The organism is Cupriavidus sp. GW823-FHT06D04, from assembly GCF_058795055.1.
The window spans coordinates 1-45,394 of record NZ_JBXAHL010000047.1; the positions used below are offsets into that span (position 1 = coordinate 1).

41 protein-coding genes and 7 pseudogenes are annotated in these 45,394 nt (G+C 61.3%); 30 read left to right on the plus strand and 18 right to left on the minus strand.

Annotation, left to right across the window (positions count from 1 at the left end; all coding sequences use genetic code 11):
• The 3 genes and pseudogenes from AC1Q7H_RS34820 to AC1Q7H_RS34830 all read left to right on the plus strand — a co-directional run.
• Positions 1-197, plus strand: a pseudogene (locus AC1Q7H_RS34820) (IS4 family transposase); the annotation flags it as partial.
• Positions 198-701: 504 nt separating this feature from the next.
• Positions 702-2,009: a group II intron reverse transcriptase/maturase gene (gene ltrA / locus AC1Q7H_RS34825; RefSeq protein ID WP_492382270.1), complete on the plus strand. Its 1,308-nt coding sequence runs from the start codon at positions 702-704 to the stop codon at positions 2,007-2,009.
• A gap of 277 nt (positions 2,010-2,286) precedes the next feature.
• Positions 2,287-2,550: an IS4 family transposase gene (locus AC1Q7H_RS34830; RefSeq protein WP_249679004.1), complete on the plus strand. Its 264-nt coding sequence runs from the start codon at positions 2,287-2,289 to the stop codon at positions 2,548-2,550.
• Positions 2,551-2,759: 209 nt separating this feature from the next.
• On the opposite strand, the gene AC1Q7H_RS34835 is transcribed toward AC1Q7H_RS34830, so the two are convergent.
• The 5 genes from AC1Q7H_RS34835 to AC1Q7H_RS34855 form a co-directional block, all read right to left on the minus strand.
• Positions 2,760-3,173, minus strand: a complete 414-nt coding sequence (locus tag AC1Q7H_RS34835; RefSeq protein WP_153956336.1) for a putative toxin-antitoxin system toxin component, PIN family — start codon at positions 3,171-3,173, stop codon at positions 2,760-2,762.
• Positions 3,173-3,445 (minus strand): type II toxin-antitoxin system Phd/YefM family antitoxin, encoded by a 273-nt coding sequence (locus AC1Q7H_RS34840; RefSeq protein WP_153956335.1) that lies wholly within the window; start codon positions 3,443-3,445, stop codon positions 3,173-3,175. Before AC1Q7H_RS34840 ends, AC1Q7H_RS34835 begins: the two co-directional genes overlap by 1 nt.
• Positions 3,446-4,640: 1,195 nt before the next feature.
• Positions 4,641-5,048, minus strand: coding sequence for a bactofilin family protein (locus AC1Q7H_RS34845; protein WP_153956334.1), 408 nt, complete (start codon positions 5,046-5,048; stop codon positions 4,641-4,643).
• Between the two features lie 10 nt (positions 5,049-5,058).
• Positions 5,059-5,682, minus strand: a complete 624-nt coding sequence (locus tag AC1Q7H_RS34850) for a hypothetical protein (protein ID WP_153956333.1) — start codon at positions 5,680-5,682, stop codon at positions 5,059-5,061.
• 33 nt (positions 5,683-5,715) lie between these two features.
• Positions 5,716-6,327 carry a hypothetical protein gene (locus tag AC1Q7H_RS34855; protein ID WP_153956332.1) on the minus strand — a complete coding sequence of 204 codons (612 nt, stop codon included), beginning with the start codon at positions 6,325-6,327 and terminating at the stop codon, positions 5,716-5,718.
• Between the two features lie 635 nt (positions 6,328-6,962).
• Here AC1Q7H_RS34855 and AC1Q7H_RS34860 point away from each other — a divergent pair.
• The 7 genes from AC1Q7H_RS34860 to AC1Q7H_RS34890 all read left to right on the plus strand — a co-directional run bounded on the left by AC1Q7H_RS34860 (position 6,963) and on the right by AC1Q7H_RS34890 (position 13,640).
• A complete protein-coding gene (locus AC1Q7H_RS34860) occupies positions 6,963-7,286 on the plus strand; it encodes a DUF7696 family protein (protein ID WP_420872268.1) in 324 nt (107 codons plus the stop codon).
• Entirely contained in the window at positions 7,235-8,521 is a 1,287-nt protein-coding gene (locus AC1Q7H_RS34865) for a recombination directionality factor (RefSeq protein ID WP_153956331.1), read from the plus strand. Before AC1Q7H_RS34860 ends, AC1Q7H_RS34865 begins: the two co-directional genes overlap by 52 nt.
• 149 nt (positions 8,522-8,670) lie before the next feature.
• Positions 8,671-10,086, plus strand: coding sequence for a metallophosphoesterase family protein (locus AC1Q7H_RS34870; protein WP_492382271.1), 1,416 nt, complete (start codon positions 8,671-8,673; stop codon positions 10,084-10,086).
• A gap of 165 nt (positions 10,087-10,251) precedes the next feature.
• Positions 10,252-10,770 carry a hypothetical protein gene (locus AC1Q7H_RS34875; RefSeq protein ID WP_153956329.1) on the plus strand — a complete coding sequence of 173 codons (519 nt, stop codon included), beginning with the start codon at positions 10,252-10,254 and terminating at the stop codon, positions 10,768-10,770.
• Positions 10,758-13,082, plus strand: a complete 2,325-nt coding sequence (locus tag AC1Q7H_RS34880; protein ID WP_492382272.1) for an SMC family ATPase — start codon at positions 10,758-10,760, stop codon at positions 13,080-13,082. Before AC1Q7H_RS34875 ends, AC1Q7H_RS34880 begins: the two co-directional genes overlap by 13 nt.
• A 70-nt stretch (positions 13,083-13,152) precedes the next feature.
• Positions 13,153-13,428 carry a hypothetical protein gene (locus AC1Q7H_RS34885; protein WP_153956338.1) on the plus strand — a complete coding sequence of 92 codons (276 nt, stop codon included), beginning with the start codon at positions 13,153-13,155 and terminating at the stop codon, positions 13,426-13,428.
• An 11-nt stretch (positions 13,429-13,439) separates the two neighbouring features.
• On the plus strand, positions 13,440-13,640 hold the full coding sequence (locus AC1Q7H_RS34890) for a cell division protein ZapA (RefSeq protein ID WP_153956327.1): 201 nt from the start codon (positions 13,440-13,442) through the stop codon (positions 13,638-13,640).
• Positions 13,641-13,759: 119 nt separating this feature from the next.
• Here the strand turns inward: AC1Q7H_RS34890 and AC1Q7H_RS34895 are convergent, their stop codons facing one another.
• From AC1Q7H_RS34895 to AC1Q7H_RS34905, 3 genes are all read right to left on the minus strand, one after another.
• A complete protein-coding gene (locus AC1Q7H_RS34895; protein WP_153956326.1) occupies positions 13,760-14,209 on the minus strand; it encodes an HU family DNA-binding protein in 450 nt (149 codons plus the stop codon).
• Positions 14,210-14,489: 280 nt separating this feature from the next.
• On the minus strand, positions 14,490-14,765 hold the full coding sequence (locus AC1Q7H_RS34900) for a site-specific integrase (protein WP_338084287.1): 276 nt from the start codon (positions 14,763-14,765) through the stop codon (positions 14,490-14,492).
• A 729-nt stretch (positions 14,766-15,494) separates the two neighbouring features.
• Positions 15,495-17,006 (minus strand): ATP-binding protein, encoded by a 1,512-nt coding sequence (locus tag AC1Q7H_RS34905; RefSeq protein ID WP_153956325.1) that lies wholly within the window; start codon positions 17,004-17,006, stop codon positions 15,495-15,497.
• Between the two features lie 499 nt (positions 17,007-17,505).
• On the opposite strand from AC1Q7H_RS34905, the gene AC1Q7H_RS34910 reads away from it, so the two are divergent.
• The 3 genes from AC1Q7H_RS34910 (at position 17,506) to AC1Q7H_RS34920 (ending at position 19,439) form a co-directional block, all read left to right on the plus strand.
• Positions 17,506-18,009: a helix-turn-helix transcriptional regulator gene (locus AC1Q7H_RS34910; RefSeq protein ID WP_492382273.1), complete on the plus strand. Its 504-nt coding sequence runs from the start codon at positions 17,506-17,508 to the stop codon at positions 18,007-18,009.
• A complete protein-coding gene (locus AC1Q7H_RS34915; protein ID WP_492382274.1) occupies positions 18,006-18,701 on the plus strand; it encodes a nucleotidyl transferase AbiEii/AbiGii toxin family protein in 696 nt (231 codons plus the stop codon). Before AC1Q7H_RS34910 ends, AC1Q7H_RS34915 begins: the two co-directional genes overlap by 4 nt.
• Positions 18,702-19,286: 585 nt before the next feature.
• Positions 19,287-19,439: a hypothetical protein gene (locus tag AC1Q7H_RS34920; protein ID WP_228772710.1), complete on the plus strand. Its 153-nt coding sequence runs from the start codon at positions 19,287-19,289 to the stop codon at positions 19,437-19,439.
• 231 nt (positions 19,440-19,670) lie between these two features.
• Here AC1Q7H_RS34920 and AC1Q7H_RS34925 read toward each other — a convergent pair whose 3' ends face one another.
• Positions 19,671-20,138, minus strand: coding sequence for a fumarate hydratase (locus AC1Q7H_RS34925; protein WP_492382275.1), 468 nt, complete (start codon positions 20,136-20,138; stop codon positions 19,671-19,673).
• A 230-nt stretch (positions 20,139-20,368) separates the two neighbouring features.
• Between AC1Q7H_RS34925 and AC1Q7H_RS34930 the strand changes: the two are divergent.
• A pseudogene (locus tag AC1Q7H_RS34930) lies at positions 20,369-20,587 on the plus strand (DUF188 domain-containing protein); the annotation flags it as partial.
• Positions 20,588-20,802: 215 nt separating this feature from the next.
• On the opposite strand, the gene AC1Q7H_RS34935 reads toward AC1Q7H_RS34930, so the two are convergent.
• Both AC1Q7H_RS34935 and AC1Q7H_RS34940 read right to left on the minus strand, forming a co-directional pair.
• Complete coding sequence (locus AC1Q7H_RS34935; RefSeq protein ID WP_492382276.1) at positions 20,803-21,177, minus strand: GFA family protein; 375 nt, start codon at positions 21,175-21,177, stop codon at positions 20,803-20,805.
• A 1,160-nt stretch (positions 21,178-22,337) separates the two neighbouring features.
• Positions 22,338-22,838, minus strand: a complete 501-nt coding sequence (locus AC1Q7H_RS34940) for a hypothetical protein (RefSeq protein ID WP_153956322.1) — start codon at positions 22,836-22,838, stop codon at positions 22,338-22,340.
• A 228-nt stretch (positions 22,839-23,066) separates the two neighbouring features.
• On the opposite strand from AC1Q7H_RS34940, the pseudogene AC1Q7H_RS34945 reads away from it, so the two are divergent.
• From AC1Q7H_RS34945 to AC1Q7H_RS34955, 3 genes and pseudogenes are all read left to right on the plus strand, one after another.
• A pseudogene (locus tag AC1Q7H_RS34945) lies at positions 23,067-23,668 on the plus strand (DUF2252 family protein); the annotation flags it as partial.
• Positions 23,669-24,263: 595 nt separating this feature from the next.
• On the plus strand, positions 24,264-24,611 hold the full coding sequence (locus tag AC1Q7H_RS34950; protein WP_492382277.1) for a hypothetical protein: 348 nt from the start codon (positions 24,264-24,266) through the stop codon (positions 24,609-24,611).
• A 148-nt stretch (positions 24,612-24,759) separates the two neighbouring features.
• Positions 24,760-24,858: pseudogene (locus tag AC1Q7H_RS34955) on the plus strand (transposase); the annotation flags it as partial.
• 345 nt (positions 24,859-25,203) lie between these two features.
• On the opposite strand, the gene AC1Q7H_RS34960 reads toward AC1Q7H_RS34955, so the two are convergent.
• The 3 genes and pseudogenes from AC1Q7H_RS34960 to AC1Q7H_RS34970 form a co-directional block, all read right to left on the minus strand.
• Positions 25,204-25,623 (minus strand): Hsp20/alpha crystallin family protein, encoded by a 420-nt coding sequence (locus AC1Q7H_RS34960; RefSeq protein WP_492382282.1) that lies wholly within the window; start codon positions 25,621-25,623, stop codon positions 25,204-25,206.
• 33 nt (positions 25,624-25,656) lie between these two features.
• Positions 25,657-25,860: pseudogene (locus AC1Q7H_RS34965) on the minus strand (Hsp20/alpha crystallin family protein); the annotation flags it as partial.
• The gene (locus tag AC1Q7H_RS34970; RefSeq protein WP_276522823.1) at positions 25,848-26,102 is read right to left on the minus strand and encodes a hypothetical protein; all 255 of its coding nucleotides are present in this window, start codon (positions 26,100-26,102) and stop codon (positions 25,848-25,850) included. The pseudogene AC1Q7H_RS34965 and the gene AC1Q7H_RS34970, both read right to left, overlap by 13 nt.
• A gap of 626 nt (positions 26,103-26,728) precedes the next feature.
• On the opposite strand from AC1Q7H_RS34970, the gene AC1Q7H_RS34975 reads away from it, so the two are divergent.
• From AC1Q7H_RS34975 to ltrA (AC1Q7H_RS35005), 7 genes are all read left to right on the plus strand, one after another.
• Complete coding sequence (locus AC1Q7H_RS34975; protein WP_153956319.1) at positions 26,729-27,166, plus strand: universal stress protein; 438 nt, start codon at positions 26,729-26,731, stop codon at positions 27,164-27,166.
• Positions 27,167-27,428: 262 nt separating this feature from the next.
• Complete coding sequence (gene atpD / locus AC1Q7H_RS34980; protein WP_492382278.1) at positions 27,429-28,808, plus strand: F0F1 ATP synthase subunit beta; 1,380 nt, start codon at positions 27,429-27,431, stop codon at positions 28,806-28,808.
• 83 nt (positions 28,809-28,891) lie between these two features.
• A complete protein-coding gene (locus tag AC1Q7H_RS34985; RefSeq protein ID WP_492382279.1) occupies positions 28,892-30,313 on the plus strand; it encodes a F0F1 ATP synthase subunit alpha in 1,422 nt (473 codons plus the stop codon).
• 29 nt (positions 30,314-30,342) lie between these two features.
• A complete protein-coding gene (locus AC1Q7H_RS34990; protein ID WP_194946921.1) occupies positions 30,343-31,137 on the plus strand; it encodes a F0F1 ATP synthase subunit gamma in 795 nt (264 codons plus the stop codon).
• Between the two features lie 616 nt (positions 31,138-31,753).
• The gene (locus AC1Q7H_RS34995) at positions 31,754-32,794 is read left to right on the plus strand and encodes an inorganic phosphate transporter (protein WP_153956315.1); all 1,041 of its coding nucleotides are present in this window, start codon (positions 31,754-31,756) and stop codon (positions 32,792-32,794) included.
• Between the two features lie 19 nt (positions 32,795-32,813).
• Positions 32,814-33,566: a DUF47 domain-containing protein gene (locus AC1Q7H_RS35000; protein WP_153956314.1), complete on the plus strand. Its 753-nt coding sequence runs from the start codon at positions 32,814-32,816 to the stop codon at positions 33,564-33,566.
• A gap of 555 nt (positions 33,567-34,121) precedes the next feature.
• Positions 34,122-35,459 (plus strand): group II intron reverse transcriptase/maturase, encoded by a 1,338-nt coding sequence (gene ltrA, locus AC1Q7H_RS35005; protein WP_492382280.1) that lies wholly within the window; start codon positions 34,122-34,124, stop codon positions 35,457-35,459.
• A gap of 348 nt (positions 35,460-35,807) precedes the next feature.
• Here the strand turns inward: ltrA (AC1Q7H_RS35005) and AC1Q7H_RS35010 are convergent, their stop codons facing one another.
• A complete protein-coding gene (locus AC1Q7H_RS35010) occupies positions 35,808-36,029 on the minus strand; it encodes a DUF1643 domain-containing protein (RefSeq protein ID WP_228772706.1) in 222 nt (73 codons plus the stop codon).
• Positions 36,030-36,379: 350 nt separating this feature from the next.
• Here AC1Q7H_RS35010 and AC1Q7H_RS35015 point away from each other — a divergent pair, with 350 nt between their 5' ends.
• The 4 genes and pseudogenes from AC1Q7H_RS35015 to AC1Q7H_RS35030 all read left to right on the plus strand — a co-directional run.
• Positions 36,380-37,045, plus strand: a complete 666-nt coding sequence (locus AC1Q7H_RS35015; protein WP_153956313.1) for an ArsR/SmtB family transcription factor — start codon at positions 36,380-36,382, stop codon at positions 37,043-37,045.
• Between the two features lie 25 nt (positions 37,046-37,070).
• Positions 37,071-37,808 carry an MBL fold metallo-hydrolase gene (locus AC1Q7H_RS35020; RefSeq protein ID WP_153956312.1) on the plus strand — a complete coding sequence of 246 codons (738 nt, stop codon included), beginning with the start codon at positions 37,071-37,073 and terminating at the stop codon, positions 37,806-37,808.
• Between the two features lie 3 nt (positions 37,809-37,811).
• Positions 37,812-39,074 (plus strand): MFS transporter, encoded by a 1,263-nt coding sequence (locus tag AC1Q7H_RS35025; protein ID WP_153956311.1) that lies wholly within the window; start codon positions 37,812-37,814, stop codon positions 39,072-39,074.
• 588 nt (positions 39,075-39,662) lie between these two features.
• Positions 39,663-39,788, plus strand: a pseudogene (locus tag AC1Q7H_RS35030) (histidinol-phosphate aminotransferase); the annotation flags it as partial.
• A 123-nt stretch (positions 39,789-39,911) separates the two neighbouring features.
• Here AC1Q7H_RS35030 and AC1Q7H_RS35035 read toward each other — a convergent pair.
• Positions 39,912-40,997: an IS630 family transposase gene (locus AC1Q7H_RS35035; RefSeq protein WP_492382281.1), complete on the minus strand. Its 1,086-nt coding sequence runs from the start codon at positions 40,995-40,997 to the stop codon at positions 39,912-39,914.
• Positions 40,998-41,437: 440 nt separating this feature from the next.
• On the opposite strand from AC1Q7H_RS35035, the gene AC1Q7H_RS35040 reads away from it, so the two are divergent.
• Positions 41,438-42,703 carry a polyhydroxyalkanoate depolymerase gene (locus AC1Q7H_RS35040; RefSeq protein ID WP_153956236.1) on the plus strand — a complete coding sequence of 422 codons (1,266 nt, stop codon included), beginning with the start codon at positions 41,438-41,440 and terminating at the stop codon, positions 42,701-42,703.
• A 37-nt stretch (positions 42,704-42,740) separates the two neighbouring features.
• Here AC1Q7H_RS35040 and AC1Q7H_RS35045 read toward each other — a convergent pair whose 3' ends face one another.
• Positions 42,741-43,952: a polyhydroxyalkanoate depolymerase gene (locus AC1Q7H_RS35045; protein WP_153956235.1), complete on the minus strand. Its 1,212-nt coding sequence runs from the start codon at positions 43,950-43,952 to the stop codon at positions 42,741-42,743.
• Between the two features lie 354 nt (positions 43,953-44,306).
• On the opposite strand from AC1Q7H_RS35045, the gene AC1Q7H_RS35050 reads away from it, so the two are divergent.
• Positions 44,307-44,762: a response regulator gene (locus AC1Q7H_RS35050; protein WP_228772691.1), complete on the plus strand. Its 456-nt coding sequence runs from the start codon at positions 44,307-44,309 to the stop codon at positions 44,760-44,762.
• Between the two features lie 391 nt (positions 44,763-45,153).
• Here AC1Q7H_RS35050 and AC1Q7H_RS35055 read toward each other — a convergent pair.
• A pseudogene (locus AC1Q7H_RS35055) lies at positions 45,154-45,276 on the minus strand (IS110 family transposase); the annotation flags it as partial.
• Between the last annotated feature and the right edge of the window lie 118 nt (positions 45,277-45,394).

Consider the following 45,394-nt stretch of genomic DNA (forward strand, 5'->3'; position numbering starts at 1 on the left):
TGCAACCACCTCAGACGCGGGCTGGCTTGCCCGAGCAGAATGTCTTCGCTGTGCATGTCATCGAGGACGAACCGCCCGCCGGTATCGAGCCGCTCGAATGGATGCTACTCAGTTCGGTGCCCACGCACTCGCCTGAGCAGGCTCTTGAGCGGCTTCAGTGGTATGCGCGGCGCTGGACCATCGGTGTGTCCAGATAAGGACACGTTATCCAGTCGGTGAAAGTCCGACCGAGGCAAAAGACTCAGTCCTCGTAGCTAGGGAGGCGTCATGGCGCGAAAGCAAGATGACGGAGCCCTCCGACAGTATGCTCAGAAAGGAGTGTATGCAACGCACCAGGTTGCAACGTGCAGTGAACGCAGATGTAGCCTCGTCACACGAAAACCCGGTGGCTGAGACGGTCGATAACGCGCGAAAGCAGCAAGAGTTGTCCGAAACGAGTCCGATACGGCAACTCTCACCGGCGGGGTATCAGCGGCGACATGGTGTGAAGGATAACGTGGAAACTGGAGAAGCCCTCGGCACCCGGCGGAGAAATCCCGTCGAGGAGATGTCCGCTATAACCGCGAGTGGGAAATGCGGGCATAGGTGCCAGGGTGACGGATCGGGTCGTAGTACTGTCGATGGGCGTGCAGCAAAACGCGCCCGGAGGGAAGGGCCCGGACCGGTGAGTACTCCGTCCAACAAGGTGAGGCAGGGATGAAATGACAAAGGCATCCGGCAGTCTGCAGGAGCTGAGAAGGCGGATATATCGCAAGGCGAAGTCTGACAAGACCCATCGCTTCTGGGGACTCTTCGTGCATATTGCGAAGAGCGAAACCCTTGACGAGGCCTACCGTATCGCCAAGAGGAACGGCGGTGCACCGGGAATCGATGATCTGAGCTTTGAAGACATCGAGGCATCGGGACGCACTGTATTCCTTGCGGAGATTCAGGCAGACCTCAAAACAGGCAGGTATGAACCCAAGCCGAACCGCAGGGTAGAGATCCCGAAGAGCAACGGCAAGGTCCGCGTCCTCCAGGTTCCTTGCATCCGCGACCGCGTGGTGCAGGGGGCGCTGAAACTGATCCTCGAAGCGGTATTCGAGGCGGACTTCTGCCCGAACTCCTACGGGTTTCGACCGAAGCGGTCCCCACACCGCGCGCTGGCGGAAGTCAGACGCAGTGTGCTGCGGCGCATGTCGACGGTGGTTGACGTGGATTTGTCGCGCTACTTTGACACAATCCAACACTCAACCCTGTTGGGCAAGATCGCGAAGCGCATCCAGGATCCTCAGGTCATGCACTTGGTCAAGCAGGTTATCAAAGCAGCGGGCAAAGTTGGGGTACCGCAAGGTGGCCCATTCAGCCCTCTCGCTGCGAACATCTACTTGACTGAGATTGACTGGATGTTCGACGAGATTCGCCGCAAGACGGCACAGGGCCCTTACGAGGCAGTGAACTATCATCGGTTTGCTGACGACATCGTCATTACCGTCAGTGGCCACCACACGAAACGCGGCTGGGCAGAACGCGCCCTGTTGCGTCTGCGGGAACAGCTCGTGCCGCTTGGCGTCGAGTTGAACGTGGAGAAAACCACGGTGGTGGACACGCTGCACGGTGAAGCCTTTGGGTTCTTGGGGTTCGACCTACGTCGCGTGCGCAAACGAGCGGGGAACGGGCACTTCGTCCTGATGACCCCCAAGAAGAAGGCTCGTCAAGCCATCAAGGCGAAGATTCGCGACATCATCCGGCACGGAGGCTCGACTCCTGCCGTGAAGCTGATCGCGAGACTCAACGCTGCGGTGGCGGGATGGGTCAAGTACTTTCGGGTCGGCAACGCCAGTCGCGCCTTCAGTGAGGTGCGCGACTATCTGGAAATGAAGGTTCGAACTCTGCTAACGCGGCGCAAGCGACGCAATAAGAGGAGCGTCGGGTGGCGACGATGGAGTAACGAGTACCTCTACGGTGTCCTGGGATTGTACTGGGACTGGAAAACGCGCCCGCTGTCGGGTGCGGAGGAGTTCGCGTGAAAGTGGCCGCCATACCGACAGGACCCATAACCCTTGCGATGAATCTCACTGGGTGAGCCGCTTGAGGGAAAACTTCACGAGTGGTTCTTATGGGGAGGGGCTGGAAACGGGCCGGGTTCGCCGAGCACCGCGCCAGTCCTTTACCCGACAGACCTGGCACCGTGTGCTCAAGAGTGGCTGCCGTATCGAGGCCCGCCAATTCGGTACACTGGAACGCTTCGTGCGGGCCACCTCCCTGTTTGCCGTAATCGCCTGGCGCATTCTGTACACGACTCTAGTGGCTCGCCTTGATGGCGAGTTGCCCTGCGAGGTAGTCCTTCAGCCCATCGAATGGCAGGCTCTGTATTGCCGCGTACACCGAACCACCCGGCCACCGGACAAAGTGCCATCGCTGAATCAGGCAGTACTGTGGATCGCCACGCTGGGTGGCTACCTGAATCGCCGCAGTGATCCTCCGCCCGGCGCCACGGTTATCTGGCGAGGCTTCTTCGTCCTCCATGAGATTACCGAAATGTTCCGCATCTTCAGTTCAGGTCCATAGGATGTGGGTAAAGCTCAGGCCTTCAGGCAGGGGAGATGGATGTCAAGCTGAACAGCAATGAGATACAGAAGTGGGGGGCAATATCGCGTTATCGCGCGGCGGCGCTTTCCCATGACGTGTGGTTGGTGCAGCTGTCCGGTTGGGGCGTACTTAACCCGATGCCAAGCCGATTGCTTTTCCAATCAAGACGCGTATTGCCGTGCAATTAATCAAATCCCATGGCGTGCCCAGAAATCCGTGGGCGTCACGATGGGATAGCGATCCGCCAGCGCCAACAGGTCCTTGTCGCCCGTGACCAGGTATTGGGCCTTTGCCGCCAGCAGCGTCAACAATATAGGCTGATCGGCAGGGTCGCGCAGCGCCTTGTCTGGCGTGCCGCTCGGCTCGACTATCTCAGCCAGGAACATGAGGCTGTCGGCCAGGTCGCGTATTTCCGTCGCGGTCATCTGGACTCTGGGCAAGCGTGGTAGCACCCGGATCATCTCATCCAGGATGTAACGCGATAGCACCACGTCCAAACCGCCTTGCCGCCAAGCGGCGATGATGCGTCCCGGCACACTGCCCGGATAGGCCAGACCCGATACGAGGACATTGGTATCGAGCACAACGCGCAATCCAGGCATCAGCGCTGTTTCCGCACCGCCGTCACTGCGGCGTCGATCTCGGCTAGGCCTTCGTCGGCCGGCACGCCGGCATAGGCTTCGCTGATGCGATTGTTCAGGGCGTCGAAACGCTCCTGCATACGCCGGATGCGGGCGAACAGTTCAGCATCGACTAGGGCCGCGACTGGCTTTCCATCTTTGTTGATGACGATGCTGTCGTGGCGATACTGCACCTGGTTGAGCATTTCGCCTAGGTTTTGCCGAAAGTTCACGGCACTGACTTCGGTAATCATCACCCCCCCCATGATCATATTGATTGATATGGTCATTATCATGGAATTTAAGCATGGTGTCTACCGACAATGATCTTCCCATGGCAATCCGGCCGCCGTCCCGCAGCGGTCTTGGCGACCGGCTCCCCTTGTCTCGTTGCCCAAAGGTTTGAGAGGGGAGCCGGCGGCGTCGCAGGCGCCATCGTGGCGTGGCAGTAGGAACCGCTCGAACACAACAGGCAGCGCACGTCGGTCCCGCATTTCGCCACGCTGTACGAGGCTGCGGTCCCTGCAGGGTCTTTGCGAGCGCGTGACGGGCAGGCCGATAGCAGTGGCCTCGCGAACCTCTCATCACGCAGCCAAGAGCGACATCATCGCCCAGGCCGCCGCGGATGCCGGCCCCGAACTGCTCATCTCGCATCCCCACATCGTTTGAACCACCCCGGGACGCCGGGGTATTTTTTTGCCCGGCGCATCTCATAAATGTGCTCAAGACTGCATGCAGGCAGCCGAAATAGGCAAGACCGGGAGTGCCCACTAACAAATAGCGCCTCGGAAGGGGAGCAACAAGCGACGAGGAGCGCGATGCATTCAGAGCAACAGGGACTAGCAGTTGATACAGAACGACAATGAGATACAGAAATGGGGGGCGATATCGCGTTATCGCGCGGCGGCGCTATACGAGCAGTGGTGTCAGGCCTTCAAGGCTCGTCAGACCGCGCTTTCGTATGACGAGTGGTTGGAGCAGCTGTCCGGTTGGGGCGTACCTAACCCGATGCCGCGCTCCCTGGTGTTCGAGAGCGAAGACCTTCGCTTTACGCTGACTCATGGTTGGCGTTATGAAATCAGCCATCGGCCTCGCGGAGCCCGCGAATTTGAGTGTCTGATACATGATTGCCAGTTATTCATAGCCATGGCTTCGCGAACGAGGAAACGTGGGCCCTGGGTCTCCCCGATTGGACTACTCAGCCAGACAGACTTGCGGAGGATCGTCCTGGTCGGCCTGTCAGAGCAGGGAGGGCGACAGACCTGGGCTCCGGAAGACACCCGCATTGAGCGTCGGTCCGGTTGGTAGAACATCGAAGCGAGAGAGCCAAACAGGGGACAACGGCCGTCCGGCAATGGGGACTTGCCGGGGAAAGCTAACACTATTCTGCCGTGTTTTACGGAATGGCCGTCCAACCGGTTGGACTGACACGCATGCGGCGAGGTCCCGTCAGGCAGGCTCCAGTCTGTCTTCAGGCTGGGCGGGCGAGGTGGGGACACTCGGCTCGGACGACAGTGCTGCTGGCTCCGGCAGAGCGGCACGGGTGACCTTACCCTCCAGAACCGCGTTCAGGCCCAGGCGGATTGACCCCGCGTAGACAATGTCGCCCTTCACCCGCCCGTTGATCACGAGCGATTCACGGGCGGCGACTCCGCCCTCCACGGTGCCTTCGACGAGCACATGCTCGCCTTCAGCCCGTCCGCGCACGACGGCGCCGGCGGCCACATGTAGGAGCCCGCGGGTCACGGTCATATTTCCTTCGATCAAGCCGCCACAGGAAACGCCGTGGTCCGCGACGACGTCCCCATGGATGCAGATGCCATAGTTGAGCACGCTGATTGAGATCGGCTGGTCCATGTGAGTCCTTTCAGAAAAGCTTGATGTCGCCAGCGTGCTGGGCTGCCGGCTTCTGCGCGGGGCTTCGGTTCGGCGCGCCGGGTGTCGCCTTGACATTGACTGGGGGCGTCGTCACGGCCGCCGGGCGGCGAGCGGGCGATTGCGCTGTGCCCGGCGACGCAGAGGCCGGTTGCGGCTGAACCGAGCGTGGCTCATCCGGCCGCTCGGCAAACCGTGGAGTGGCCGGAGCCAGGGAATCCACAGTCAGGTTGGCAGTCGGTGTACTGGATGGGGCCGGTGACTGCGTGACTGGGATGGCCGCTTCCGGCGTCGCGGCCAATGCCGGCGTGGCCGCAGCCATCTGACCAGCGGTGACCACCGAGGCGTCCTGTTGGTCATTCGCCGTCGCGCCGCGGTGCGTCCTGGATGCGACGGACATGCCGATGGCTGCCGCCACACCAAGTCCCCCCAACACCAGCAGAAGGTTGCGGCCTCTGCCTGCGAGCGCCTTCCATTGCGTGGGAGCAGCCGTGGCCGCCTCGCTCGGCGATGGCAGAGACAGCGGAATGCCCAGGCCCACGCTGGCTGGCATATCAATCGTCAGGGGCTGGCGGATGTACTGCGCGTGCAGTTGCTGGATCTCAAGTAAATCCATAGTGTCGTCCCTCAGAGCGTTATGGAATGCGGCCTATCGGCCGGGTGCGTTCAGTCGGGAGCCGTCTTCGGCGAACTGGTCGTTGTCCGGCATGCAGGTCGCGTGGATCAGCGATAGGCGTCGCGAAGCATGCTCGATCGCGTTGCTTCGATCGGTTGACGAGATCGAGCCCGCCGCCATGGCGAACAGCGAAGACGTGAATATCCGGTCGTGCTGGTTCAGCAGTCGCACCAGTCGACCTGCGAGGGGGTGTTTGATCTCAATGTCTTGTCGGTCGGTTACCAGCGGAAGATCAAGGCTGGGCCGGTGTTCCAGCCAACCCAGGGCCTTGGCAAAGCCATTTTCCGCTTCGCGAAACACGGAATCCAGCGCGCGGAGCTTGCCGCCTCGCGCGACGGTGAACTTGGCCGCGCAGAAATTAAAGTCCCGCGCGACGAAGTCCCGGACGAAGGTGGAACAGTAGATGACGACGGCGCGGGAGTCCGTCTCAGGCACGATCTTCGCGAGGCGGCCATCGCTGCCAAGGCGCAGAATCGGGCGCAAGCCGGCGGCTTTGCGGCGCGCTGCGTCGTCGTTGTCGTTGCTGTTGTTGTAGCTGTTCTCGTCCGGACCCGGGACGCTTTCATCATTGTCGGGCGTGGCCATATCCATTTCGACGTTTACTCTCTCGCCGCAAATTGTCAGCCAGGACCGCCCGGCTGCTGACCGCAAAAGCTATACGAAATTCGCAAGCTTTCCGGGGTATACGGATTGCGGCGTCGATGCATAATCCAATCACACCTCGCGTCTCCGACGCATCGATTCGACTCCACCGCGAGTCCACTGCATTTCTCAAGTCGTGCCCTGGTGCATGCGCCGACCGGTTGGCTACCGGTGTGGACATTCCATTGTGATGAGCAACTTCGCCGTTTGCTCCCCATCCATCATCCGTAATACGCGTCCTGCATCAGTGCTGCTTCGGCATGCGCTGTGGACACCGTTCGAGCTCGGGACCATGTGGCGTCTCTCTCTCTTGGCCCCTCCTGGGCAGAACGGCCGTCGTCGGCTGATCCGTGATCCTGCGGTGAACCTCGAGTTCTAAATGGGTTGAAGTGCAGCGTGACCCTGCTGCACGAGGACGACTTTACGTCCTCATAGAGCATGCGCATTGGCGCACAGCTCCCTGTTTGCCACGCCCCCGGAAGGGGCGTGGCAACGGGTTTTTCTGCGAACAAGCTCGCTTCCGCATTGCCGGAGCGGGCTTTTTTTGTTTGTAGGAACCCTCGACACAGGAGCTGAGCATGCTGTCTGCCATCGATCAAAATTCCGAGATTCGTGCCGCGATTGGGGCCACCCTTGCCCGCCGAAGGGCCGACTATGTCGGCCTGCCCAATGCGTGGCGCAATTTGTGTGAGGCCGCCCATGTGGCCTGTCTAGCGGAGCCCGCTCAAGCGGCGTTCCTTTCCCAAGTAACGACCCAGCGCGGGGCCGACACAGCCCTGCGCCTTCGGGAGCATGCTGCCTCCATCCGCGTCGCCGTCGTTCAAGTCCTTGAACGCAGGAGAAGCGCACCATGCAACGAGCCATTGGCTACACTGACTCCGGGCCCCCCCGCAGTCTCATAGAGGAACGGCCCGCGCGGCCGCCCATCATTGGCAAGATCCGCCCCGGTATCAAGGTTCTCACCAAGGTCGCCAAGGCCAACTCGGAGGTGGTCAAGATCCACGACGCCATGCTCGCTCTCGGCGAATCTTTCGAGGCGATCGGCAACGAGATCGAGCGCAAGACCAAGCTGCGCAACGCGCTGGTGCCCAAGAACACCGGCTGGTTCACCTGCCGTGGTTCGGACTTCGCCAACCCGGCCACCGCCGACGAAATCCTTCAGAAGTACGGCGAGGATCGCGGCGATGGCCTGAAGCTGTGGCGCTTCCCGGTTGTCTTCGCCTTCGACGACTGGATGGCGAACCTGCCCAACCAGTTGAAGGCGTGGAACGCACGGGGCCTGCAGTACTTCTCGGAGTACGGCGCGGATGGCAAACGGTACTGCAAGATGTACGCGGCGCCGGAAGTCGACCAACGCGCGCAGCGCGCCAAGCGCCTGTTTGGCGGCCGCACCATCATCTTGCGCCAGGACGACGCCATTCCGGATGGCGTCTGCGACCCGCATCACTGCCCGCAGTACCAGGAGCGCAAGTGCAACCTGAGCGCGAATTTCATATTTGCGATTCCGGAGATTAGAGGCCTCGGCTTGATCGAGCTGCCGACCAATTCCATCTACGTACTGCAGAAGGCCTATGCCGCGATGCAGACGGTAGCGTTGGCGCGCGGCGGTCGCCTGGCGGGCCTCCATTTCTGGATATCCAAGAAGGCGGTCGAGATCACTCGCATCGGAGAGGACGGCCTGCCCATGCGGCAGGAACAGATGCTCACGATGCTGGATGCCGAGATCGATCTGGGCGCACTGCTGGATGGCGCGGACCAGACGCCCCCGGCACTGGAAGCCGCCGGCCAGGCTGTCTCGCTGTTGGAAGGGCCTTCGTCCGATGTTGGCGCGCCAACGCCGCTGCCGGCGATTGACGAGCCGGACGCGACGCCAATTCCTACGCCAATAGAGCACTCGGAGGATCCCGAGGACCGCGAAAGCAAACTCGCCGACCTTGCTGCTCGCTTGGGCATGTCGAACGGGCAGGAGCGGGTGGATTTGCTCACCTTCGCTCGTCTCACATACGGCCCCTGCTGGACCAAGCGGCCCAACGATGTTGACGGCATGATCGGCGAGATGCAAGCCGCGCTGGCCAACCCGTTGGCCTTCCGTGAGCAAGTGCGCGCCCGCGTGCGCGAAGCCACCCTGCCGGTCTGATGGCGCTGCAAGGTGTATGGCACACCGCGTGCCGTTCACCTCGTCGCTCCTCTTCTGCCTAATAACCATTTCATCTGTGGCCCACGCGAGGCCACTCTTTCCCTTGCGCGCCGTTCCGGCGCATTTCCCTTCTCTTGGAGAATCACATCATGCTCAATCCCAGTGCGAGCCTGCTGTTGGCTCACTTTTCTGACCTACATTACTCGACCGGGAATCTGGCCGAGGCGGACCGCTGCTTCGGCTTTGCCGTCGAACATGCGGTCGCCGCGGGCAGCCGGGTTGGGGTCGTCTCCGGCGACTCGACTGACCATCGACTGGACGCCCACACGCCGGCGCTGCGCGTGCTGGCCGAGCGTATCCGTGAGCTCTCCGATCACATGCCGGTGGTGATGCTGCAGGGCACGTTCTCGCACGAGCCGCCCGGCACGCTGGATCTGTTTCGCCTCGTTGGCAACCGCTATCCGGTCTATATCGCCGACCGCATCCACCAGGTCGCGCTGCACGAAGGCGGTTTCACCCCGTCGGTAGGTGCGCTCTTCACGCCGATGGAGATCGAGGCGCTGCTGGCCGATGGCATGCCGGACGTGGTCTTCACCTGCGTGCCGACGGTGAACAAGGCGATGCTCGCCGTTGCCTTCGGGACATCCGATGCGGCGACTGCGGTAGGGGACCATCTGGCCGCCTATCTGCACGCCGCGGGTACCGTGAACCGCTCGCTGCGCGCGCGTTGCATCCGCACGATGGGTATCTCACACGGTACTGTCAACGGTTGCCAGACGGAGCACGGCGTGCCGATGGCCGGATTCGATCATGAATTCACCATTGGAGCGCTGTTCGACGCCGAATGCGACGGCTTCATGCTCGGCCATATCCACCGCGCCCAGCAATGGGATCGTGAGGGGCGGCTGGTCGCCTATCCGGGCTCGATCGGGCGCTTCCACTATGGCGAAATCGGTGACAAGACCTATCTGCAATGGCGCGTCGCGCCAGGGCAGGCAGAGACAACACCGGTGGTGACGCCGGCGCGCGAGACGCTGTGCATCGACTTCGACGGGCCGCCCGACATGGCGCAGCTCGCTCGCGTCGCAGCTGAAGCGGCCGACAAGTTCGTGCGTATCCGCTGGGTCGTGGACGAGGAGCACCGCCAGATAGTCGATCGCGACGCCATAGGCGCCCTGTTTGCCGGTGCGGCCGAGATCAAGCTCGAGGGGAGGGTGTTGCCAGCCGTGCGCAGCCGTGCCGAGGGCATCAGCCGTGCCGCCAGCCTGTCGGAGAAGATCACGCGCTGGGGCGAGTTGACGCAAGTCGACACCAATCCATTGCTCGATCGTCTGTCGATGCTCGAGCACGCGGAGCCGCAGGCCATCGCGGACCTGGTGCTGCAGGAGCTGGAAAGGTTGGGCGAGTCCCCACGGGTTGAGGTTGCAGCCGGGCCGCAGAAGCACGTGGAACCGGTTGTGGCAGTCATGCTGGCACCAACGCCACCCGTCATGCTGAAACCCGGTGAAGCGCCCACGGCGATGGACTGGCTCTCCGAAGACTTGTTTGCGGAAGTTGCCGCCTAACCCTTGAACCTGGCCGAAAGCCATGTTCCGAGAGCCCTCCGGGGCTGTCGAAACATCGTTTTACCCCGCGTCCCCAGGACGCATCGACTGTTGTTTCATCCCTCTGACCCCTGACGGGTGCTTCCCGTCCGGGAATGCACTCCGTCTTCCCTGGAGTGCGCCACGATGATGCTTTACCCTGCTGGTCCGGATTGGGCCCATACCTTTGAAACCACCATCCCCGCGTCCGAACTAGCTGCCCGCCTGACGGATGCGCACGGCTTTACCCGCAGCACCTTGTTCCAGCCGTTCGGGGCGGGGCGCGGCGCGGTGATCGCGCAACGCAACCATTTACTGATCATGGCAGTGCATGCCACCGGCGACAAGTACTGGTACGAAGTGACGCCGTCGCTGGAAATGCAGAACCTGATCTGGTCGTTCTCCCATGGCTACGCCAGCCAGTGGAGCGCGCTGGAACTCAAGGCACTATGCGGCTGCACGGCATGGCCAGACGTGATCGCGCTGGCCCGCCAGCAGTTCGCGGCCGCCGTGCGCTCCATGGAGCGTGCGCTGACCGGGTTGCCCGAGCAGGACGCGCGGCTGGCAGTACCGGACATGCCCATGTATTCGGGTGATGTGATGGAGCTGCCCGCCGACTACCTGACTACCATGGCTGGTGAGGAGGTGGTCGAATGCGCCCACTGAAACTGACTCTTTCTGGCTTTCTTGGCGTGCGCGATGGCATGCGCCGTGACAAGGTGACGCTGGACCTGACGCACCTGCCACCCGGCCTGATTGCACTGGTTGGCCCTAACGGCGCGGGTAAGACCACGCTGATGGACAACCTGCACCCGTATCCGATCATGCCGAGCCATGCCTCGAAAATGTCCGCGGATGCATTTTCCTACTGGGATCACCTCTATGGCACCCGTGGGGAAAAGGATCTGGAATGGGAGCACGCCGGCAAGCAGTACCGTTCGGCGTTTGCATTCCGCAATCCGGGCAAAAGCCGCAAGGCTGAGTACTACCTGTTCGAGAAGGGCGCCGCTGGTGATTGGGTGCCGGTTCAAGTTTCCGACGGTACGCTGTCGGACGGCAAGGCCGATACCTATAACCGCTGCATCGAGGCGGTGCTCGGCTCCCCTGAGGCGTTCTTTACCAGCGTGTTTTCCGCGCAAAACCGCCGCCCGATCGCCAGCTACCAAGCCAGCGAGATCAAGAAGTTGCTGGCAGAGTTGCTAGGCATCGACCACCTGCGTGACATTTCGGCCAAGGCCGGTGAGGTGGCAAAGGGGCTGGGCCGGCATCTGGACGCCCTGCAGCGCGACCTGGTTGGCTTGTCCGCCCAGCGTGAACGGGCCGGGCAGTTGACCCGGGAAATCGGTCTGACTGACGAGGCGCTGGCCGCCGCGCGGCGAGATCGCGATGCGGAAACGGCCAACGGCGCGAAGCTCCTCCAGGAGCGGGCGACGCTGGCCGCGAAGCAAAGTGCAAGCGCCACGACCGAAGCGCGTCTGCGTGAGCTCAGGCAGCGGGAGACCGAACTGGGCACGCGTCGACGCCAACTGGAGGCCGATCATCGTGCGGCCGTTACCCGTACCGTCACACGGCGCCGGGAGCTGGAGCAGCTGGTGGCCAGTCGCAAAATGACCCTGGCCGAAGGGCCGGCAATTCTGGCAGCCGCCGAGCAGCGCGACGCCTTGCAGATGGTCATTGGCCAGAGGCAAGGTGAGCTTGTCACGCTGCAGCAAGCCGTGACTGCGTTGGAAGCACAGCGTGCCCAGCATGCGGCGCTCTCCACCGAGTTGCAGGGGCTGGAAGCCCGCGGAAAGGCGGCGGCGCAGTTTGCCGGCTCGCTCAAGGCCCAGGCCGACGTCATCGACACCGTGCCTTGCCGGGCCGATCCCATGCACAACACCTGCCCCTTGCTCGCGCAAGCGCGCGAGGCCAAAGGCAAGCTGGCGGAGCAGGTCATCGCTGTGCGGGATCTGCGCGCGAGCTACCAGGCGAAGCAGCTGGCGATGCAGCCGATGGCCGAGGCGCTGGCAGGGTTGCCCAGTCAACGCGCGGCACTGTCGGCTCTGCAGGCGGCGCTGACGCATGACCACCAGGAATTGCAGCGCCTCACCGCGCTTGCAGCCCGAAAGCCCATGCTTGACGTGGCTCAGGAAGGCCTCGCACAGGCCGAACGTGATGTCGTCGCTCTGACCGAGGAGGAAGCGGCCACCAGTGCGCGTCATGCGCGGGAAGTCGCCGAAACGGACGGCCAGTCGTCTGCCGTGCAGCGTGAGCTGTCGGGGCTGGCCACCGAAGACGTGACCGGCATGCTGTCTACCTTGGACCTTCGCATCCGCCAAAGCCGAGAGGCGGTGGTGGCGCTGGATGCCCGGATCGAGGCATTGATCCGGCAGCAAACCAGCCTGCTGACTGAGTACGAGCGCGTCGAGACGGTGCTGGCCGGCCAGCCTGCAGTACAGGGCAAGGCTGACCGGCTCTCCGACGAGATCGCGCAGTGGAAGCTGCTGGCCAAGGCATTGGGCAACGACGGCGTCATCGCGTTGTCCATTGATGACGCAGGGCCTGCGCTCACGCGGATCGTCAATGACCTGCTGCTCGCCTGCTATGGCCCCCGATTCACCATCGCGATTCAGACACAGACAACGCTGGCCAACGGCGACAAGCGTGAGGGTTTTGAGATCGAGGTGCACGATGCCGAAAGCGACAGTGCCAAGAACTTCGCCGTCATGTCTGGCGGGCAGAAGATCTGGATCAACGAGTGCCTGACCCGTGGGATTGCGCTCTACCGAGCGCAGGACTCCGGACAGTCGCTGCAGACCTTGTTCACCGACGAAGCCGACGGTCCGTTGGATCCGGAGCGCAAGCGTGCCTTCATGCGCATGAAGCGCGAGGTGCTGCGCCAGGGTGGGTATGAGCGGGAGTTCTTTATCTCGCACACGCCTGACCTGGTCGACGAAGCCGATGGCGTCATCGACGTCGCAGCGCTTGCCGCTATGTAACCAACCCATATTTCACTTCAATACCAAGGCCTGTTCCCGCGAGGGGCGGGCCTTTCTCCTTTTATTCGCTATGACCAAGACATTCATTTCATCGGAACAGGCGGCCAAGCTGTTGCCGCGCGGCAAGAAGGTGCACACGTTCATCCGGGTCTTTGGCTGGATGGGTGCGGATGTGGATCGCGCCAAGGTGCTGGCTGCCTTCGTGTCGTCCCAGCAGGTCGAGATCCCGCGGGACGCTGCCTGCTTTGCACACCATCTGGTGGTCGATATGGATGGCGCGCGAACCTATATCGAAACGAACCCCAATGCGCTGCGCAAGTTGCTGCCGCAGTATGCGGCAGTGTAGGGGAGGAGGCGATGGACCTGATCATCGGTATCGATCTGGCTGACCAGTCCTTCCAAGGAGCCGGCGGCCCGGCAGCGGCGGCGCGTTGTCTGCGCCAGTTGGCCAATGAGATTGAGGCCAATGTGTCGAACTTCGCGGACTGCCGCGAGGGCCAGCGTATTGCCGGAACCGAAAGCAGGAGCGGCTGCGTGGCTTACCTCGCGGACGTGTAGCCCACTCCAACTAACTCATGGGGCGCTGCCCTATGGGTCGTTGCCCCAGTTCATGCAAAAACTCCGACATCGCGAGATCTCGGGGGCTTCTATTCCTTTGCTCGTTGCAACCATTGCGGTTACATCGCGGCGTCCTTCAGCTTCTTCATCGCGCGAACCTTCACCTTCACGCTGGCCGGCTTGGCGGCGAACCACTGCTCTTGGCCGGTGAACGGATTCTTGCCGAAGCGCTTCTTCGTGGCGGGGACCTGGATAGCCGAGACCTTGAACAGGCCGGGGAAGGTGAACTCGCCGGCGCCCTTCTTGTGAATCGCGCTCACCATGGTGTTTTCCAGGTGGGTCAGGACGGTTTGGACGGTCTTCTTGTCCAGCTCGGTCTGGGCGACCAGGTGGGCGAGGAGGCTCGACTTGTTGAACGTGTCCTTCAGCGGCTTGGCAACCGGTGCGGCTGCGGCAGCCTTCTTAGCAGGAGCGGCTTTCTTGGCGGTGGCGGCCTTCTTAGCCGGAGCAGCCTTCTTCGCTGCGGTCTTCGTTGCAGTCTTTGCTACAGGTTTTGCTTTCGTGGCCATGGTCGTGTCTTGGTAGATTTATGCGCGCCTGACAGCGATTGAGGATGTGGCGCACCGGCGAAGAATAGCAAAATCGGCCGCGTACGCAAGGGGGTAGATGCGATTTTGCAGCAGGCGGCTCGATCAGCCTACCGCTCAGCGAGCGGGAAGCACGGCGAATCCGACTTGCCGCCGCTCGAGGCGACCCACCGACTTCCCGCCCGTCCACCACACGCGCCCCTCGCCGTCTCCCGCTCGCGGATCGATCGTGCCGATGAATCGCTTTATGTTTCTCTATTCGTTAGCCCTGGCGCGGTGTCTGCGCGAGGGCGCGATCGTCCGACTCCAAAGTCGCGGCGATCCGATCACAGGTTCGATTGCTGGCCAGCCCCAACATCTGGCTGACCTTATCTCGAGAATGGCCCGCCAGCAGTTGCCGGCGGCAGAAAGTATTGCGCAATGTGCGCGGACTTGGCTCAGCGCCGGCTAACCCGATCTCTGCGAGGGCGGTGGCCACGATGCGGCCGAAGCTCATGTCGGTAATCGGTCGGCCATCCGGGGTGAGCGTGAACAGCAAATCGCCGTCGATGGAGAGCGTCGCGCGCCGCGCGCACCAGGCCCGCAGTATCGGTACCGCGAACCTGCCCAGATGCTGTGGAGAGCATTGGCATGGTGTCGCGTTGCATGCGTTTCACTCTACTGCTCCGCTACCAAAGTCAAGGCAGGTAGATCTCGGTGCAGCGCCGCCGGGCCGATGAAAGGGATGTGCCGACCGTTCCTGTTCACCAAAGAGGTGGACGGGCGTAAGTATGTTCAAGCGACGGTACGGTTCGAAGACGGGACGTCCTCAACTGCGGTGGTGTCTGTGGGTTAAACGCTCGCAGTAGGACGTGGCTGCTCCAATGGGCAGCCATTTTGGGCCACGGGAGGCCATCCAGGCCGGCCACGATCACTGAACAATCATTAAGCCGGCTGCACGGAACCAGCTCCAATGCCATGACCGCTTCCTTGATTCGACGTCTCCATACCATTCAGCAACTGGGCGGACGCATCCGAGCCGCGGGCTGCGGTCAAAGCCGGTGAGATGGCTTGGGAACGACATGTGGACTCATGTCGGCAGCGCTGATGTCGATCGCTCCCAACCCAGCGCGCACGGTCCCACCCAGGGTTTGAGGTGATCGGCTGGCCGTTGGTTTGCAACAAGAAGAGGAGGACGCAGGCGATGGGCAGCGTGGCGCGGCGCTCCTGCCATGCATCAAGAGGATCGGCCCGGAGAAGGGTGCCGAAGCTTCCGCCGGCCAGTGCATCACACTGACCGAGAAGACGTTAGCATCCTGACGTACGCTGGCAAGTCCAGGCACTGGTAGCCAGCGGCCGTCAGCGCCCGAGCCTCTTCGTCTGAAAAAACAGGCGAGAACAGCGCCTTGGTCAACGTCCACCCATTCACCCGGCGCCCCTCCTTTGTCGACATGAATCGCTCGATGTGTCGCTCAAATTCGGAAAGCGAGGACCGGATGTGCTTGCTCGCACTGCGTTTGCACGAGCCGAAGCGGATATGCCGGGCGTCCTCGTCAAGTGCGACGATGTCGATCTCGATCGCGTTCTGTTCGTCTCGCGGCCGATTCCAGTAACCCAGTTCGATGGAGGTCAGCGAGAAGTCGCCCACGCCCTTTCGCGAACACTCTACGTGCAACTGACGAATCAGCTTCTCGAACGCGTATCCCTCGTGCCCGTGCAGCCGAGGGAGCGTCAGATCGATCGCCTTCGAAAGCGGGCGCATGCGGGATGCGTCCCGCGCCGGCTTCACGACCGACAGCCACGCCTGCAGAAAGTTGTCGGTGATGTAATAGCGGGCGTTGCGGCTCTTGCTCTCCGAAAACACCGGGTGGCGTTTGTCGACCATATGGTAATTCTCGACCAAGCGCTTGACTGTGACCTTCAACGACGCTTCGTCTTCATCCCGCAGCAGTGTGCCGACCAGTTGCCCGTGGCTCGAGCCCGGATGTTCCGCGAGGAAATTTAGGACTGAGAGCAGTCTGCCCTTCACCTCACGGAGGAAGGATGTGTCTGCTTCTTCGGCCAGAGGGCTGCCTTCGCGAAGGAACATCCGCTCGAGCAAGGCTTCCTGAAACCGGGAATCCACCTGAAACAGGCCTTGGTCATACGCGTCCCGGTAGAACTTGGGAACGCCCTCAAAGAAGCCCCAGAGCGTGAGCCAATGGTGCGGATCGCGGATATCGTGGGCGCGGTACACCTCGATCAGGTCCTCGAAATCCCAGTGCTGCAGATCGATAGTCGCTGTGAGCCGCCCAAAGAGTGGCGCACCCTTGTCGTCGAGGAGCGCGCTCATTTCCGACTGCAGGGAGCCAAGGACAAACAGCCCGCCCCCTTGCGTATCGCGCAGCTGGTCCACTTGCTCCTGCAGGAATGAGTTGAAGGCGTAGAGCCTCGTCGCAGTGAAATATTGGAATTCGTCCAACACGACGATCAGGCCGCGGCGGCATAGATCGCCAATCACGCCAGCCATCGAGGCGAAGTTAGTGACTTGCGGGGCCAGTGCATTTGCGATCTCGGATTCGCAGTCTTCCAGCGCCCGACGGAACCCAGCCGCCACATCTCGCTCGTCTGAGTCTGGTATTTGCATGTAGACCATCCGGGCTATTAGCGACGGTTCGCTCTTGGATAGCTCACGCAGGAGGGTTGTCTTGCCAATGCGTCGTCGGCCTTGGATGCGGCAGAAGAACCAGTTTGGACCATGAACGATCCGATCCAGCGTCTCCAGCGTTCCCATCCGTCCGTAGAATTCCCAGGAGGCCATATTCTCGCTACTTTAGTTACATTTATGTATCTTAATTGATCGTGACCCGCAAGGCTAGGGGGGACAAGGCCTGAGGCGGAAAAGCTAAAGTTCTTTCATCAAGGCGGTAGGCCTTGATGAGACCTAAAATCTCGATTGTTTATATAAGTTATAAAAAAGTATCTTATGGATAAAAGATGCTTCTTCTCTCCAGCCCCCAGCCTCGTATGAAGGCCGGGGTGGGGGAGGCGGCGAACTTCCGGGGCCAGACTGAACTCCATCACGGGAGGCGGTGTCTGAGAAAGCACTTTAGCATTGGATCGTGCTGTTCGCCGTCGCGGCAGGCTGGCTAATGAAAGCGAACTGGCCGGACTACGAGCTTTTTCGGATTGGAAATCCAAAATTTGCTGGACTCTCCCATCACCAACCAGTATGCAGATTGCGTTACATTGAGTCTCGATGGAACCTTGGGTCAATACTGTCGTCTATACTTGACACGAATCTCCAGGACTGACTACCGATGAATCCATCGCTCCTCGGTAATGCCATTCAACGCAAACGGGTCGCTCTGGGCCTTACCCAACAGCAACTGGCCGACATGGCGGAATTGTCGCGCCAGTCGCTCAACGGTATCGAACATGGCACCGTCAATGCCACGCTCCAGACGCTTGGGCGCCTGATGGACGTGCTTGGCCTGTCTCTGGACGTGAAGGACCCCGAGGCCAGCAGTCTGGGCAGCGGCGCACCGGCGCGCGCGTTGTGGATGGCAGCAAAGGGCGCCAATGTCAGCTACACCGGGGAGCTCACCCCAGACGAGCTCGAGCGCGCCCTAGCCACTGGCGAGGTGCCATCGGCGTATCGCCCACAAATAGCCCAAGTCCTGGATGAGGCGCCGCTGCAGCTCGTCACCAAGGTCGTCGCCGAAGTGGCGGCGAAACAGCATCGGAATCCTGCCGACATCTGGAAGAACCTCAGGCGGCTTGCGCAGTCGTTGATGGCCACACGCGGAGGCCTGTGGGCATGAAGGTCGAGCTCCGAGGCGATGTTTGGGAAAGCCTCTTTCCTCATGCTTTCACGTTAATGGAGGAGGTCAGGAAGCACGGCGGCATCGAGCCATTCTGGACTTTCGGCGGCGGCACCGTCCTGATGCTACGGTGCCGCCATCGCTTCTCTCGTGACATCGATTTATTTGTGCCGGATCCCCAATATCTCGGGTTCGTGACGCCGCGCTTGAGCGAGGCTGCGGAGAACATCTCGAGCGATTATGTCGAGCAGGGGAATTTCGTGAAGCTGGTGCTCGACGCAGGCGAAGTCGACGTAGTGGCCTCGCCCAACCTGACCGACGAGCCATTCGAGATCTGGGAGATCATGGGGCGGCCAGTCAAGGTGGAAACCGCAGCCGAGATCGTTGCCAAGAAGCTTTACCACCGCGGGGACCGGGCCACGGCTCGGGATCTCTTCGACCTCTGCGTCGTGGTCGAACAGGAGCCAACGGCGCTGGTGCACGCTGCGCCGTTTCTGCTTCGGCACGCCGCCGTATTCGTCAGACAGGTCCAAGCCGGCCCGCCGATCATGCGCGAGCAGTTTGCCAGAATACAGCGCATCAGCTTCGACCGGAGCTTCGACGACTGTGTCGCGATGGTGGGAGATTTTCTAGATTCGCTGCGGGAAACCGACGACGCGCCGCTGGCGGCGCGGGAAAGAGAGCGCCGGTAGGCGTCAGCATCGATTCATTTCACATGACTTCTCGGTTCCGGTCGGCCTTTCAGCTAGCGATAGCCATCGTCCTCTTCGTGATGGTGGCCATCCTGTCACGCCAGTTCTATCGTTGGCTCGAGTCAGCCGACGCGAATTCGGCTGACTCGCCGCCAGGTGCGGTCCCAGTGAATTTCGATGCTGGCGCGGAATGCGAGCGCATGCTCGATCGTATTCGACGCCAGGCCCGCACATCGGAGACAGCCCGCTTGGAGACCGCGCGCCAAGCAGACTGCCGGCATTCCTGATCTTTGCGCGGCGCTATAAAAGGGGTCATATATCACATTTCGCATGACTGGTAGGGTAGGAACGCTGTTGCGTCCCCCAGCAAGCTCCGACGCGGCGGTTTTCAAGGCCAAAAGACGCGCTTGCAGAGGGAAAACCATCGGCGTGCTGTTGCGCACGCGCGGAGCTACTCCCAGCGCGTTTCGCACCGATACATCCCGTTTCGCACCGATACATCCATAGCGGTTCTCATCTTTCTCCGTGGCGCAGTCCACGGATCAGCAGTCGTATTTCCCTTTTGACCCGACAAAGGAGGCCGACATGCTAAGTCCGCACGAAATCGCAGCCCTGCTGCTGCTCGGTGATGCCCCAGACATTCACGACCTCGACCCCGAGCAACTGGATGCCTTGTTGGAACATAAGCTGGTGACGATGGAACATGGGCATTGCACGGCAATGTTCATGCGCGGCTGACAAGCCATAAGCATTCCATGCTCGACGCCGTACGACGCATGGAGTGACTAGCGCCGTGGCCCACGGTGGGATGTCTCCGGCGGATTATGAGTCCGCTGCTTTAACGAAGCATGAGCTAGAGGCCCAATTGGAAGGGGAAAGCCGACGCCAAGTTCGTACGCCTCAGCTTTCCACAGCATCTTGTCATCAATCAGCTGGTTGGCGACATCGCGTTACCAGCCGAAGCAACGATCACGCCGACGCTTCAGGCGATGCTACAGCCGGAACCACTTTCTTCGCCGAAGCCCGCTTCTTCGGTATGGATTTCACTGCGGCCGCCTTCGGAGATGCTTTCGCGGCGACCTTGCCCTTGGTACCGGGGGCGGCCTTTTTCGCCGCCGCATTCGTTGCGAAAGCTCTGTTAGCCGTCGCCTTCTTGGCACCTGCAGCCTTCGCCTTCTTCGCCGCGAGCTTGTCCTTTGCGGCTTGCTTTTCAAAGCTGGCCGCGGCCTTTGCGGCTTCCACGGCATGGGCAGCCTCGTGCTTAGCCGCTTCAATTGCCTTCTTCGTGTCAGCGCGCAGCTTCAGCAAGTGCTTCTTCGCTGCCTGTGCCTCACGGGCAAGCACGCTGGCCTTTTTCGTTGGCGCGACTAGCTTCTTTGCGGCAGGTTTTCCCTTGGCAGTTGCACTTACCCGTGTCGTTTTAGCTGCTGCGACCATGTTGGTTATTCATTGTTGTGAGTGAAGCGCGGAGTATAACCGCACCAGTGGCGTTACATAATAGAGCTCAGTTTTTTCTTTGCGTTGGTCCAACCGATGCGATCAGCCGACGGCCGAGATGCCACCCTCTTCCGCACCGCTTTCTCATTGGTATTTGGTACGTTCTCCAAAACAACAAAACCCAAGCCGATCTTGGCCTGGTCCTAGCGGGCTACTACCTCGACCATCTCCTCAACAAGGGCGCTTATGTGCTCGACCCACGAGGAAGCTGGTTTAGCCGTGAGAATATCCAGGAGCGCCTAACGATGCGTGAGGTGATGGACCAGCTCCGCGGCTCGGGCGTCGATACCGGCGGTCCGGCGCCCTACGCCCCACAGAATAGCAAGGCGTTCGCTGCCCAATTGGATCGGTTCCTGGCACGCCATGCGCCGCCGGGTGCGGTCGCCTGAAGCGCGCGAGCCACAGCGACGCAATAGTGGACCGTAGCGTCGCTCCGGCCAGTCGCTTGCCGGCCAGGACCGGCCGGTGGCGATGTTTCTCACAAAGACGACGTTGAAGTGCCCCTCCGCATCCGTAAGCGGTAAGCCACCTGGATGATGACATTCCTCGCTCACGACTGGTAGCAGTGTGGAGGCGGCGGCCACATTATGTGACACCTCCTTCCTCAGACTGACTCGACAACGGAGTATGCCTCGCCGTCGATTAAGCCCACTTGCAAGGAAAGGGCATCAACGCCGTCCAGACAACCGACGTTGATCCCGTAGAGCTCGGGGGCCGTACGAGGGCGGTGGAACACATAGATGCCACACTCTTTGCAGAAGTAGTGTTTTGCCACCTTAGAATTGAATTGATAAATCGACAGGTATTCCTCCCCGGCGAGTAACGTAAAGCAGTCAACCGGGACACGTGTCATGACTGCGCCTCGGCGTTTGCAGAACGAGCAGTTACAACGCTTCGCTGGGTCCAGCGTTGACTTGATTTCAAACTGAATTTTTCCGCAATGACAAGAACCGTGATAGGTATTCATCTCGCCTTGCATGATTCATCCTCCGGAGTGGAAAATGGGATGGTGTAGTCCGTCGACGCGAAAGGATGCCGGTCAAAAGTTCCGTCCATGGGATTTTCGTCAGCGAACCAGATTGGGCGTGACCTCGTGATCTGAACCACCGTAGTAGTAATCGAGTACCACTTTGGGCAAGATGCCGCGCGCAGCCCTTTCCAGCTCCATGAGGTTCACGAATGCCATGGTCGGCTCCTCCTGTGACATTTGTCCGTGGCAATTGTAGGAGGAGGTCGGTTATCCACCCATTGCAAGGGCCTCGACTCGTAGTACAGGACCCCGGCCTTGCAAAGCCAAACATGACTAGGCAACGCGTTGGTGTAGCGAACGGCGGTTTCTCCGACCTCGATTGTTATGGCGAACCTCGCTTTTGAAAACCTCGACCGGCGGCTCAGGGTCGCGAAAAGACGATCGGAGGCGGCCGAGAATCCTTGCCGTGCCGCAAGGGCCTGTTCGCCTTCCACCTCCGTGGAACATGCTCGCGGCAGCCTCCTTGGGAGTCGTTTCCGGCTTGGTGGGACAGATGGCACATGCTTTCCAAGCTTTGCGTTGGGCCTCATTCCTACCGCTACGGCATGCGTTCCCACATTCCGCCATTTCCGTCCCTCGAATCGGGCGTTGCTGTGGCTTTTCAAGTCTTGCGGGGTTGAGGAATCTTTGCTGAGGAAGAGGCTTCAAGGTGCAATAGATTGGGTCGCAATGCGGAATTTTTGGGCCACCAAGGGGTTCGTGACAAAGCGGCACCGAACGGCCTTATGGCTTGCATCTCAGATGCAGACCGACCTTTGCGTCCCAATTCATTGCACCATACAGCAGCCGCCACTACTACGGCCCATAATTTCGTGATCGTGAAATTACAGATTGGGCACCGCTCAGATGCCGCTGTCGCATGCCAGGCCGACCATATGGGGCGAGCAAGGTAAGCGCCCGGCCGGCTCAAGGGGCGCTTCATCTGGACCGACGACATGACGGCCATCACCATGCTCATCCGTGCCTACGGGCATGCGAGCACGGAAGCGCTGCAGTGCACGCCCTGGAAAGAGTTCATCGCATCCCTGTAGCCGGTATCCAACGCGCGTCCGGCGGTTTGCTTCCGAACCGTCGGACGCGCGCAGGTGGCGTTATGAACATACCCCGGATTATCCACCGCTGGCCTCGTACTCCTGAACGAGTGAAAGAAACTCGGACGGCTTGACGATCCTGGCGGCGCAGATGTTTTTCAGCTCGTTCTTCTTTTTCAGGATGCGCTCGTCGGTGGTGACAAAGTAGCCCGTGTACTTTGATGCTTCGAACACATGGGTCGCATCCTGGCGCATCTGGTCCCGGCTGCCGTTGCCGGCTAGGACCTCGAGTATCCGATCCCTATCCGCCTGTTCGTCGGGTGTCAGGCTGACGTCAACGGCATAAAGTACGCCTGCCGCTGCACGCTTGACCCAGTCTGGCGTATTCGGATACTCGTTCTCCTTGGGCATGGAATGCGCGATCTTCAGGCCCAGGAGCTGACCATTCTCGTGGCGTTCGAATATTTCCTTTGAAGCCCGGTCCTCCGGGGCGGATCTGGGATCGAAAGCGCACGAATCAAGGAAGACATTCTGCCGGTGAGGGTCTGGCGGCGCGTGACCCATGGGTGTCGTTGCCATCTTGCGTCCTCCTATGGCACTCAATGTGCCCAAGAAATACCCACCTAGCTATTGTAGGTCCGAGCCGCCAAACCGTCTTTCAGCGAACGCCGGATCCTCGGATCTGCTGACCGGAAAAGCCTGCATGCTGGAAATCGGGGACATCGGCATGATCCAGGGTATGAATGCATATTGACCGTTTGGGGCGGCGATATCATTCATTGATCACCTGCTGGCGGACCTGATCTGCAGCCTATCGCGTCATATCGGGAAAGCCTTGCCGAGCATATCCGTGTGCTGTTCGACCGGTTCGACTTCTTCGACATGGCCATCAAGGTCGTCGGCGTGGGCAGCGTCGGCACGATGTGCGGCCTGGGCTGTTCCTTGCCGCGGACAACGATCCGCTGTTCCTCCAGGTAAAGGAAGCGCGTGCGTCGGTGCTTGAACCCTACGCTGGGAAAAGCCTGCATGCCAACCATGGCCAGCGTGTGATCGCGGGGCAACGACTCATGCAAGCCGCCAGCGACGTTTTCCTGGGCTGGACAAGGGGCCGGAACGGACGCGACTTCTATGTACGCCAGCTGCGAGACATGAAGTTGTCGGCCGTGATCGAGGACCGGGACACAGCCATGCTCCGGCAATATGGCCGCATGTGTTCGCATGCCCTTGCCCGCGCGCACGCGCGTTCCGGCGATGCCACCACGATCGCGGGCTACATGGGACGGACAGACCTTGACGATGCGATCTGCGAGTTCGCCACCGAGTACTGCTCGCAGAATCGAAGTGACTTTCGCGCGTTCGTGGCGGCGATTCGAGAGGGACCCATCAAGGCAAGGATGGAAGAGGAGTAAGCTGCTGGCGGGCGCCGCGGCGCCGATGTCTCCCCGCCACTGGCCTCGGTCCAGCTCAAGAGAAAGGTGCCGGACCCCGTTCCGCCGGCGGAAGTTCTTCCTGCGTGCGATCAAGCTGCCGCTGAGGCCTCCGTTCCCAGGTAGGCGCTCCCGGGCGGCTGGCCAAGATTGGCCAGCCAGCGACGGCCGCTGTGTCAGAGCGGTCATTAGTTGGCTATTACAGCATAGACGCATGCGCGTACCCGGTATTGATGTGCCGCAAGCACGCCGGCGTGCCGCCATCGGGAGCGCAGCATTGACGGATGTGGCCGGGCCTTGATGTAGCCCAAGATCGCGCTCGCGTGCACGCCTACTCTGGATGACATCACCGGCGCAGGCGTCGGCTATCGCCTATCAGCTTCTTGCAGGAGATCCCCATGCGTGCGATTGCGCTTGCCACCTGTCTGCCTTGCCCGGGCGTGTTCGCGGCCATGCCCACTGGTGCGGATTCGGCGGTACCGCTTGCGGTACCAGAGGCGCCGGCGGTCCATCATATGAACGGGATCGACTACGTTTCCGGGGGATCGGGGTCGACCAAGTGGCGGCCATACGCACCATGGCCGGGCGCTTCAATGTCCATATGCACTTCAGCAGCTTGTCGGACGTCACGGTGACGTTGTTCGACGCGCGCCGCGAGATCTTGATGCTGGTACTGAGTGAGGGGCCGCTGCTCTACCTTCGGCTGCCGCCAGGCAATTATCGTGTGGTGGTTAGCTCCGCAGAGGCGATCGAATCCCGCAGCCTACGCGTGCGCCAGTACGGCAGGGGACCGTCGTTGCTGCTGCGCCTGCCAGGGGACCGGCCCTATGGGCCTACGACCAAGTTGAATCATGGCTGGCTCGAAAGTCCGCCAGTTCCCTCAATCGTCATGAATCCAAGGCTCGACGGATCACGCGCGGTGTAAAGCACTTCCGGAGTTCAGGTCTTGTTGTCCTCGAGTCCCCGGTTGCGCTGCGCTGTTGGCGACCAGTACGTAGCCGAGATGCCGGTGGTTGCTTTCCATGATGGGGCCACCCGTTGCTGGGTACGTTCGCCAGTTTTGATGACGGTGCCTCGGCGGCATCGCAGCGGTCGCGATGATGGGCGATGCGAAGGTATTCCGGTCAGGTCGGGAATTTGTAGCGTGGGCTGGCCTTGTGCCCAAGCCGACCCTCCTACATGCCGTCCCCCTCATCAACGGCTTGCAGAAATGCTCTGGCGCCGAGACTGACGCTGACCAAGAACCTTGCTGCAAGCGGCTCGCCAGTTGGTTACCACCAGATTCTGCTCCAAAGATACGATGACCCCTAATCGCAAGTTAGGTGCGTCGACAAGCGGCGCCCAGAGCCAAGCCGGAGATGGCTTCGCGCCATGCTGGCGCCGGAAGTGGCACGGAAGATACAATGATCGCATCTTCGATGGCCGACCGGCCGGATGGTCGACGCGCACGCTGCTGAACCAGAGATAGGAAGCCAAAACGGCGGCGCCATTCGCCGCCGTCCTGTGCAGTTGGCCGGTCAGCCGACCGAGACTTCGATCCGCCGCGGCTTGGCTTCTTCGCGGCGCGGGATGGTCACCTTCAGCACGCCGTCTTGCAGGTTGGCCGCGATGCGCGAGGCATCCAGCTCGGGACTGAGCGTGAAGGTACGCGCATAACGCGGCTGCCGCACCTCGGCATGCTGCACGCGTAGGCCGGCCGGCGTCGCCACCACGGCTTCGCCTTCGATGCGTAGGCTGGCGTCGTGGACATTCACCTCCAGCTTTTCGCGCGGCACGCCCGGCAGATCGGCCCACAGCGTAACGCCGGCAGCGGTCTCGTAGATGTCGACCGCGGGCACCAAAGTCATCGCTTGCATGTCTTCGCCATGCCGGGCAACGGCGCCCTGGCTGCCTTGCTGGTTCTGGTCGCGCTGGACGACCGGGTTCGACGTATTCATAGCTCCCTCCTGATCTCCGCTGACGGTAATGGCACGCGGGCGCGAAGCTTCGCGCTTGCCCACGCTGATCGACAGGCAACCGTTGGCGTAACGTGCCTGAACCTTGTCCGGGTCGGCCGACCGCGGCAGCTCGATCACGCGGCGAAAGCTACCGCTGAAGCGCTCCTGCGCATAGGGTCGCACCTCCGCGTCGCCGTTTCGTACGCGCTTCTGGGCCCCTGACACTACCGCTGGCATACCAACAAAAACCCGCAGCGCGCGTTACCGCGAAACTGGTCAAAAGTTGGTTTGTGTTGGGCCAGGAAGATTTCAAGAGCTTTAATCGGCGTGCCCTGCGGCCCGGCACCGCGGCATCCCGCTTCGGCCACCTGCGCGGAGATTGCCGCCGCGTCCTCGCGCGCGGCGGCGGTCTCGGCGCGTGCCGCGTCGCGCTCTGCTTCCGCCGCACTGGCCACATGACGGGCCTCGGCGCGCAGCATGGCCAGCCCACCGGTGGCGGCCTCGTTCGGCCTGCCCCGACACCGTAATTCCTGGCAAGACGCGGACGGCTCGACCGTCCTTGACGAGCTAGGCGTCACGCGGGCCTTCAAACTGATCAACGAACCTCTGAGCCCACGAGATGCCTTCGCTCTGGGCGCGCTCATTCCTTTCGTGAAGCCCGAGCACGTCGGACTCCCTGATGGTATGCCGGCCTCTGGTTACGCGTCCCATGGATGCGAACACTCCGTTCCCGGCAGGTTTTGCGAACCCCTCGACTATGTAACCTCGATACCTTTCGATAGACATGATAAGTCCGCCTCATATCCACAACTGAGGATCCATCGCAGTCCATTTAATACAGCCTAGCACGCGGCGCGCGTCTGCACAGATTGGAGACCTATTTTGGACATCCCTCGTCTTGGGGGTACCGGACGGCCCTGCCGCATCCTAAAGCCGGTTTTTCGTGCCAGCTGCCGTGTTCGGCGAGCCGTGAAGTTGCTAAGGACAGGATGCGCGGATCTCAGGCCACGGCAAGTAAGGAGGGCGTCACGCCGGTCGGAAGCGATTGTCATACCATTCAGTTGCCTAGCCTAGGGGCCGAAGGCCCGACCATGAGGAGGAAAACATGTTCCAGCATCTCTTGGTGCCCACCGATGGATCGACGCTCTCGGAGGCCGCCATTCGCGCGGCGGTGACGCTCGCCAAGGCATTCGAGGCGAGGATTACCGGAGTGCATGTCATTCCAGAGTTCCGTGTCTTTACGCATCGGATTGACATGCTGGAGGACACTCAAGAACGCTACGCACAACTTGCTGAACAGCGTGCGGAGCAATACCTGGCGGAGGTCTCACAGGCGGCGCAGGAAGCGGGGCTGGCCTGCGAGACGATCAGCGTCACCCACAATCACCCCTATGAGGCGATCATCCAGGCCGGGGAGGAACGCAACTGTGATCTCATCGTTATGGCGTCACACGGCCTCGGGGGCTTGCAAGGCCTGCTGCTTGGCAGCGAGACCCAGAAGGTGCTGACCCATTGCAATATCCCAGTTCTGGTGGTCCGCTAGCCGAGGCCGGTGGCGAACCGGACATCGCGTAAAGACGAGCACCTACCCGGTTCAACCCCTGGCACTTCCGCTATCGCGGCCGGGCCAGCTCGCCTGCTACGGACCGGCTGCCGTGCGCTCGCACGTGGCAGCGTCCGATGGACAACTAGTAAGTGTCGCGCGCCGCCGCTGACGTGTATCAGGCTGAGATGGGAAGGCATAGCCTATGCTTTAGAAAGGATCGTTGCCTTAGCACTGCACTGAGCCATGGGGCTGACGCAAGATGCAGGAACAACATAACCCGAATCCGATCGGCCAGGTGACTGCGGTGCGCGGCCCTGTGGTGGACGTGCGCTGCGACCTACTGCCACCGATTGGCCATGCTTTGCTGCTTCGGCTGGATGCGGCGTCGATCACGCTGGAGGTGTTCCAGCACTTGGACGAAAGCCGGGTCCGGACGATCGCGCTGCACCCTACGGATGGCGTGGCACGCGGTGCGTCTGTGACCGATAGCGGCGGACCAGTCATGGTGCCCGTCGAGAGCGGCTGCCGGGGGCGGTTGCTGGATGTCCTGGGCGATCCGCTCGATGGTGGCCCGCCGTTGCTGCGCAACGAGAAGCGATCCATCCTCTCAGTCCCTCCGGCGTTGACCGAAGTGGTGCCGGGAGAAGAGATTCTTCCGACGGGCATCAAGGTGGTTGACCTGCTGTGCCCGTTCGTGCGCGGCGGCAAGACCGGACTGTTCGGCGGCGCCGGCGTGGGCAAGACCGTACTGATGATGGAGTTCATGCACGCGGTGACTACGATTCATCAGGGCGTCTCGGTGTTTGCCGGCGTCGGCGAACGCATCCGCGAAGGGCACGAGCTCTGGCACGCGATGCGCGGCGCCGGCGTCATGGACCGGGCGGTCCTGGTATTCGGGCAAATGGACGAATCTCCCGGCGTGCGCTACCGCGCGGGATTCTCGGCCCTGACCTACGCCGAGTTCTTGCGAGACCAGGGCGCCGGCGAGGTCTTGTTCCTGATGGACAACCTGTTCCGCTTCGTACATGCGGGTACTGAGATATCCGGGCTGCTCGGTCGGATGCCGGCAAGTGTCGGCTACCAGCCCACTCTGTTGACCGAAGTTGCCAGCCTTCAGGAGCGCATCTTGTCGACCCGCAGCGGCGCCATTACGGCCGTGCAGGCCGTGTTTGTCCCGGCCGATGACATGAGCGATCCGGCGGTGATAGCCATCCTCAGACACCTCGATTCCACAGTCATCCTCTCACGTGACCAAGCCGCGCATGGAATCTATCCCGCCGTCGATCCTCTCGCGTCCAGCAGCCGTTTGATCGACCCGCGCGTGATTGGCGAGTGGCACTACCAGCTGGCGCGGGCGGTGCGCGAACATCTGGCGCGCTACAAGGAGCTGGAAGACGCCTGGCCGGGCCGGAACTGGAGCGCGCCATCATTGCACTGTTCCTTCGCGACCTGGCCGCGCTGGACGGCGCGGCTCGCCACCGTCTACTTGCATCCCCGCCGGCCGGGCCGTTTGAAGTCGCCACCGCATTCGTGCCGGACAAGGCATTGCGCCAGGAGGTCGAAGCAGCCCTTGTGGCGCTGTTCGGGAAGCCTGTCGGCACACACTGGAGCCTTGACCCGGCGGTCCTCGCCGGCCTGACCGCCAGGCTGGATGGCTATGTTAATGGGCGCCACCCTGGCTCGCGCACTTGATGCATTCACGGGACGCTCCGAAGTAGCAGCATGAATGACCCAGGTATCGGCCTCTTTATCGAGGAGCGCGGCGAGATCGTGGGCGTGGCGGACGGCATTGCGTGGATTGTCGGGCTGCCATCCACGCGGCACGGCGAGTTGCTGAGTGCCGACGATGGCAGCCGGGCATTGGCTTTCCAACTCGATGAGCGGCTGATCGGCGCCATTTTGCTGGACCAGCCGCGCGGCACTGCCGCTGGCGTCCGCGTGCGCCGTACGGGCGGGCGGCTGGCAATTGGCGCCGGCGACGCCTTGCTCGGCCGCGTCGTCGACCCGCTGGGCAGCATACTCGATGATCAGCCGCCCCCGATCATCGCGGCTTACCGGCCGCTGGAGTCGGCGTCACCGCCCATTGTCGAACGGGAGCCGGTAACGCGTCCCCTGTACACCGGGAACACCATCGTCGATACGTTGTTGCCCATCGGCCGTGGCCAGCGCCAACTCATCATCGGAGACGAAGGTACGGGCAAGAGCGCACTGGCGCAGGATGCCGTCATCAACCAGGTTGGCCAGGGCGTGCGGTGTGTCTATGTGCTGATTGGCCAGCGCAGGGCGGCCGTGGCCGAGACGATCGACCTGCTGCGCCAGACCGGAGGGCTTGCCCATACGACGGTCGTTGTGGCCGAAGCGAACGCATTGCCAGGTGTGCAGTACCTGGCCCCGTTTGCGGGCTGCGCGCTGGCAGAATACTGGATGCGCGAAGGCCATGATGTGCTGATTGTCTATGACGATCTTGTCCTGCATGCCCAGGCTTACCGCGAGCTGTCTTTGCTGCTGCGCCGCCCGCCTGGCCGTGAGGCCTATCCTGGCGATATCTTCTATCTTCACTCGCGCTTGTTGGAGCGGGCCACGGCCCTGGCGCCGACGCAGGGGGGCGGCAGCCTGACTGCGTTGCCCATTGTCCCGACCCAGCAAGGAGAGCTCGCGAGCTATATTCCGACCAACCTGATTTCCATCACGGACGGCCAGATCTACCTGAGCCACCCGCTGTTCGCGGCGGGCGCGCTGCCGGCGATCGATATCGGGCGTTCGGTATCGCGCATCGGGGGAAAGGCGCAAGACAAGGCGATTGCCAGGGAAGCCGCGCGGCTGCGGCTGGATTATCTGCAGTTCCTGGAACTGGAAACCTTCACACGCTTCGGCACGCGGCTGGAACCGGACATGGCAGCGCGCGTCGCGCGCGGCCGGCTGCTGCAGGCGCTGTTCCGCCAGCCTCGGCTGGAACCACGTCCGATTGCCTATCAAATGGCCTGGCTAGTGGCGTTGGCCGAAGGCTGGCTCGATTCGCTGTCGCCTGACGCGCTACAGCTTGCCCTCAGACGCCTTCGTGAGAACGTCGCGGCGGCGCCTGCGCTGTCGGCACCGCGCGCTGACTGGGTGAAGTTTACTGTGGCCTGGCTGGGGCGGAGATGAGCAGCGCCAGCTATCGGGAGCATTCCCGCATGCTCGACGAGCTGCGACAAATCGTCAGGGCGATGAAAAATCTTGCCTTTGCAGAGTTGCACCGCGTGGGCCGTGCGCTGCCTGCTCAGGAAGTGGCAGAGCAGACGGTGCTTCATGCGCTGGCCGATATAGTGGTGCCGGAACCAGCTGCCGAGGAAGGCCGCCAGCTCTGGCTCGCGATTGGGGCCGACCGAGGTTTTTGCGGCGGATTCAATGACCACCTGGCGGTCGCTGTGGCGGCCGAGCACGTTCGCGCGCCAGCGGCGGTGTGGCTGGTCGCGGGGGCGCGCCTGCGCCAGCGGCTCGAGGACCGATTGCCGGAGGCTACCTGGCTCCCAGGATGTGCCACCAGCGAGGAAGCCAGCAATTGCGTCGACACATGGCTGGATGCTGTATTGTCGTATCTGGATGCGCCGGCCGCGCCCGTCTTTCATGTCCTGCATCATACCGAAGCTGGGCCAGCCGCCCGCCGCCTTCTACCCATGCCTGCCCTGCCGGCACCCCACCCCGGGAGCCCGCCACACCGATACGTGGCTCGCTCTGTCTTGATGCCCGGACTGGTCTCCGAGATGCTGCGCGTTGCACTTCTCGGCGCACTATATCAATCGCTGCAGCAGGAGAATCGATGGCGCCTGGCACAGATGGAACGTGCCCGGGACCATCTGGAGGAATCCGCCAGGCAGCTTGAGCGAATTCATTTTCGCGAGCGCCAGACGCAAATCACCACGGAGTTGGAAACACTGATGTCGTCCCTCGATGACGTGCAGGGGACATCAGCCTTGGGCGCGGGGTAATAACTTATGCGTCGATTTTCGTGAATCGCATCATCCTCCGCAGGTCACTGGCAATCCGCCGAACCGAGGCCACGGGATTGTCGACGACGTCGTTTATGGCGCCAAGTGGGAAGAGGCGACCCGATACCTCAATGGGCTGGCACGCAAGGCCGCTGCCGCCGGCGTGGATTGTCAGACGGCCTATTCGGTCATCGCCTCGCCGGCCGCGTTCGTGTGGTATTCGGATCATGAATTCGTGAGACTGTCGCGCCTGGGCAATGCAACATGCAAGTGATGAACGGGGATATTGATTGCCGATGCGACCGTCTCTGTTCGGCCAGAAGCCGCCGCTTGAAGCTGCCTGCGAAATCAGGGGCCATTCAGGTTTTGTGGAGGCCATTGCCCATGAGTCTGGTCGCCGCTCTGCTATCCTGAAAAGCAGTGGGCGTCAGAAGGAGAGTTTTCTTTTTGTCGGTTCAAGGAGGTTTTGCAAGCCGAAATCTGCTGCCCGGTACTCGGGCTGCAGTGCTCACCCTGATCCGCCGGTAGGCAGCCTGCAGGTAACGCCTCGCACAGGTAGATGGCCCCCCCGTCGGGGATGTCGCATGTTTTGCCGCTACGGCCACGGGAAACAGGCATGCAGAACACTTGGGTATTGCTCATTGTGACGATGGCCATGGTGCTGGTGTTCGACTTCACCAACGGCTTTCACGACTCCTCCAACATGATCGCCACACTAGTCGCCTCGCGGGCCATGACACCCGTGCAGGCCTTGCTGCTGGTGGGCGTGTTTACCTTTCTGGGTCCACTGTTGGCCGGTACGGCGGTTGCCGATACCATTGGTGGTTTTGTTAGTCTGGCGTCTGTGCCTGAGCAACTCGGCATTGCGCTGGTGTTGTGCGGCATTGTCGCCGCCGTCGCCTGGAATCTGTTGACCTGGTGGCTTGCCATGCCTTCATCCTCATCCCATGCCTTGGTGGGTGGGCTGGTTGGCGTCGTGCTGGTCAGTACCGGGCCGGACAACGTGGTTTGGGGGGGGGCGCAGTTGGCAGAAGGGAAGCTCACCGGCGTGACCAAGGTGTTGCTGTCCCTGTTGCTGTCACCCCTGGCAGGTTTTGCGATCGGGTTTGTGCTGCATCGGCTGATGAAATACCTGTTGCGGGCGGCGCATCCCTCGGTCAATCGGAAACTGCGACATGGTCAGTGGTGGACGGCAGCGGTGCTGGCGTTCTCTCACGGCGCCAACGATGCCCAGAAAGGCATGGGGATCATTACCCTGGTACTGGTTCTGGGCGGTATCCTGCCGGCCTTCACCGTGCCGCCGTGGGTCATTCTGGCCAGCGCAACCAGCATTACCCTGGGCACCCTGCTGGGCGGTTGGCGCATCGTGCGCACCGTAGGATACGGCATTTACAAGCTGCGCCCGCTTCATGGGCTGAACGCTCAACTGGCGTCGTCCGCTGTGATCTTCGGCGCCTCGCTGGTGGGTGGGCCGGTTTCGACCACGCACGTGGTGAGCTCTTCGATCATGGGCTTGGGGGCCTCTGAGCGCCCCCGTGCCGTACACTGGATGAAAGCGAGGGAAATCGCTTTGACCTGGGTGGTCACCCTGCCGGGAGCCGCGCTACTGGGGGCGGCACTGACCTGGCTGCTGATCACCTTCACCTACCTGCACTGAGGACTGGAGCGCGTCATCCATGAATGAGCCACATGTCCCGCTATGGCGCAGCTGGTGGCAGCGCCTTTCGCCACCCACGCCTGACTTTTATGCGCTACTCAACAAGCAGTGCGATCTGGTGGCCGAGGGCATGGCGGAGTTGCTGGCCTACATGCGTACGGGCGAAAACCCACACGCCGACCGGGTGATCGAGCTGGAGCGCGAGGGTGATGTGCTCCGGGTAGAGAACATGAACCTCCTGCACCAGACCTTCATCACGCCGTTCGATCGCGAAGACATCTATCGCTCCATTGCCACCATTGACGAGATCATCAACTACGCCAGAACCACCGTGCGCGAAATGCGTGGCCTGAACCTTAGCCCCGACGATCACACGCGCGCCATGGCCGAGCTGCTGCATGAGGGGGTGTTGTCATTGCAGAGTGGTTACGCCCAATTGGCGAAGAAACCCCTGCTGGCAGAAGCCGATGCGGAAGCGGCACGCAAGATGGAGCGCGTCGTTGAACACACCTACCTCATGGCGCTCTCAGAGCTGTTCGACGCGCACCACTACGTTACCAACCGGACACCTGAGCAGCGCAAGGCAGCAGATTCGCTGGAGGTGCTGATGCAGGAACTGACCCGCAGCGAAGTGTTGGCAGTGGGCTCGGCCGTTGGCTTCGTGGTCGAAATCCTCAAGCGCCGCGAAGTCTATCGCCATATGTCCAATGCGGCCGACCGCGTGGTCCGTGCCGGTGAAGTACTGCATGACATTGTTGCAAAGATTGCCTGATCGCCAAGAGCAAAGGAGGCTTGGCCGGGGGAGGGAATCTAATAAACATAAGGGGCCGACTCCGGTCAGTGGACTAAACCGCTCGAGGGGCACCGTGCTAGCGGTTTAGTGTACGCCCGTGAGAGCGTGCGATCTGCGGGGTGAAAGTCCCCGCCGGAGTTGGCCACAGCTCCGTAGCTGAAGGTAACTGCGTCGTCGCGAGGCGGGGTGGAGAGTAACCGGAAGCGAACTGTCGGTCCGTAGGTTAACGAACCTGTTTCGGCGGGGTATGGCGGCGAGCCTGCACTAAAGTGGCGAAGCCTGGAAGTAACACAGCACGCTGTCGTGGCGGATAAAGCGGTGCGGTGGCGTACCACGTGGTTGAGGACGGAACGATAGGACGGTAGCACGAAGCAAGCGGGGAGACCTGCCGGCGAGGTGAACGCTGGCAGGAGTCAGAGTCCCGATAGTACTGCGCACGGAAGGGTAAAGCCGTGGAGACCTGCGTCAGAGCAAAAGGCGCACTAGGGAAGCGGGGCAGGAAAGTTGATAGCAAAAGACCGGAAGGAAGCAGAGATGAAGATCGAAGCATCGCCAGTGTCGGAAACGACTAGACGAGATGCAAACGCGCTGGGAAGCTGCGTGCAGCGGAAATTCGCGTCAGCTTCAATCTGGACGGACGCTATGTTGGCTGCTCTACAAAACGGAGTTAAGGGAGGTAAATGGCACAGTCTGATTGACAAGGTGTTTCGCCTGGACACGCTCGCGCTGGGATGGGCTCAGGTCGAGAAGAACGCCGGGGCGGCGGGAGTGGACCGCATGAGCGTGAAGCGATTCGCGCAAGCGCGGGACCGCTATCTTGCTGAACTGGCGCATGCATTGCAGGACGGTAGCTATCGCCCGCAGCCGGTGCGGCGCGTCTACATACCGAAAGGTAAAGGACGTCGCCCGCTCGGTATACCCGCTGTGAAGGACCGCGTAGTTCAAGCGGCCCTGAAGCTGGTCATCGAGCCGATCTTCGAGCACGAGTTCGAGCCAAGAAGCTACGGCTTCCGCCCGGGCTTGGGATGCAAGGACGCGCTCCGAGAAGTTGACCAGCATGTGAAAGCGGGCTATTGCTGGGTGGTCGATGCTGACCTGCAAAGCTACTTTGACTCGATCCCACACCTGCCCCTTCTCGCGAGAGTGGCCGGGCGAATCGCGGACGGCCGAGTTCTGGAGCTCATCCAGTCCTTTCTCAAGCAAGACATCATGGAAGACATGACGCGTTGGACGCCGACTTCTGGCAGTCCGCAAGGGGCGGTTGTCAGCCCCCTGTTGGCAAATCTGTACCTGCACGAACTTGACGTAGAAATGCGCCAGGCAGGGCTGGTCATGGTGCGCTACGCGGATGACGCCGTGGTGTTATGCCGTACGCGTGAGGAAGCAGAAGCTGCTTTCACTCGCCTGCGGGCTTGGGTGGACGCTAACGGCTTGAAACTGCATCCCGATAAGACCCACATTGGGGACTGCCGGTTGCAGGGTCATGGCTTCGAGTTTCTGGGTTACCGGTTCGAGGCGGGCCAACGCTGGGTGCGCAAGAAGAGTCTGATGGGGCTGCGGGATCGAATCCGTGCCCTGACCAAGCGCCACCGGGGCGATTCGATCGAGAGCATCATCGCGTCGATCAATCCGATCCTGCGGGGCTGGTTCGGATACTTCCGGCATGCCCACCGATACACCTTCTCGTCCGTCGACGGCTTTGTTCGTCGTCGACTGCGAGCGGTCCTGCGCCGACAGCTACATCGTCCAGGTCAGGGCCGATGCTTTCGCGATCACAGTCGATGGCCAAATGCCTTCTTCGCCAATCTTGGGCTGTTCACGATGTACGAGGCTCATCAATTGGCGCGCCAATCCCGATGTGGAAACAACTGACTGGAGAGCCCGTCGCGGGAAAACCGCACACCGGGTTCGGAGGGAGGGGACGGCGAAAGCCGTTTCCTACCCCTATCCACTGGCCGTTTTCTGCCTGTCACGACTTGCCGCTTTGGGTCGCTATGCAGAGGTTTACATAGAGCAGAGGGTTTTTTGATTAGCGGTCGCGGCCAGCCCCTTGAGTGGTGCGAGCGGGGCTGGCGAAACCTACGCATAGTTATAGCGTCTGCAAGAATCGATTCAACGAGTCCGGCGCCTGATACGGACGAATCCAGGCGTTAGGCGCTTCCAGTCGACCGAGAGCCTTCTCCTTCATCGCGAGGTCGGCTTCGACGTAGCGATGCGTTGTCATTGGGTAGAGAAGATTGCTTCGTCCATGACGGCGCCATTGGTGGTGTCCTCGTGCCGGAGTGGCGCCGGATGCGTCAGCAGCCCGTCCGGATCCGTCGAGCGCAGCGGGAACAGGTTGATCACCTCCAGCCGACCGTACTTGCCGGCCAGCGCTCGCTGCAGGCACCGCGTGATCGTCGGGTTGTTGACTTGGTGATCAGCCGTCGACGGGGCGAGCATGATGAACCCCAGTGCCGGCAGCTTGCATCCCACTCGTGCCAGAGGCGATAGCGATGTTGCTCGCAATCGGAGAGGATGCAGCTCGCCTCACCGTTGAGGATTTGGGTGGCCAGGTGTTTCATGCGTCGATCTCCTTGATCACCGCCCCCAAAAGGAGGGGAGGGCGAAATTGGTCACCAACCTGTGCACCCGCGCGCCGTATGCTAGATGCTATGAAGGGCCGCGGAGGCAAGCCCCGTGGAGTAAAACAAGGATTCGGAGACTCGTTTCTGCGGGTCCAGGGGTTGAGGCCCACTGGGTCCTTCGCTGCAAAATCTTGCCGTAATTCTAATATTCACTAGAATGATTGCATGAGAGAGTTGAAGAATCACCTTTACGAGCAGGTCGCCCGGATCGGGAAAGCTGTAGCCAGCCCGAAGCGGCTGGAGCTCATCGAACTCCTGTGCCAGGGCGAGAAGACGGTCGAGGTACTAGCTGCCCAAGCGGGAATCAGCGTGAAGCTGGCTAGCGCCCATCTCAAGGAACTCCGCGGGGCCCGCCTTGCCGAGACTCGCAAGGTTGGAAAGTATGTCGTGTACCGGCTGGCCAGCACCGGTGTGGCCGACCTCTGGGTGACCTTGCGTTCCGAAGCCGAAGAGCGGCTGGTCGAATTGCAGGTGGCACTGGCGACCATCGTCGAGCATGACGATAACCTTCAAGGATTTGACCGGGTCGCCATCCTGAGGAAGGCCAGGGCAGGGGAGGTGCTGGTGCTGGATGTACGCCCTGCCGATGAGTTCACCGCGGCCCACCTACCGCATGCTCGCTCCTTGCCGCTGGGCGAGCTTAAGAAGCGGCTTGCCGAGATCCCCAAGGACATGCCTGTGGTTGCCTACTGCCGAGGCCCCTTCTGCTTGATGGCCAAGGACGCTGTCGAGTTCCTGCGCAGCAAGGGCTACCATGCCTTCCATCTGACCGATGGCGTGGCCGAGTGGCGGGCCCACGGGTTGCCCATCGAGCTTCAGGGCAACCCATGAAGGCGCTTGGACACAGGAGACAGTTATGTTCTTCCGGCAACGCCCCGCAGAAAACGCCACGCTGTCCTATTTCTTCGGATGCGCCGGTGTCGGCAAGGCAGTTGCCGTCGACGTCGTCGCCGGTGACGAAGCCTGGTTCATTGCCGAGGCCAAGAAGAGGGGCGTAGTGATTACCCATGTGATCGACACCCATGTACACGCAGATCACTACTCCGGGGGTCCCGCACTGGCGCGTCAGGTCTATGCGCCCTACTACCTGCACGAAAGCAACAAGGGACGGGGGGCATTCGACTTCGCGCCGCTGGTCGATGGCCAGCGACTGGAGGCCGGCAATGTGCTGGTCGACGTCCTGCACACTCCCGGGCACACACCCGACAGCGTCTGTCTGCTGGTGCGCGACCTGCGCCGAGGCGACGAGCCATGGTTTGTGATGACTGGAGACACGCTGTTTGTGGGGGCCATCGGACGCCCCGACCTCGCTGGCATGGAACGCGAGATGGCCGCCCAGCTTTATGACAGCCTGCATCAGAAGTTGCTGACGCTGCCTGCAGATCTCGAGATTTACCCAGGGCACCAGGCTGGCAGCGCGTGCGGCGTCGGCTTGTCTGGCAAGCCTGCGTCGACCATTGGCTTCGAGAAGCGCTGGAACGCAGCGCTCACCTTGGAGAAATCCGCTTTCGTCGAATACCTGACCAGGGAGATCCCCCCTCAACCCGCCAACATGGAAGCGATGGTGCGGGCAAATCTAGGTTGGGGGCGCTAAGGCATGAACACGGCGCCGATCCGCCTCGGGCTGCGTGAGAACCTCGGCCAGTTTTCGCTGCTGGTCCTCGTCAACGCATTTGTTGGTGCCATGGTGGGCCTAGAGCGCAGTATCCTGCCGGCCATTGCCGAGCAGGAATTCCACATCGCGGCGCGCACGTCGGTTCTTTCCTTCATCGTGGTGTTTGGTCTCACCAAGGCACTGACGAACTACTTTGCCGGGCGTTTTTCCGATCGCTTCGGCCGGAAGCGAGTCTTGGTGGCCGGCTGGCTGGTCGCCATACCGGTCCCATTCATTCTGATGTGGGCACCCAACTGGAATTGGGTGGTCGGAGCCAATGTCCTGTTGGGCGTGAGCCAGGGGCTGACGTGGTCCACCACAGTCATCATGAAGATCGACCTGGTCGGCCCGAAGCAGCGCGGCCTGGCCATGGGACTCAACGAATTTGCCGGATACTTCGCGGTGGCAGCCAGCGCACTGGCCACTGGTTGGACCGCCGCCCACTTCGGTCTCAGGCCCGAACCCTTCTACCTGGGCGTCGTCTACGTTGCTGCCGGGCTGCTGCTTTCCGCGCTTGCGGTTCGCGAAACCCGGGACCACGTCGTGCACGAGTTGCGTGAGCACCATCCTCAAACAGTTGCGGACAAGCTCAGCCAAGCCGAGATTTTCCGCCGCACATCGCTGACCGATCGCAATCTCTCCAGCGTCAGCCAGGCCGGGCTGGTCAACAACCTTAACGACGGCATGGCCTGGGGCCTGTTCCCGCTGGTCTTTGCCGCAGCAGGGATGACACTGGCGCAAATCGGCGTGCTAGCTGCGATCTATCCAGCAATCTGGGGCGCTTTGCAGATTCTCACCGGCGCTCTTTCGGACAAGATTGGCCGCAAGTGGCTGATCGTGTCGGGGATGTGGTTGCAGGCAGGGGGGATTGCCGTCACCGCAGTAGCAGCAGATTTCCACGTGTTTGGTCTGGGTGCCGCTTTGCTTGGAATCGGCACGGCGATGGTCTATCCAACCTTGCTCGCCACGATCGGCGACGTGGCCCACCCTCCCTGGCGCGCTTCCGCAGTGGGCGTCTACCGGCTTTGGCGTGACCTTGGCTACGCAGTGGGAGCTCTCTTGGCCGGTATCACTGCGGATATGTTCGGCGTGCCGACGGCGATCTGGCTGGTCGCGGCGCTGACCTTGCTGTCGGGTGTGGTTGCAGCGGTGCGGATGAGCGAAACCCATGCAACAGGTGAGGCACGAGCGAGAGCGGCCCCATAGCCACAGTCCTGTCCATCGCCGTCCTATTGCCCTGGGGGGGCGATTGCAGGCGCTCGCGATTGATGTGCGGTCAGACAGGCCCGTTTGGATAGCTGGCCCGGCGAGCGATACCTGACCCACATCGCCGAGATGCAGGTCGGCCTACGCGAACGGTTCTGCCAGACATCCAAACACCTTCTTCGTGTTAAAACATGTTTTCGTTCTAGGTGAAGGAGGGCGATTCCGGTGTCGGGCAATTTCCGATTTTTGTGGCTGACGCTGGCAGCTTTGCCCCCTGGGTACTGCAGATTTCGGCCGGTCTCCCGATTAGGTCTTCGTTGTGATCTCCTCTCCGTTCCATATGAGGCCCTCTTCGATGCCACCGTAGACCTTCGGTCCGGTATCGGAATTATGCCTGGCAGGTCACAATCGGCTCGCCTGCCTGCGCGGTTGTCGCTATGTAATGGGCTGAATACAGGGGCCGCAGCACGATTACCTATGTTGGCATCTCCGTCGCCTGGAGCTTTCCGGTTTGATGCGTCACCGCCTCGCCGTGCTGCTGGGTGGCCTCCCCCGTGATGTGCAAGGTGAGTCAAAACTGGAGTTTCCCTGTCAGCCGTAGAGCCCGCCCTGATCGGACGCATCGTCCGTGACGACATACCCGCCATGGGCGCCTGCCATGTGCCGGATTCGCACGGTCTGGTCAAGCTCGACGCCACGGAGAACCCGTACCGGCGCTCTTCCTTTTTGCCGTACGTTTCACCCCGCCTACGCTGCAATGTCGGCGGGGTCAGAGTCACCACCGTACATGTCGTTCCGCAAGGTGGTTCACGAACGAACTGCTAGCGTTACCGCATTCTAGTGTCCCGAGTCAGAAATTCGTAGACAAAATCGCTTGATGCTGGCGAGGATGTCATCGGCGGACTTTGTCCACACGAAAGGCGTGGGGTTGGCGTTGTTCAGGTCAAGGTATTGGCGGATAGCTTGCTCAAGTTGTCGGGTTGAGCGATGCGTGCCGCGGCGGATGTATTGTTCGGTGATGGTTGCAAACCAGCGCTCCACCTGATTGATCCACGAGGCGGAGGTCGGTGTGAAATGAACATGGAAGCGTGGATGGCGAGCGAACCAAGCCTTGATCGACGCCGTCTTGTGCGTGCCGTAGTTGTCCATGACGAGATGCACATCGAGCTTGGGTGGCACGTTGGCTTCGATCGTGCATAGAAACTGCAGGAACTCACTGCTGCGATGTCTGCGATGCAATTCACCGATAACTTTTCCTGTGGCGATGTCCAGCGCGGCGAACAACGTTGTCGTGCCATGGCGCATGTAGTCATGCGTGCGTCGCTCGGGGATGCCTGGCGCCATCGGCAAAATCGGCTGCGTGCGGTCCAGCGCCTGAATCTGGCTCTTCTCGTCAACGCACAACACCATGGCCTTGAGCGGTGGGTCGAGGTACAACCCCACGATATCTCGCACCTTCTCCACGAACAATGGGTCGCTGGACAGCTTGAAGGTCTCCTGTCGATGCGGCTGCAGCCCAAAGGCGCGCCAGATACGCGTCACGGTCGACTGCGACAGATCTGCCGCGCGAGCCATGCTGCGCGTGCTCCAGTGAGTAGCCCCGGCTGGCACGGATTCGAGCGTCTTGGCAATAATCGCATCGACCTGTGCGTCAGCGATGGTCCTCGGCGCCCCTGGGCGCGGAGCATCCAGCAGCCCATCCAGGCGATCCGCGACGAATCGCGAGCGCCACTTGGAAACCGTATGCACGTCGACACGCTGCTTTGCGGCAACGGTCTTGTTGTCCAGGCCTTCAGCACTGGCCAGCACGATGCGCGCGCGCAAAGCCAACGCCTGTGCCGTCTTGCGCCGCATCGTCAGCGCCTTGAGCTGCTCGCGTTCAGCCTCACTCAAGATTAGTTCCGCCTTTGGTCTTCCCCTCATCGCTACCTCGCCCCGTGCGTGCCTTCAATGCAGAGTACAACGCGAGCCAAATAATGCAATGAATTTCAGACTCATGACACTAGTGCGGGCCGAGACTAAGCGACCCGGGGGTGGTGATGGGGTGGCGACTTTGCTTTGTACAAGCTGGCGGTATAGCCGGTTCGTTCAGCAATTGGCAAAGCAGCGGCGAGGGTACCGAATGCTTAAGTTTCGTACTAGCGCGCAGGCTTTCGTTCACAGCGGGACGATGCCTCCATCCTTGGCACTGCAGCAATACCTGCCCGACCTATAGTGAAACTCTGGTCCAGCCCGGCGCATCAGCGGAGGCGCCGGCCGCCACAAACGCGAACCGTGGCAAGTCCGCCTAGACAGCGGCTCCCATCGTTCTGGAAATCGGATCGTGATCGCCGACTAGCCCGGTGTACTTCCTGGAGGTTTCCATGCTGTACCAGTTCATGGAGTATCAATGCGCGCTGCTCGCGCCATTCGCTGCGTGGGCGGCGAGCGCAGCCAACGCGTTTGCCGATCATAACAGCCCCCTATCGCAGGTACCGGGCGCCCCCGCCTTGGCCGCGGGTTACGAAATGCTGTACCGCCTCGGCAAGACTTACGACAAGCCGACGTTTGGCATCGCTGCCGTCCAGCACAACGGCCGCGTCATCCCTGTGGTCGAACAAGTTGTGCTGGACAGGGCATTCTGCCGTCTGCTGCGCTTTGCAGCTGATCCACTCGCACTTGGCGCCGACACTTGCCAGCCAAGACCCGCTGTGCTGGTCTGTGCGCCGCTTGCAGGGCATCACGCCGTCATGCTTCGCGAGGTCGTCCAATCCCTTTTGCCGGAGCATATCGTCTATGTGACGGACTGGACGGATGCGCGCCGCGTTCCCCTTGCGGAAGGGCCGTTCCACCTGGATGACTATGTGATCGAACTGCAGGCGTTTATCCGTCAGATCGGCTCGTCGGAACAACTGCACGTGCTTGCCATCTGCCAGGCCACCGTGCCAGCCCTGGCCGCAGTTTCTTTGTTGGCCAGCGCCGATGAGCCGACCCCAAGGAGTCTGATCCTAATCGGCGGGCCGATCGATGCGCGCTGCAGCCCCACTGCGGTCGGAAGGCTGGCCGCAGACCACACGCTCGCATGGTTTCAACGGAACTTGATCTACACGGTGCCCGGTCGCTACGCCGGCGCCGGTCGCAAGGTGTACCCGAGCTTCCTGCAACTTGCCGGCCTGGCGGCAGCCCAGCCGGGGCTGGTGGTGGCGTCGCATCAGGACTACTATTTGGAGCTCGCAAGGGGTGACTACGAGCGTGCCGAAGCACACCGGCGCGTTTGCGATACGTACAACGCGGTACTCGACATGGCGGCCGAGTTCTACCTGGATACCATCCGGATCGTGTTCCAGGAGTTTCGTCCGGCGCGCGGCAATTGGTTCGTGCGAGGCCAGCTCGTGCGCCCGCAAGACATCCGCACTACTGCACTACTGACCATTGAAGGCGAACACGACACCATTTCCGGCAGCGGGCAGACCCACGCAGCGCACGGTCTGTGCCGGGGCCTTGCCGCCCGCGACAAGCGGCACGTAACGGCGCGCCGGTGCGGCCATTATGACCTCTTCTGTGGCCCCCGATGGCACTCCGAGATATACCCCGGCATCCGCGCTCTGATGCGACAGGCTACTGCCTCCGCGCTTGGCTGGGGAAGCTAGTTTCTTATCAATCACAAGACTCCGAAGCCCGAAACGGTCACGCGGCATACCCATAGATGAGAGCGCGAATGCGTGGATAGATCCGGGTGCACCACCGAGCGCCGGAGAAGATCCCGTAGTGGCCACAGCCGCGAGCGGTCAGATGATGCTTGCGCGAGTCGTCGATACCTGTGCAAAGATCGTGTGCTGCTCGGGTCTGGCCGCGGCCACAAATGTCGTCGTGCTCGCCTTCAACGGTGATTAGGGCACTGGACCGGATATCGCCCGGGCGTACGTGCTCGCCATGCACGCGCCAAATGCCGCGTGCCAGGCGACATTCCTGGAAGACCACCCGCACGGACTCCAGATAGTATTCAGCATCCATGTCGAGCACGGCGTTGAAATCGTCGTAGAAGCATTGATGCATACTGGCCGACTCGGTTTTGCCTGCCGCTACATCGAAGTAATAGTTCAGGTGCGATTTCAGGTGGCGATCGGGATTCATTGCGATGAAGGCCAAATGCTGAAGAAAGCCCGGGCAGACTCTGCGGCCGGCTCCAGGGTACATAGAAGGCACGGTGTCGATCATTTGGCGTTCGAACCAATCGAGCGATTTATTGAATGCCAGCGTATTGACCACTGTGGGGTCACGCCGCACATCAACCGGACCGCCGATCAATGTGAGGCTTTTCGGTGTGGGCTCACCATGGCTTGCCATCAGGGATACCGCGGCGAGCACCGGCACGGTCGATTGGCATACGGAGACGATATGAATGTCCGGTCCCAAGTAGCCGATGAACTCGCGCACATAGTCGACATACTCATCAAGATGGAAGGCACCCTCGGCGAGCGGAACTTGGCGAGCGTCGCGCCAATCGGTGAGATAGACGTCGAAGTCTGGCAACATCGCCCGCACCGTCTCGCGCAGCAGCGTGGCGTGGTGGCCCGAAAGCGGCGCGACGAGCAGGACGACCGGATGGCGATAAGTAGTTGCGCGCTCAAAGTGCAGCAGGCGGCAAAACGCCTTGTCCAATACCACCGCTTCGCTGACCGCAACCTGGTGACCGTCGATCGATACTTGGGTGAGGCCAAATGGCCTCTTAGGATAGCGCTTGCAAAGTCGCACCAGCAATTGACACCCGGCAGCGAGATGGGTGGCTGGGGCGGCCATCGGTGCGTTTTCAAGAGCGCTCAAGAAGGTCGCGCTTGCATGAAGCCAGGGAAGAAACGGCACCCACGCAGCATTGCAAAGTTCATATAGCTGATACAAGGCTGTACTCTCGTCAACCACCACGATTTCAGCGTAGTGCTGGGAGGCTCGTCTGTTGAGCAGGCAGCCACGAAACGTGTTCTCGGAGATTGGATTTTTTCGCTGTAGGAACAAACTTACATTGAAAAGGACTCTGGGCGTATGGGGCCGCTGCTCGGGCGTTGGGCCGGCTGCAGTGCCCGAAACGACGCGATGCGGCTACGGACGGCAGTTGATCGAGAAGGCGCTGACCTTCACGCTCAAGGCCCGCATGCAGCTTCGCTTTGAAGCGGCGTACGCTGCCGGATCGAGGTGCCGCTGGAACCGCCGCAGACCGTTGGGCAGCAGCGGAAGGAAGCTTAACGGGAGGCGCCCATGGATCATGTGCCAACTCTGCAAGGCCGTCGTATCCTGGTCATCGAGGACGACTCCGGGGTTAGTCAGGCAATCACGCTCTTGCTCGAAGGCGAGGGCGCCGAGGTGATTGGACCGGTCGGCTGGGCTGAAGAGGCTCTCGCCTTGATCGATAGCCAAGGCACGACGCTGGACGCCGCGCTCCTCGACATCGACCTGCACCTATGCCATTGCCGACGCGCTGGCAAGCCGGGGAATCCGCTTTGCCTTCGCGACGAGCTACGGCGCCGAAGCCATTGCGCCGGCCTATCGCGATGTCCCGCGTTGCCAAAAGCCGTTCAAGGTCGAAGATTTGGTCAAAGCCCTGTCGACGACGCGGGCATGAAATCCGAAGGGGAGGGCGGCTTCGCAGGAAACAAGTGGTTCACGACTGTCGTGAAGACGTTTCAAGTTCCGCTGCTGGGGGACGACATTTAGTGGGGGGGCAAAATGCAAGCGCTATTTGCACGACGCTACACACAACAGCCGGCTATTGTCGTCGCCCGGGAATACGTGGTTGACGAAACCCCGGTTGAAGTCATTTCCTTATACATACATGGACGCCCCCGGGACTGCCAGGTTTTCAAGGTGTGATGGTTCCAGGGTGGAGATTGCAGCCATACATCCGGCCTCATATGTGGGAATTGACCGCCGCCCCTGATGGAATCCGCTGGTTGGCTCCCCAATCAGAAGGGTGCACTTGGAGTGCGCTGTATAACGCGGGTTCTGCCAACCATGGTCTGACCTGTCTTGCCATCACTTCATTGTTGCCAGTGCAATCGGTGGTGGGCTCCTTCGCAATTTCCTTGGTGGAACTTGGCCAGGCGGATTACGCGCTTGCCGTGGCAGGCGTGTAATCCGCCTGGTACTTACGCCTGCGGACTAACAGTGCCCAAACGATCCGAGCATTCTTGTTGACCAATGCTACCGCAGCGATATTGAGGTTCCGACGCTGTTGTACTTTCATGACCTACTCAGAAGAAGGCTTCGGCTCCCGGATGGTCACTTCAAACTCCCCCACTTGTGGTCGGCTAAATTCCCCCAGGCAGGACGAGCTGATTATGAGTCGG

Bases quoted from the DNA above. Each gene is read 5' to 3' on its own strand.
- AC1Q7H_RS34915 (WP_492382274.1), top strand. From the start codon at position 18,006: ATGAAGGTCGAGCTCCGAGGCGATGTTTGGGAAAGCCTCTTTCCTCAT.
- AC1Q7H_RS34960 (WP_492382282.1), bottom strand. From the start codon at position 25,623: ATGAATACGTCGAACCCGGTCGTCCAGCGCGACCAGAACCAGCAAGGC.
- AC1Q7H_RS35050 (WP_228772691.1), top strand. From the start codon at position 44,307: ATGGATCATGTGCCAACTCTGCAAGGCCGTCGTATCCTGGTCATCGAG.
- AC1Q7H_RS34850 (WP_153956333.1), bottom strand. From the start codon at position 5,682: ATGGATTTACTTGAGATCCAGCAACTGCACGCGCAGTACATCCGCCAG.
- AC1Q7H_RS34870 (WP_492382271.1), top strand. From the start codon at position 8,671: ATGCTCAATCCCAGTGCGAGCCTGCTGTTGGCTCACTTTTCTGACCTA.
- AC1Q7H_RS34920 (WP_228772710.1), top strand. From the start codon at position 19,287: ATGCTAAGTCCGCACGAAATCGCAGCCCTGCTGCTGCTCGGTGATGCC.
- AC1Q7H_RS35035 (WP_492382281.1), bottom strand. From the start codon at position 40,997: ATGAGGGGAAGACCAAAGGCGGAACTAATCTTGAGTGAGGCTGAACGC.
- ltrA (WP_492382280.1), top strand. From the start codon at position 34,122: ATGAAGATCGAAGCATCGCCAGTGTCGGAAACGACTAGACGAGATGCA.
- AC1Q7H_RS34890 (WP_153956327.1), top strand. From the start codon at position 13,440: ATGGACCTGATCATCGGTATCGATCTGGCTGACCAGTCCTTCCAAGGA.
- AC1Q7H_RS34845 (WP_153956334.1), bottom strand. From the start codon at position 5,048: ATGGACCAGCCGATCTCAATCAGCGTGCTCAACTATGGCATCTGCATC.
- AC1Q7H_RS35020 (WP_153956312.1), top strand. From the start codon at position 37,071: ATGTTCTTCCGGCAACGCCCCGCAGAAAACGCCACGCTGTCCTATTTC.
- AC1Q7H_RS34880 (WP_492382272.1), top strand. From the start codon at position 10,758: ATGCGCCCACTGAAACTGACTCTTTCTGGCTTTCTTGGCGTGCGCGAT.
- AC1Q7H_RS34925 (WP_492382275.1), bottom strand. From the start codon at position 20,138: ATGGTCGCAGCAGCTAAAACGACACGGGTAAGTGCAACTGCCAAGGGA.
- AC1Q7H_RS34885 (WP_153956338.1), top strand. From the start codon at position 13,153: ATGACCAAGACATTCATTTCATCGGAACAGGCGGCCAAGCTGTTGCCG.
- AC1Q7H_RS35010 (WP_228772706.1), bottom strand. From the start codon at position 36,029: ATGCTCGCCCCGTCGACGGCTGATCACCAAGTCAACAACCCGACGATC.
- AC1Q7H_RS34950 (WP_492382277.1), top strand. From the start codon at position 24,264: ATGGCCGGGCGCTTCAATGTCCATATGCACTTCAGCAGCTTGTCGGAC.
- AC1Q7H_RS34895 (WP_153956326.1), bottom strand. From the start codon at position 14,209: ATGGCCACGAAAGCAAAACCTGTAGCAAAGACTGCAACGAAGACCGCA.
- AC1Q7H_RS34990 (WP_194946921.1), top strand. From the start codon at position 30,343: ATGCTCGACGAGCTGCGACAAATCGTCAGGGCGATGAAAAATCTTGCC.
- AC1Q7H_RS34840 (WP_153956335.1), bottom strand. From the start codon at position 3,445: ATGATTACCGAAGTCAGTGCCGTGAACTTTCGGCAAAACCTAGGCGAA.
- AC1Q7H_RS35040 (WP_153956236.1), top strand. From the start codon at position 41,438: ATGCTGTACCAGTTCATGGAGTATCAATGCGCGCTGCTCGCGCCATTC.
- AC1Q7H_RS34855 (WP_153956332.1), bottom strand. From the start codon at position 6,327: ATGGCCACGCCCGACAATGATGAAAGCGTCCCGGGTCCGGACGAGAAC.
- ltrA (WP_492382270.1), top strand. From the start codon at position 702: ATGACAAAGGCATCCGGCAGTCTGCAGGAGCTGAGAAGGCGGATATAT.
- AC1Q7H_RS34940 (WP_153956322.1), bottom strand. From the start codon at position 22,838: ATGGCAACGACACCCATGGGTCACGCGCCGCCAGACCCTCACCGGCAG.
- AC1Q7H_RS34865 (WP_153956331.1), top strand. From the start codon at position 7,235: ATGCAACGAGCCATTGGCTACACTGACTCCGGGCCCCCCCGCAGTCTC.
- AC1Q7H_RS34910 (WP_492382273.1), top strand. From the start codon at position 17,506: ATGAATCCATCGCTCCTCGGTAATGCCATTCAACGCAAACGGGTCGCT.
- AC1Q7H_RS34935 (WP_492382276.1), bottom strand. From the start codon at position 21,177: ATGCAAGGCGAGATGAATACCTATCACGGTTCTTGTCATTGCGGAAAA.
- AC1Q7H_RS34995 (WP_153956315.1), top strand. From the start codon at position 31,754: ATGCAGAACACTTGGGTATTGCTCATTGTGACGATGGCCATGGTGCTG.
- AC1Q7H_RS34985 (WP_492382279.1), top strand. From the start codon at position 28,892: ATGAATGACCCAGGTATCGGCCTCTTTATCGAGGAGCGCGGCGAGATC.
- AC1Q7H_RS34835 (WP_153956336.1), bottom strand. From the start codon at position 3,173: ATGCCTGGATTGCGCGTTGTGCTCGATACCAATGTCCTCGTATCGGGT.
- AC1Q7H_RS34860 (WP_420872268.1), top strand. From the start codon at position 6,963: ATGCTGTCTGCCATCGATCAAAATTCCGAGATTCGTGCCGCGATTGGG.
- AC1Q7H_RS35000 (WP_153956314.1), top strand. From the start codon at position 32,814: ATGAATGAGCCACATGTCCCGCTATGGCGCAGCTGGTGGCAGCGCCTT.
- AC1Q7H_RS34970 (WP_276522823.1), bottom strand. From the start codon at position 26,102: ATGCTGCGCGCCGAGGCCCGTCATGTGGCCAGTGCGGCGGAAGCAGAG.
- AC1Q7H_RS35015 (WP_153956313.1), top strand. From the start codon at position 36,380: ATGAGAGAGTTGAAGAATCACCTTTACGAGCAGGTCGCCCGGATCGGG.
- AC1Q7H_RS34905 (WP_153956325.1), bottom strand. From the start codon at position 17,006: ATGGCCTCCTGGGAATTCTACGGACGGATGGGAACGCTGGAGACGCTG.
- AC1Q7H_RS34975 (WP_153956319.1), top strand. From the start codon at position 26,729: ATGTTCCAGCATCTCTTGGTGCCCACCGATGGATCGACGCTCTCGGAG.
- AC1Q7H_RS35025 (WP_153956311.1), top strand. From the start codon at position 37,812: ATGAACACGGCGCCGATCCGCCTCGGGCTGCGTGAGAACCTCGGCCAG.
- atpD (WP_492382278.1), top strand. From the start codon at position 27,429: ATGCAGGAACAACATAACCCGAATCCGATCGGCCAGGTGACTGCGGTG.
- AC1Q7H_RS34875 (WP_153956329.1), top strand. From the start codon at position 10,252: ATGATGCTTTACCCTGCTGGTCCGGATTGGGCCCATACCTTTGAAACC.